The organism is Nocardioides sp. LML1-1-1.1 (assembly GCF_040676175.1).
Classification (GTDB): domain Bacteria; phylum Actinomycetota; class Actinomycetes; order Propionibacteriales; family Nocardioidaceae; genus Nocardioides.
Genome location: NZ_JBEGHK010000003.1, coordinates 610531 through 665153, shown reverse-complemented (window position 1 = coordinate 665153; position 54623 = coordinate 610531). Strand labels below are relative to the sequence as shown.

The 54623-nt window shown below is 72.7% G+C and carries 60 protein-coding genes (3 of these 60 cut by a window edge); 40 read left to right on the top strand and 20 right to left on the bottom strand.

The genetic code is table 11. The features are described 5' to 3' along the window. A protein-coding gene (locus MRBLML1_RS14425; protein ID WP_364517028.1) for a hypothetical protein crosses the window boundary here: on the top strand, positions 1-2 show a 2-nt sliver of it. The gene continues 364 nt to the left of window position 1, outside the view; only 2 of the gene's 366 nt are visible here; its start codon lies beyond the left edge, outside the window; the stop codon is cut by the window's left edge — 2 of its three bases fall inside, at positions 1-2. Further along, on the top strand, positions 1-390 hold the 3' portion of the coding sequence (locus MRBLML1_RS14420; protein ID WP_364517026.1) for a hypothetical protein. 6 nt of this gene lie to the left of the window's left edge; 390 of the gene's 396 nt are visible here — the last part of the coding sequence; its start codon lies beyond the left edge, outside the window; its stop codon occupies positions 388-390. Before MRBLML1_RS14425 ends, MRBLML1_RS14420 begins: the two co-directional genes overlap by 8 nt. Before the next feature lie 47 nt (positions 391-437). After that, positions 438-1121 carry a helix-turn-helix transcriptional regulator gene (locus tag MRBLML1_RS14415; protein WP_364517024.1) on the top strand — a complete coding sequence of 228 codons (684 nt, stop codon included), beginning with the start codon at positions 438-440 and terminating at the stop codon, positions 1119-1121. Then, the gene (sufB, locus tag MRBLML1_RS14410; RefSeq protein WP_364517022.1) at positions 1118-2536 is read left to right on the top strand and encodes a Fe-S cluster assembly protein SufB; all 1419 of its coding nucleotides are present in this window, start codon (positions 1118-1120) and stop codon (positions 2534-2536) included. The genes MRBLML1_RS14415 and sufB overlap by 4 nt, the downstream gene beginning before the upstream one ends. Then, a complete protein-coding gene (gene sufD, locus MRBLML1_RS14405; protein ID WP_364517020.1) occupies positions 2533-3714 on the top strand; it encodes a Fe-S cluster assembly protein SufD in 1182 nt (393 codons plus the stop codon). The genes sufB and sufD overlap by 4 nt, the downstream gene beginning before the upstream one ends. Then, complete coding sequence (locus MRBLML1_RS14400) at positions 3711-4058, top strand: non-heme iron oxygenase ferredoxin subunit (RefSeq protein WP_364517018.1); 348 nt, start codon at positions 3711-3713, stop codon at positions 4056-4058. The genes sufD and MRBLML1_RS14400 overlap by 4 nt, the downstream gene beginning before the upstream one ends. Then, positions 4055-4813 carry a Fe-S cluster assembly ATPase SufC gene (gene sufC, locus MRBLML1_RS14395; RefSeq protein ID WP_364517016.1) on the top strand — a complete coding sequence of 253 codons (759 nt, stop codon included), beginning with the start codon at positions 4055-4057 and terminating at the stop codon, positions 4811-4813. The genes MRBLML1_RS14400 and sufC overlap by 4 nt, the downstream gene beginning before the upstream one ends. Then, the gene (locus MRBLML1_RS14390) at positions 4813-6075 is read left to right on the top strand and encodes an aminotransferase class V-fold PLP-dependent enzyme (RefSeq protein ID WP_364517014.1); all 1263 of its coding nucleotides are present in this window, start codon (positions 4813-4815) and stop codon (positions 6073-6075) included. The genes sufC and MRBLML1_RS14390 overlap by 1 nt, the downstream gene beginning before the upstream one ends. Positions 6076-6077: 2 nt before the next feature. Beyond that, positions 6078-6569: a Fe-S cluster assembly sulfur transfer protein SufU gene (gene sufU, locus MRBLML1_RS14385; protein ID WP_364517012.1), complete on the top strand. Its 492-nt coding sequence runs from the start codon at positions 6078-6080 to the stop codon at positions 6567-6569. Then, positions 6566-6943, top strand: a complete 378-nt coding sequence (locus MRBLML1_RS14380) for a metal-sulfur cluster assembly factor (protein ID WP_364517010.1) — start codon at positions 6566-6568, stop codon at positions 6941-6943. The genes sufU and MRBLML1_RS14380 overlap by 4 nt, the downstream gene beginning before the upstream one ends. 144 nt (positions 6944-7087) lie before the next feature. Then, on the top strand, positions 7088-9070 hold the full coding sequence (locus MRBLML1_RS14375; protein WP_364517008.1) for an Ig-like domain repeat protein: 1983 nt from the start codon (positions 7088-7090) through the stop codon (positions 9068-9070). Between the two features lie 55 nt (positions 9071-9125). Here the strand turns inward: MRBLML1_RS14375 and MRBLML1_RS14370 are convergent, their stop codons facing one another. Next, positions 9126-10223 (bottom strand): helix-turn-helix domain-containing protein, encoded by a 1098-nt coding sequence (locus MRBLML1_RS14370; protein WP_364517006.1) that lies wholly within the window; start codon positions 10221-10223, stop codon positions 9126-9128. 326 nt (positions 10224-10549) lie between these two features. Continuing rightward, positions 10550-11065 (bottom strand): SRPBCC family protein, encoded by a 516-nt coding sequence (locus MRBLML1_RS14365; RefSeq protein ID WP_364517004.1) that lies wholly within the window; start codon positions 11063-11065, stop codon positions 10550-10552. 39 nt (positions 11066-11104) lie between these two features. Between MRBLML1_RS14365 and MRBLML1_RS14360 the strand changes: the two genes are divergently transcribed. Next, a complete protein-coding gene (locus MRBLML1_RS14360) occupies positions 11105-11722 on the top strand; it encodes an acVLRF1 family peptidyl-tRNA hydrolase (protein WP_364517002.1) in 618 nt (205 codons plus the stop codon). Here MRBLML1_RS14360 and MRBLML1_RS14355 read toward each other — a convergent pair. Beyond that, positions 11706-12161, bottom strand: coding sequence for a GNAT family N-acetyltransferase (locus MRBLML1_RS14355; protein ID WP_364516999.1), 456 nt, complete (start codon positions 12159-12161; stop codon positions 11706-11708). The genes MRBLML1_RS14360 and MRBLML1_RS14355 overlap by 17 nt on opposite strands. An 18-nt stretch (positions 12162-12179) precedes the next feature. Continuing rightward, entirely contained in the window at positions 12180-12656 is a 477-nt protein-coding gene (locus tag MRBLML1_RS14350; RefSeq protein ID WP_364516997.1) for a GbsR/MarR family transcriptional regulator, read from the bottom strand. Positions 12657-12710: 54 nt separating this feature from the next. Here MRBLML1_RS14350 and MRBLML1_RS14345 point away from each other — a divergent pair, with 54 nt between their 5' ends. The 3 genes from MRBLML1_RS14345 to MRBLML1_RS14335 are packed head-to-tail and all read left to right on the top strand — an operon-like array spanning position 12711 to position 16088. Further along, positions 12711-13619: an ABC transporter ATP-binding protein gene (locus MRBLML1_RS14345; RefSeq protein ID WP_364516995.1), complete on the top strand. Its 909-nt coding sequence runs from the start codon at positions 12711-12713 to the stop codon at positions 13617-13619. Beyond that, positions 13616-15172 (top strand): ABC transporter permease, encoded by a 1557-nt coding sequence (locus MRBLML1_RS14340; protein WP_364516993.1) that lies wholly within the window; start codon positions 13616-13618, stop codon positions 15170-15172. The genes MRBLML1_RS14345 and MRBLML1_RS14340 overlap by 4 nt, the downstream gene beginning before the upstream one ends. Before the next feature lie 10 nt (positions 15173-15182). Further along, positions 15183-16088, top strand: a complete 906-nt coding sequence (locus MRBLML1_RS14335) for a phosphotransferase (RefSeq protein WP_364516991.1) — start codon at positions 15183-15185, stop codon at positions 16086-16088. 6 nt (positions 16089-16094) lie between these two features. On the opposite strand, the gene ypfJ is transcribed toward MRBLML1_RS14335, so the two are convergent. Then, the gene (gene ypfJ, locus MRBLML1_RS14330) at positions 16095-17051 is read right to left on the bottom strand and encodes a KPN_02809 family neutral zinc metallopeptidase (protein ID WP_422656621.1); all 957 of its coding nucleotides are present in this window, start codon (positions 17049-17051) and stop codon (positions 16095-16097) included. A gap of 72 nt (positions 17052-17123) precedes the next feature. On the opposite strand from ypfJ, the gene MRBLML1_RS14325 reads away from it, so the two are divergent. Continuing rightward, complete coding sequence (locus tag MRBLML1_RS14325; RefSeq protein ID WP_364516987.1) at positions 17124-18722, top strand: ABC-F family ATP-binding cassette domain-containing protein; 1599 nt, start codon at positions 17124-17126, stop codon at positions 18720-18722. Positions 18723-18727: 5 nt separating this feature from the next. Here MRBLML1_RS14325 and MRBLML1_RS14320 read toward each other — a convergent pair whose 3' ends face one another. The 6 genes from MRBLML1_RS14320 to MRBLML1_RS14295 form a co-directional block, all read right to left on the bottom strand. After that, positions 18728-19222 carry a hypothetical protein gene (locus MRBLML1_RS14320; protein WP_364516985.1) on the bottom strand — a complete coding sequence of 165 codons (495 nt, stop codon included), beginning with the start codon at positions 19220-19222 and terminating at the stop codon, positions 18728-18730. Between the two features lie 4 nt (positions 19223-19226). Beyond that, a complete protein-coding gene (locus tag MRBLML1_RS14315; protein ID WP_364516983.1) occupies positions 19227-20066 on the bottom strand; it encodes a hypothetical protein in 840 nt (279 codons plus the stop codon). After that, complete coding sequence (locus tag MRBLML1_RS14310; protein ID WP_364516981.1) at positions 20063-20452, bottom strand: hypothetical protein; 390 nt, start codon at positions 20450-20452, stop codon at positions 20063-20065. The genes MRBLML1_RS14315 and MRBLML1_RS14310 overlap by 4 nt, the downstream gene beginning before the upstream one ends. Continuing rightward, positions 20449-21372: a hypothetical protein gene (locus tag MRBLML1_RS14305; protein ID WP_364516979.1), complete on the bottom strand. Its 924-nt coding sequence runs from the start codon at positions 21370-21372 to the stop codon at positions 20449-20451. The genes MRBLML1_RS14310 and MRBLML1_RS14305 overlap by 4 nt, the downstream gene beginning before the upstream one ends. 67 nt (positions 21373-21439) lie before the next feature. After that, positions 21440-23974: an ABC transporter permease gene (locus tag MRBLML1_RS14300; protein WP_364516977.1), complete on the bottom strand. Its 2535-nt coding sequence runs from the start codon at positions 23972-23974 to the stop codon at positions 21440-21442. Positions 23975-23976: 2 nt separating this feature from the next. Continuing rightward, positions 23977-24753: an ABC transporter ATP-binding protein gene (locus MRBLML1_RS14295; protein ID WP_364516975.1), complete on the bottom strand. Its 777-nt coding sequence runs from the start codon at positions 24751-24753 to the stop codon at positions 23977-23979. A gap of 83 nt (positions 24754-24836) precedes the next feature. Here MRBLML1_RS14295 and glpK point away from each other — a divergent pair, with 83 nt between their 5' ends. The 3 genes from glpK to MRBLML1_RS14280 are packed head-to-tail and all read left to right on the top strand — an operon-like array spanning position 24837 to position 28890. Further along, positions 24837-26369, top strand: a complete 1533-nt coding sequence (gene glpK / locus MRBLML1_RS14290; RefSeq protein ID WP_364516973.1) for a glycerol kinase GlpK — start codon at positions 24837-24839, stop codon at positions 26367-26369. After that, on the top strand, positions 26366-28120 hold the full coding sequence (locus MRBLML1_RS14285; RefSeq protein WP_364516971.1) for a glycerol-3-phosphate dehydrogenase/oxidase: 1755 nt from the start codon (positions 26366-26368) through the stop codon (positions 28118-28120). Before glpK ends, MRBLML1_RS14285 begins: the two co-directional genes overlap by 4 nt. Next, entirely contained in the window at positions 28120-28890 is a 771-nt protein-coding gene (locus MRBLML1_RS14280) for an SDR family oxidoreductase (protein WP_364516969.1), read from the top strand. The genes MRBLML1_RS14285 and MRBLML1_RS14280 overlap by 1 nt, the downstream gene beginning before the upstream one ends. Here MRBLML1_RS14280 and MRBLML1_RS14275 read toward each other — a convergent pair. After that, a complete protein-coding gene (locus MRBLML1_RS14275; protein ID WP_364516967.1) occupies positions 28776-29699 on the bottom strand; it encodes an SURF1 family protein in 924 nt (307 codons plus the stop codon). The two genes, MRBLML1_RS14280 and MRBLML1_RS14275, sit on opposite strands and share 115 nt — an antisense overlap. Positions 29700-29743: 44 nt before the next feature. Here MRBLML1_RS14275 and moaA point away from each other — a divergent pair, with 44 nt between their 5' ends. Next, entirely contained in the window at positions 29744-30733 is a 990-nt protein-coding gene (gene moaA / locus MRBLML1_RS14270) for a GTP 3',8-cyclase MoaA (protein ID WP_364516965.1), read from the top strand. Between the two features lie 72 nt (positions 30734-30805). On the opposite strand, the gene MRBLML1_RS14265 is transcribed toward moaA, so the two are convergent. The 3 genes from MRBLML1_RS14265 to MRBLML1_RS14255 all read right to left on the bottom strand — a co-directional run bounded on the left by MRBLML1_RS14265 (position 30806) and on the right by MRBLML1_RS14255 (position 32478). Continuing rightward, positions 30806-31726 carry a type IV toxin-antitoxin system AbiEi family antitoxin domain-containing protein gene (locus tag MRBLML1_RS14265; protein WP_364516963.1) on the bottom strand — a complete coding sequence of 307 codons (921 nt, stop codon included), beginning with the start codon at positions 31724-31726 and terminating at the stop codon, positions 30806-30808. A gap of 217 nt (positions 31727-31943) precedes the next feature. Beyond that, positions 31944-32162 (bottom strand): acetone carboxylase, encoded by a 219-nt coding sequence (locus MRBLML1_RS14260; protein WP_364516961.1) that lies wholly within the window; start codon positions 32160-32162, stop codon positions 31944-31946. Then, positions 32155-32478 (bottom strand): DUF3099 domain-containing protein, encoded by a 324-nt coding sequence (locus tag MRBLML1_RS14255; RefSeq protein WP_364516960.1) that lies wholly within the window; start codon positions 32476-32478, stop codon positions 32155-32157. Before MRBLML1_RS14255 ends, MRBLML1_RS14260 begins: the two co-directional genes overlap by 8 nt. 40 nt (positions 32479-32518) lie before the next feature. Between MRBLML1_RS14255 and MRBLML1_RS14250 the strand changes: the two genes are divergently transcribed. The 3 genes from MRBLML1_RS14250 (at position 32519) to fabI (ending at position 34334) form a co-directional block, all read left to right on the top strand. Continuing rightward, complete coding sequence (locus MRBLML1_RS14250) at positions 32519-32734, top strand: dodecin (RefSeq protein WP_364516958.1); 216 nt, start codon at positions 32519-32521, stop codon at positions 32732-32734. A gap of 93 nt (positions 32735-32827) precedes the next feature. Beyond that, positions 32828-33538: a beta-ketoacyl-ACP reductase gene (locus MRBLML1_RS14245; RefSeq protein WP_364516956.1), complete on the top strand. Its 711-nt coding sequence runs from the start codon at positions 32828-32830 to the stop codon at positions 33536-33538. A gap of 1 nt (position 33539) precedes the next feature. After that, on the top strand, positions 33540-34334 hold the full coding sequence (gene fabI, locus MRBLML1_RS14240; protein WP_364516954.1) for an enoyl-ACP reductase FabI: 795 nt from the start codon (positions 33540-33542) through the stop codon (positions 34332-34334). Here fabI and MRBLML1_RS14235 read toward each other — a convergent pair. Beyond that, positions 34263-35021 (bottom strand): TIGR02206 family membrane protein, encoded by a 759-nt coding sequence (locus MRBLML1_RS14235; RefSeq protein WP_364516952.1) that lies wholly within the window; start codon positions 35019-35021, stop codon positions 34263-34265. The genes fabI and MRBLML1_RS14235 overlap by 72 nt on opposite strands. Positions 35022-35049: 28 nt before the next feature. Here MRBLML1_RS14235 and MRBLML1_RS14230 point away from each other — a divergent pair, with 28 nt between their 5' ends. Beyond that, entirely contained in the window at positions 35050-35562 is a 513-nt protein-coding gene (locus tag MRBLML1_RS14230) for a SixA phosphatase family protein (RefSeq protein WP_364516949.1), read from the top strand. 6 nt (positions 35563-35568) lie between these two features. Here MRBLML1_RS14230 and serB read toward each other — a convergent pair whose 3' ends face one another. Next, the gene (gene serB / locus MRBLML1_RS14225) at positions 35569-36789 is read right to left on the bottom strand and encodes a phosphoserine phosphatase SerB (RefSeq protein ID WP_364516947.1); all 1221 of its coding nucleotides are present in this window, start codon (positions 36787-36789) and stop codon (positions 35569-35571) included. Positions 36790-36820: 31 nt separating this feature from the next. Continuing rightward, on the bottom strand, positions 36821-37546 hold the full coding sequence (locus tag MRBLML1_RS14220; protein WP_364516945.1) for a hypothetical protein: 726 nt from the start codon (positions 37544-37546) through the stop codon (positions 36821-36823). Between the two features lie 31 nt (positions 37547-37577). Between MRBLML1_RS14220 and MRBLML1_RS14215 the strand changes: the two genes are divergently transcribed. From MRBLML1_RS14215 to MRBLML1_RS14195, 5 genes are read left to right on the top strand one after another with little or no spacing between them, the layout of a single operon-like run. Further along, the gene (locus tag MRBLML1_RS14215) at positions 37578-38372 is read left to right on the top strand and encodes an ABC transporter ATP-binding protein (protein WP_364516943.1); all 795 of its coding nucleotides are present in this window, start codon (positions 37578-37580) and stop codon (positions 38370-38372) included. 35 nt (positions 38373-38407) lie between these two features. Beyond that, positions 38408-38899, top strand: coding sequence for an NfeD family protein (locus tag MRBLML1_RS14210; protein ID WP_364516941.1), 492 nt, complete (start codon positions 38408-38410; stop codon positions 38897-38899). 11 nt (positions 38900-38910) lie between these two features. Next, a complete protein-coding gene (locus MRBLML1_RS14205) occupies positions 38911-39999 on the top strand; it encodes an SPFH domain-containing protein (RefSeq protein ID WP_364516939.1) in 1089 nt (362 codons plus the stop codon). After that, positions 39996-40802 (top strand): sulfite exporter TauE/SafE family protein, encoded by an 807-nt coding sequence (locus MRBLML1_RS14200; RefSeq protein ID WP_364516937.1) that lies wholly within the window; start codon positions 39996-39998, stop codon positions 40800-40802. Before MRBLML1_RS14205 ends, MRBLML1_RS14200 begins: the two co-directional genes overlap by 4 nt. Positions 40803-40818: 16 nt before the next feature. Beyond that, a complete protein-coding gene (locus MRBLML1_RS14195; protein ID WP_364516935.1) occupies positions 40819-41274 on the top strand; it encodes a DUF4190 domain-containing protein in 456 nt (151 codons plus the stop codon). A 20-nt stretch (positions 41275-41294) separates the two neighbouring features. On the opposite strand, the gene MRBLML1_RS14190 is transcribed toward MRBLML1_RS14195, so the two are convergent. Further along, on the bottom strand, positions 41295-41660 hold the full coding sequence (locus MRBLML1_RS14190) for a hypothetical protein (RefSeq protein ID WP_364516933.1): 366 nt from the start codon (positions 41658-41660) through the stop codon (positions 41295-41297). A gap of 187 nt (positions 41661-41847) precedes the next feature. Here MRBLML1_RS14190 and MRBLML1_RS14185 point away from each other — a divergent pair, with 187 nt between their 5' ends. From MRBLML1_RS14185 to MRBLML1_RS14155, 7 genes are all read left to right on the top strand, one after another. Next, positions 41848-42276, top strand: coding sequence for a cobalamin-dependent protein (locus MRBLML1_RS14185; RefSeq protein ID WP_364516930.1), 429 nt, complete (start codon positions 41848-41850; stop codon positions 42274-42276). 2 nt (positions 42277-42278) lie between these two features. Continuing rightward, positions 42279-45371 (top strand): FAD/NAD(P)-binding protein, encoded by a 3093-nt coding sequence (locus tag MRBLML1_RS14180; RefSeq protein ID WP_364516928.1) that lies wholly within the window; start codon positions 42279-42281, stop codon positions 45369-45371. Further along, entirely contained in the window at positions 45368-47053 is a 1686-nt protein-coding gene (locus tag MRBLML1_RS14175) for an acyl-CoA synthetase (protein WP_364516926.1), read from the top strand. The genes MRBLML1_RS14180 and MRBLML1_RS14175 overlap by 4 nt, the downstream gene beginning before the upstream one ends. Next, on the top strand, positions 47050-47439 hold the full coding sequence (locus tag MRBLML1_RS14170; protein WP_364516924.1) for a cupin domain-containing protein: 390 nt from the start codon (positions 47050-47052) through the stop codon (positions 47437-47439). Before MRBLML1_RS14175 ends, MRBLML1_RS14170 begins: the two co-directional genes overlap by 4 nt. A gap of 81 nt (positions 47440-47520) precedes the next feature. Next, a complete protein-coding gene (locus tag MRBLML1_RS14165) occupies positions 47521-48795 on the top strand; it encodes an MFS transporter (protein WP_364516922.1) in 1275 nt (424 codons plus the stop codon). Further along, positions 48792-49373, top strand: a complete 582-nt coding sequence (locus MRBLML1_RS14160; RefSeq protein WP_364516920.1) for a CGNR zinc finger domain-containing protein — start codon at positions 48792-48794, stop codon at positions 49371-49373. The genes MRBLML1_RS14165 and MRBLML1_RS14160 overlap by 4 nt, the downstream gene beginning before the upstream one ends. A 77-nt stretch (positions 49374-49450) precedes the next feature. Further along, a complete protein-coding gene (locus MRBLML1_RS14155; protein WP_364516918.1) occupies positions 49451-50314 on the top strand; it encodes a LysR family transcriptional regulator in 864 nt (287 codons plus the stop codon). 16 nt (positions 50315-50330) lie between these two features. On the opposite strand, the gene MRBLML1_RS14150 is transcribed toward MRBLML1_RS14155, so the two are convergent. Beyond that, positions 50331-51290, bottom strand: coding sequence for an alpha/beta hydrolase (locus tag MRBLML1_RS14150; RefSeq protein WP_364516916.1), 960 nt, complete (start codon positions 51288-51290; stop codon positions 50331-50333). A gap of 104 nt (positions 51291-51394) precedes the next feature. Here MRBLML1_RS14150 and MRBLML1_RS14145 point away from each other — a divergent pair, with 104 nt between their 5' ends. The 4 genes in view from MRBLML1_RS14145 to MRBLML1_RS14130 are tightly spaced (at most 58 nt apart) and all read left to right on the top strand, a layout consistent with a single transcriptional unit that may run on beyond the window. Then, on the top strand, positions 51395-52117 hold the full coding sequence (locus MRBLML1_RS14145) for a PP2C family protein-serine/threonine phosphatase (RefSeq protein WP_364516914.1): 723 nt from the start codon (positions 51395-51397) through the stop codon (positions 52115-52117). 58 nt (positions 52118-52175) lie between these two features. Next, positions 52176-53318 (top strand): LLM class flavin-dependent oxidoreductase, encoded by a 1143-nt coding sequence (locus tag MRBLML1_RS14140; protein ID WP_364517307.1) that lies wholly within the window; start codon positions 52176-52178, stop codon positions 53316-53318. Continuing rightward, entirely contained in the window at positions 53315-53971 is a 657-nt protein-coding gene (locus MRBLML1_RS14135; protein ID WP_364516912.1) for an FMN reductase, read from the top strand. Before MRBLML1_RS14140 ends, MRBLML1_RS14135 begins: the two co-directional genes overlap by 4 nt. Before the next feature lie 29 nt (positions 53972-54000). Continuing rightward, positions 54001-54623: the 5' portion of an acyl-CoA dehydrogenase family protein gene (locus MRBLML1_RS14130; protein ID WP_364516910.1), read on the top strand. The gene runs 529 nt beyond the window's last position; only the first 623 of its 1152 coding nucleotides appear in the window; the start codon lies at positions 54001-54003; its stop codon lies beyond the right edge, outside the window.

Sequence of the window (54623 nt, the reverse complement as noted above, 5' to 3'; positions counted from 1 at the left end):
GAGGAGCTCTCGACGGGCTGGGGCCGCGCCCTGGTGTTCGTCTACGGCGTGTTCGCCGTCGCCGCGACGGGTCGGTCGGCGGTCCAGCTCGGGGACGACGCCGGCAAGCTGCCCTACTGGCTCTCCCTGGTGGCCGCCGTGATCTACCTGGTGGCCACGACCTGCCTGCTCGTCGGCGGGCGCACCGGCTGGCGGGTGGCCCTCGCCGCGGTGTCGGTGGAGCTCGTCGGCGTGCTCGGCGTGGGCACCTGGAGCTATCTCGACACCGGCCTGTTCCACGACAAGACGGTGTGGTCCCACTTCGGTCAGGGCTACGCCTTCCTGCCGCTCGTGCTGCCCTTCGCCGGGCTCGCCTGGCTGCGCTCCCAGCGCCCGGCGCCGGCACCTTAGGGTGACCTTGCTTGAAGGGGCCCCGGCAATATCGGCACACTGATGTTGTGGAAATCCCGACCGAGCACGACCAGCCGACGCGCCAGCGCGTCGTGCGGTCGATCCTGGTCAACGGGCCGTCCACCGCCGCGGCGCTCGCCGAGCGCCTCGAGCTGACCCCGGCCGCCGTACGACGCCACCTCGACCAGCTGCTGGCCGACGGTGCCGTCGATGCCCGGGACCCCCGTCCGGTGGGCTCGCGCGGACGCGGACGCCCGGCGAAGGTGTTCGTGCTCACCGAGCGTGGCCGCGACTCCTTCGACCAGCAGTACGACGACCTCGCCACCGAGGCGCTGCGCTTCCTCGCCGAGACCGGCGGTCCGGAGGCGGTCAAGGCGTTCGCGGAGCGGCGCGCGGCGTTCATCGAGAAGCGGTTCCCGGAGGTCCGGGCCGCCCATCCCGAGGCCTCGCCGGCCGAGGTGCTGGCGAAGGTCTTCTCGGACGAGGGCTATGCGGCAGCCGTGCGCGAGCTGCCGGTCGTGGGGGAGCAGCTGTGCCAGCAGCACTGCCCGGTCTCCCACGTCGCCCACGAGTTCCCCCAGCTGTGCGAGGCCGAGACCGAGGCGATCAGCCGGGTCCTCGGCACGCACGTGCAGCGGCTGGCCACCATCGCCCACGGTGACGGCGTGTGCACCACGTGCATCCCGGCCTCGACAGGCTCGACCAACAAGAAGAAGGAGCAGGTCTCATGACCTCCATCGAGGAGCTGAACCCCGAGCTCAAGGGGATCGGTCGCTACGAGTTCGGCTGGTCCGACAAGAACGACGTCGGTGCCGACGCCAAGCGCGGCCTCAACGAGGACGTCGTGCGCGACATCTCGGGCAAGAAGAGCGAGCCGGGCTGGATGCTCGACCTGCGCCTCAAGGGCCTGAAGCTGTTCGACCGGAAGCCGATGCCCACCTGGGGCTCGGACCTGGGAGGCATCGACTTCGACAACATCAAGTACTTCGTGCGCTCCACCGAGAAGCAGGCCCAGAGCTGGGAGGACCTGCCGGAGGACATCAAGAACACCTACGACAAGCTCGGCATCCCGGAGGCGGAGAAGCAGCGCCTGGTCGCCGGTGTCGCCGCGCAGTACGAGTCCGAGGTCGTCTACCACCAGATCCGGGAGGACCTGGAGGAGCAGGGCGTCATCTTCCTCGACACCGACACCGCGCTGAAGGAGCACGAGGACCTCTTCAAGGAGTACTTCGGCACCGTCATCCCGGTCGGCGACAACAAGTTCTCCGCGCTCAACTCCGCGGTCTGGTCCGGCGGCTCGTTCATCTACGTCCCCAAGGGCGTGCACGTCGACATCCCGCTGCAGGCCTACTTCCGGATCAACACCGAGAACATGGGCCAGTTCGAGCGGACGCTGATCATCGTCGACGAGGACGCCTACGTGCACTACGTCGAGGGCTGCACCGCGCCGATCTACTCCTCCGACTCGCTGCACTCCGCGGTCGTGGAGATCATCGTGAAGAAGGGCGGCCGCTGCCGCTACACGACCATCCAGAACTGGTCGAACAACGTCTACAACCTCGTCACCAAGCGCGCGGTCTGCGAGGCCGGCGCGACGATGGAGTGGGTCGACGGCAACATCGGCTCCAAGGTCACGATGAAGTACCCCGCCGTCTACCTCATGGGCGAGCACGCCAAGGGCGAGACGCTGTCGATCGCCTTCGCGGGCGAGGGCCAGCACCAGGACGCCGGCGCCAAGATGGTGCACGCAGCGCCGCACACCTCCTCCAGCATCCTGAGCAAGTCGGTCGCGCGCGGCGGTGGGCGTACGTCGTACCGCGGGCTGATCCAGGTCAACGAGGGCGCGCACGGCTCGAAGTCCAACGTGCTGTGCGACGCGCTGCTGGTCGACCAGGTCAGCCGCTCCGACACCTACCCCTACGTCGACATCCGCGAGGACGACGTGTCCATGGGCCACGAGGCGTCCGTCTCGAAGGTCTCCGACGACCAGCTCTTCTACCTGATGTCGCGCGGCATGGCCGAGGACGAGGCGATGGCGATGATCGTGCGCGGCTTCGTCGAGCCGATCGCCAAGGAGCTGCCGATGGAGTACGCCCTGGAGCTGAACCGACTGATCGAGCTGCAGATGGAGGGTGCTGTCGGATGACGGCCGTCGCCGAGGCTCTCGAGATGGGCGACGCCCGCATCGAGAGCCACCTCAACCCGCCCGCGTCGTACGACCTGGCCGACCACCCCGTGCCCACCGGGCGCGAGGAGGTCTGGCGGTTCACGCCGATCAAGCGCCTGCGCGGCATCCTCGACGGCGCGGCCTCCACGGCCGCGCTGACCCGGGAGACCACGCTGCCCGAGGGCGTCACGCTCACTGAGGTCTCGGCCGACGAGGCCGTCGCCCTCGGCGAGCTCGGTCCCAACGAGCGCCCGGCCGCCCTGGCCGCGGCCAACGCGGGCGGTGCGCTGTTGCTCGACGTCCCGGCCGAGACCGTCGTCGCCGAGCCGGTCGTCATCCGGCTCACCGGCGAGACGGTCGAGGACCTGGTCTGGGGCCGCCTGCTCTACCGGATCGGTGCGCACGCCGAGGTCACCATCGTCCTCGTGCACACCGGGTCGGCGCGCTACTCCGCCATCTCCACCTTCCTGGTCGGCGACGGCGCCAAGGTCAACGTGCTGAGCCTGCAGGACTGGGCCGACGACGCCGTCCACCTGGGCCGCGACGCGATCCGGGTCGGCCGCGACGCCTCGGTCAAGCACACCTCGATCTCCTTCGGCGGCGACCTGGTGCGGATGCACGCCAACGTCGAGTACGCCGGCCCCGGCGGCGAGGCCGAGCTGCTCGGCCTCTACTTCGCCGACGAGGGCCAGCACCTGGAGCACCGCCTCTTCGCCGACCACAACGCGCCCAAGACCAAGAGCAACGTGGTCTACAAGGGCGCGCTGCAGGGCCAGGGCGCACACACCGTGTGGATCGGCAACGTGCTGATCCGCAAGGTCGCCGAGGGCATCGAGACCTACGAGGAGAACCGCAACCTCGTGCTCACCGACGGCTGCCAGGCCGACTCGGTCCCCAACCTCGAGATCGAGACGGGGGAGATCGAGGGAGCCGGGCACGCGTCGGCGACGGCCCGCTTCGACGACGAGCAGCTGTTCTACCTGCGCTCGCGCGGCATCTCGGAGAAGGAGGCGCAGCGCCTGGTGGTGCACGGCTTCTTCAACGACCTGATCCGCAAGGTCGGCATCCCCTCCATCGAGGACAAGCTTCTCGAGACGGTCGAGGCGGAGCTCGCCAAGAACGTGCTCAAGGACGCCGCCGCCGTGGAGGGAGCATGACCTTCGAGCGCGCCTGTGCCCTGGGCGACGTACCGGCCGACGAGGCACTGGCCGTCACCGTCGACCGCTACGACGTGGCGATCGCCCGCGACGGCGACGACGTCTACGCGCTGCAGGACCTCTGCTCGCACGCCGCCGTCTCGCTGAGCGAGGGCGAGGTCGCCGACTGCACGATCGAGTGCTGGCTGCACGGCTCGACCTTCGACCTGCGCACCGGCAAGCCGACGACCTTCCCGGCGACCGAGCCGGTCGCCACCTTCCCGACTGAAATTCGAAGCGACGACGGCACTGACTGGGTGTACGTCGACGTCGACACCACCCTGAACGGAGTCACCCCCGCATGAGCACCCTGGAGATCAAGGACCTGCACGTCCAGGTCCAGACCGAGGACGGCCCCAAGGAGATCCTCAAGGGCGTCACGCTGACGATCGGCGACGGCGAGACGCACGCGATCATGGGCCCCAACGGCTCGGGCAAGTCCACCCTGGCCTACTCCATCGCCGGCCACCCCCGCTACGAGATCACCGGCGGCACGGTCACCCTCGACGGCGAGGACGTGCTGGAGATGACGGTCGACGAGCGGGCGCGCGCCGGGCTCTTCCTGGCGATGCAGTACCCCGTGGAGGTCCCCGGCGTCTCCGTCGCGAACTTCCTGCGCACCGCCAAGACCGCCATCGACGGTGAGGCGCCCAAGCTGCGCACCTGGGTCAAGGACGTCAACGGCGCCCTGGACCAGATGAACCTCGACAGCACGTTCTCGCAGCGCTCGGTCAACGAGGGCTTCTCCGGCGGTGAGAAGAAGCGCCACGAGATCGCCCAGCTCGACCTGCTCGACCCGAAGGTCGCGATCCTCGACGAGACCGACTCCGGCCTCGACATCGACGCGCTCAAGGTCGTCTCCGACGGCGTCAACCGGTTCCGCGAGCGCGACGGCAAGGGCGTCCTGCTGATCACGCACTACACCCGGATCCTGCGCTACATCCAGCCCGACCACGTGCACGTGTTCGTGGCCGGCAAGGTCGCCGAGTCCGGTGGGCCGGAGCTGGCCGAGGAGCTCGAGGCCAACGGCTACGACCGCTTCCTGAAGGCGTCGGTCTGATGGTCTCGACAGGCTCGGCCTCCGGGCTGAGCGGACTCCTTCCCGAGCTGGAGGTCATCCGCAAGGACTTCCCGATCCTCGAGCGCACGCTCGCGGGCGGGTCGCCCCTGGTCTACCTCGACAGCGCGAACACCTCGCAGAAGCCGCAGGTCGTGATCGACACCATGGTCGATCACCTCGAGCGGCACAACGCGAACATCGCGCGGGCCATGCACCAGCTGGGGGCGGAGTCCACCGAGGCCTACGAGGAGGCGCGGGACAAGGTCGCGCGCTTCCTCAACGCGCCCTCGCGCAACGAGGTCGTCTTCACCAAGAACGCCACCGAGGCGCTCAACCTGCTGGCCCGCACGATCGAGCTCGGTCCGGGCGACAACGTCGTCATCACCGAGATGGAGCACCACTCCAACATCGTGTCGTGGCAGCTGGCGTGCGAGCGCTCGGGTGCGGAGCTGCGCTGGTTCGGGCTGACCGACGACGGGCAGCTCGACCTGAGCAATGCCGACCAGCTGGTCGACGAGCACACCAAGGTGGTCGCCTTCACCTGGGTGTCGAACATGCTCGGCACCATCAACCCGGTGGCCGACCTCGCCGCCCGGGCCCGTGCGGTCGGGGCGCTCTCGGTCGTCGACGCCTCACAGGCCGCTCCGCAGCTGACGGTCGACGTCCAGGCGGTGGGCTGCGACTTCCTGGTCTTCACCGGCCACAAGGTCTGCGGCCCGACCGGCATCGGCGTGCTGTGGGGCCGCGAGGAGCTGCTCAACGAGCTGCCGCCGTTCCACGGCGGCGGCGAGATGATCGAGACGGTGACGATGGCCCGCTCGACGTACGCCAAGGCGCCGCACCGCTTCGAGGCCGGCACCCCGCCGATCGTCGAGGCGGTCGGGCTCGGAGCGGCCGTCGACTACCTCGGCCACATCGGCCTGGACGCGATCCACCGTCACGAGCAGGCCATCACCGGCTACGCCCTCGACGGGCTCCGGTCGGTCAAGGGCCTGAGCGTCCTCGGCCCGCTCGACGCCACCGCGCGCGGTGGGGCGATCTCGTTCGAGCTCGACGGCGTGCACCCGCACGACATCGCCCAGGTGCTCGACAGCCGCGGCATCGCCGTGCGCGCCGGGCACCACTGCGCCAAGCCCGCGCACGCCCGGTTCGGCGTGCAGAGCTCGACCCGCATGTCGTCGTACCTCTACACCGAGCCGCGGGAGATCGACGCCCTCGTCGAGGCGCTGGAATACACCCGCTCGTACTTCAAGTTGGACTGAGGATGACCGCACACAGTGCTGATCAGAGCGGGCTGGATGCGCTCTACCAGGAAATCATTCTTGACCACTACAAGCACCCGCACGGCAAGGGGCTCCGTGAGGAGCACGAGGCCGAGGTGCACCACGTCAACCCGACCTGCGGCGACGAGGTGACCCTGCGGGTCCACGTCGCCGACGGACGCGTCGAGGACGTGTCGTACGACGCCGTGGGCTGCTCGATCTCCCAGGCGTCCGCCTCGGTGCTCTACGACCTCGTGGTCGGCAAGAGCGTCGACGAGGCGATGGAGATCCACCAGGAGTTCCTCACTCTCATGCAGGGCAAGGGCACGGTGGAGCCGGACGAGGACGTGCTGGAGGACGGCATCGCCTTCGCGGGCGTCGCCAAGTTCCCGGCACGCGTGAAGTGCGCCCTGCTGTCGTGGATGGCGTGGAAGGACGCGACGGCCCGTGTCATCAGCGGAGCCGGCACCGAAGGAGACGGAGACAAGTCATGACCGACAACAGCGACCTGCCCGAGGTCCCCGAGGCCGGCGGCCCGGTGGGCACCAACGCATCCTCCAACGTGGCGCTCGACGACATCGAGGAGGCCATGAAGGACGTGGTCGACCCCGAGCTCGGGATCAACGTCGTCGACCTGGGACTCGTCTACGGCATGCACGTCGACGAGGGCTCCAACCTCGTGCTCGACATGACGCTGACCTCGGCGGCCTGCCCGCTGACCGACGTGATCACCGACCAGACCAACTCCGCCCTGGAGGGCCTGGTCAACGACGTCGCGATCAACTGGGTCTGGATGCCGCCGTGGGGCCCCGACAAGATCTCGCCCGACGGGCGTGAGCAGCTCCGGGCGCTCGGCTTCAACGTCTGAGCGGCCCGGTTCCCCGAGAACTCGGACGCCCGTCCGAGTTCTCCGCCGGTTCGGGGTGAACCGGCCTTCCTCCCGAGGTGCGCGACTTACCGTGCCTTGGCCGCCGCGGTGGGTGACGGCGGTCACGACATCTCAGGAGGACGAATGACGAACTGGCGACCCAAGGTCGGCGCGCTCGGCGTGCTGGCACTGGTGGCGGGCACGGCGGCGGCGGTAGGGACACCGGCGCACGCGGACCCCGCCGCGGACCCCGCGACCGGCGACGTGATCGGCTGGGCGGACGGCGTCGAAACGGCGTCGTACCCGGGACCGTTCGCCCAGCTGGGCGACAACGGCCTCGGCAGCAACGCGGTCGGCGCGATCCGTGCCGACGGCACGGTGGTCATCCCCGCCTCGCTCCAGGCGAGCGCGCAGGCGGTTCCCGCGAGCGTGAGCAGCCAGCGGACGCTCTCGCTGAGCATCGGTGGCCAGCGGACGATCTGGGCGGCCAGCGCCGACGGCACCGTCACGAAGTGGGGCGGTTCCCGCGGCACGATCCCCGACCAGTCCTGGACCCCGGAGCAGCTGGGCGGCAAGGCCATCGCGGTCACCGGTGGCCTCTACCGGGCCTACGTCATCGTCGAGACCGCCGAGGGAGCGCACCACGCGGCGCTCATCGCCTACAAGCCCGACGTGGTCGGCGACGCCGAGGGCGTCTTCCCGATCGTGTCCGGCGACACCGGCGAGCCGGTCACCGACCTGGTGGCCCTGGGCGGGCTCAACCGCGACCCCCTCGGCACCGCCCCCACCAACACGATGGCGCTGCGTTCCGACGGCTCGCTGGTCGCTCTGGCGGAGCCGAGCTTCACCGAGCTCCGCCCGGCGGGCGACGACCCGGTCGTGGCCTTCAGCAGCCAGACGGGCACCAGCGGCACCGGCGTGGCCGCGACCGGGACCTTCGTGACGCAGAGCGGCAAGGCCTACGGCTTCCGGATGCGCATCCCCACGGGGGACGAGACCGCCGCCTGGGTGCTGGAGGCCTGGCAGGACGACAACTTCCCCGGCGTCCCCGCGGGGGAGACCGTCAAGGAGGTCAACTCCACCGGCGACACCAGCACCGGGAGCGCGCAGTTCCTGCTGACCGACCAGGGCAATGTCGTGGCCTGGACCTCCGAGCCCCAGGCCGGTGGCGGCGAGGCCACCCCGGTGCCGCTGCCCGCCTCGATGGCGGCCGGTGGCGTGCTCGACATCGCCGACGGCGCCTACGCACTGCTCGAGTCCGAGGCGCCCCCGGCGCTGGCCGTCACCAGCGAGCCCACCATCAGCGGCACGGCCCAGGCCGGCCAGACGCTCACCGGGACGCCCGCGGGCTTCAACGACGCGAGCGCCACGGTGACCAACCAGTGGAAGGCCGACGGTACGGCGATCAGCGGTGCCACCGGCACGACGCTGGCCCTGACGGCAGCGCTGGTCGGGAAGTCGATCACCTTCGAGTCCACCGCGACCCGGGGCGACGAGACCCTGTCCTCCTCCTCGGGCGCCTTCGGCCCGGTCCTGGCCGCCCCGCTGGCCGTGACCAGCGTGCCGACCATCACCGGCACGGTGCAGGTCGGCAAGGTGCTGACCGGCAAGCCCGCCGCCTTCAACGACGCCACGGCGGTCGTGAAGAACCAGTGGAAGCTCAACGGGGTGGCGATCACCGGCGCGACCGGGACTACGCTCACCCTGCCGGCGAGCTTCCAGGGCCGCTCGATCACCTTCGTCTCCACGGCGACCCGCGGCAGCGACACGCTGGTGTCCTCCTCGGCCGCCCGGGGCCCGGTGGCCGCGGCGCCGATCGTCCGGGGCTACCCGAAGCCGCCGACGCTGACCTTCAACGTGCGGCCGACCAGCAAGAAGGCCGGGCGTGCGACGGTCGTGGTCGCCCGGGCGACCACGGCGCGACCGGTGCCCACCGGCACGGTCCGGGTGACCCTCACCAAGGCGGGGTCGCGGAAGGTCGTCACCGGCACGCTCAGCGCCGGCCGCCGCACGGTCGTCCTGCCCAAGCTGCCGAAGGGCACCTGGCGGGTCCAGGTCTCCTACCTGGGTGACCGCTACTACCTGCCGCGGAACTCAGGGCTCTACACCCTGAAGATCACCCGCTGAGCCGGGTGCGGTGACGACGGTGGCCCCCGAGCGCTGCTCGGGGGCCACCGCCGGCTCAGACCGCGACGCCCCAGGTGGGCAGGACGGCACGCAGCGCCACGATGAGCTCGAGGCGGGCCGGCGGGTCCTCCAGCTTGGTCCCGAACAGCTCGCGCAGCTTGCACAGCCGGCTGTGCAGGGTCTGCGGCGGGACACCCATGTCACGGGCCAGCTGGTTGGTGGCGCTCGCCGTCTCCAGCCAGCGCAGCAGGGTGAGCGCGAGGTCGTTGCGCCGCGCGGTGCGGATCCCGTCGAGGACGCCGAGGTGCTTGCTCGCGAGCAGCCCGGTCAGCAGCGGGTTGCCGGCGACCAGGAGCGGGCCGAGCATCTCGGTGCACGGCACCAGGAGCCGGTCGTCGACCGCGTGGCCGTCGCTGAGCAGCCGGGCCGCGCGCCACAGCAGCTGGAGGCTGTCGCCGAGGTCTCGCCACGGGGTGAGCGGACCGACGACGACCTGGCCGTCGACCGCGGCCGCCAGCGTGTGCGGGTCGATGCCCTCCGGCACCAGGAGCTCGTACGCCGAGGGGCGCGCGATCAGCCGCGGATCGTCCCGCAGCCGCGCGGGCAGCTCGCGGTCGACGGACACCAGGGCGCGGATCCGGCCCGGGCGGGCGGCGTCGTAGGCCAGGTCGTCGCCCGCGCCGACCTCGGCGCGCCAGTGCGCCTGCCGGTGCTCGCGGCGAGCGGTCTCGCGGCGCAGCTCGACGGTCAGGGTCGCGCAGACCAGGTGGAGGTAGCGCTGGGCGGAGCGACGCAGGGTGAGGATCGCCTCGCCGCGCAGCGCGTCGCCGGCGACCTGGCCGAGCGAGCCCGCCACCACGGCGTGCAGGGCACGGAAGAGACGGTCGACGTCGGCGGCCCGCAGTCCCGCGGCGCTGAGCTCCACCGCCAGCGCGCGCAGCCCGCGCTGCGCCTCGCGCGCCGCGACCTCGGCGCGACCGCCGGCGGAGACGAAGTGCTGCACCACGTCGCCGATCGCGACGCGGACGCGGGGGTCGTCGGGCGGCGTACCGAGGGCGTTGCCGACGGTGCCCGCCATCCGCTGGCACAGGTGGGCCAGCCGGTCCGGCGAGGCCGTCGGTGGCAGCGCGACGGGTGCGGTCGTGATCGTCATGGTCGTGTCCCTCCCTCGCCGACGGCGTGCGCCGTCGGGTCGTTGGGGGCGACCACCTCGATTCAGCCACGGGACCCGGCCCGGGCCAAGGAGTTCTGCGCTCGCTCGCGCGGAACCGGTGGGATGTTGTGACGTACGTGACAAGAACTCGCTCCTGAGCGCTGTCGTGCAGCGCGGACGCGGACGCGCCGGGCGCGGCGCGGACGGCGCCGGCGCCAGCCTGCTCACCGGGATGACAAGAAAGCGGGGGAGAGGCGGCCGATCCACGCGGGAGGCTGGGCGCCGGGCCGGTGCCCACGCAGACTGGTGCCCAGCGCCGGTCCCAGTCAGGGGGCGACGGCCGGCGCGAAACGTTCGTCGGTGTAGGTCCGCAGGTTCCTCAGGAACCAGCGGAAGCCTGCGTCCAGCAGTGGGCGGCTGGGGGCGAGCGTGACCCGCGCGGCCCCGGTGACCTCCAGGGCCAGGGTCCAGGTGAGCCGGCAGCCGTCGGCGGTGGCGACGACGTCGTACCGCTCGGCGAAGGCCTTGATCCGCTTCTCCGAGGCCTCGTTGAAGCGGAACGCGAGGAGCGTGTGCTCCTCCCAGGCCAGGAACTCCTCGGCCCCGACGAGGCCGCCGCGCATGCTGACGGTGCGCATCGTGCCGACGCCGCGCGGCGCCGGGGTGGTCCACTCGACCTTCGTGATCGCCTTCGCCCAGCGCGGCCACGCGGTGGCGTCGGCCAGCACCTCGAAGAGCTGGGCGGGCGTGATCGCGAGGTCGACGCTGTTGGTGAAGCGGTGCGGCGCGGTGTCGATCCAGGCGAGGTCGACGTGGTCGCAGGCGTGCAGCGAGGTGGCCATGAGGAAAGTAGAACACGTTCTCGTCGCTAGGGTCGTCCCGTGCCCGAGGTCCTGGTCCCCGTTGCCCGCTGGGCGCGCTGGGTCGCCAACTTCGAGGCGTCGCACGGTGCCGCCGCCCTCACGGTGGACGACGGCCTGCGGGGGAGCGCTCCCGACGGCGCGCACTTCGTGGCCCGCCTCCCCTTCTCCCTGCCGTACGACGGACCGCCGGACCCCGTCGCGCTGGCCGGGCAGGCGCTCGCCCCGCCGGTGTGGGGTGTCCTGCTCGTGCGCAAGGGCGGCTTCGCGGTGGCCCGCGTCGAGCAGGGCGTCGTGACCGGCTCCAAGACCGGCCAGCGCCACGTGCAGGGCCGCACCAAGGCGGGCGGCCAGTCGCAGCAGCGCTTCGCGCGCCGCCGGGCCAACCAGGCCCGGGACGCCTACGAGGCGGCCGCCGAGCACGCCGTGCGGGTGCTCGGCGACGTGCGGGTGGTCGTCGCGGGCGGCGACCGGGCGGCGGTGGCCGAGGTGCTGACCGACCGCCGGCTGGGGTCGGTGGAGGTGGTCGGGCCCTGGTTCGCCGTACCGGACCCGCGACGGGGTGTCCTCGACCAGGTGGTCCGCGACGCGCAGGCGCTGGTGGTCGAGGTGGAGAACGCGGCTACAGCTCCCGGGTGAGGAAGACGCTGTGCGGGTCGAGCACATAGCTCCCGAAGGGGCCGGTCTCGGTGAAGCCGCGGGTGAGGTAGAGCGCGCGGGCGGCGGCGAAGTAGTCCTCGGTGCCGGTCTCCAGGCTGATCCGGGCGTGCCCCCGGGCCCGCGACTCGGCGAGCACGTGGTCGAGCAGGCGGCCGGCCACCCCGCGCCGGCGCGCGGCCGTGGCGGTGCGCATCGACTTCAGCTCGACGTGGTCGTCGTCGAGGCGCTGGAGCGCGACGCAGCCGAGCAGGGTCTCGCCGTCGCGCGCGGTCCAGAACGTGATCGTGGGGACGGCGAGGGCGTCGGGGTCGAGCGCGTGCACGCTCTCGGCGGGCGAGGTCGCGTACATGTCGCTCAGGTGCTCGGTGAGCAGGGCGAGGACGTCGGGGCGGCGAGGGTCGTCGATCGCGATCTGCACAGGGCGATTGTCCCTGTGTCAGTCGTCGAGGCCGAGGGCGGCCCGTCGCCGCGCCCAGCGCTCGTCCAGGTCGGCCATCTCCTCCAGCACGAAGGTGAGGAACTCGCGGGCGAGCAGCAGCCGGCGGTGGGCGGGATCGGCGTCGTCGAGGTCGGCGAGGCCGCGCTCGAGGGCGGCGATCATCGGCGCGTAGAGCTGGTCGACGCGCGTCATCGTGCCGTGCCAGGCATCGTCCTCGACCACGAAGACGTCGCGGCGCGAGCCCCGCTCCCGCTCGCGGCGGATCATCCCGACGCCGTCGAGGTAGCGCACCGCCCCGGAGATCGCGGCCGGGCTGACGTCCAGCGCGGCGGTGAGCTCGGCCGAGGTCATCCGGCCGTCGTCGTCGACGAGCAGCGCCGCGAACACCCGCGAGGGCAGCCGGGCCAGGCCGGCGCTGGTGAGGGCGCCTCCCAGCCGCTCGACGAACGCGGCGCGCTGCGGAGGCGTGGACATGGCCCTAGTCTCACATGTTTCACAAAATGCTGAAACCGGTGTCATGATGGGCGCATGGCCGACAACGCCGTCATCGAGGTCCGTGACCTGGTCAAGACCTTCGGCAGCTTCCGGGCCCTCGACGGGCTGGACCTCAGCGTCGTACCGGGGGAGGTGCACGGCTTCCTCGGGCCGAACGGCGCGGGGAAGTCCACCACCATCCGGGTCCTGCTCGGGCTGCTGCGCAGCGACAGCGGGACGGTCCGCCTCCTCGGCGGGGACCCGTGGCGCGACGCGGCGACCCTGCACCGGAGGCTCGCCTACGTGCCCGGCGACGTGAGCCTGTGGCCCAACCTGAGCGGCGGGGAGATCGTCGACCTGCTGCTGCGGATGCGCGGCGCCGACCCGCGCTCGTCGCGCCGTGAGGAGATGATCGAGCGGTTCGCGCTCGACCCGACCAAGCGCGGCCGGGCCTACTCCAAGGGCAACCGGCAGAAGGTCGCCCTGGTCGCCGCCTTCGCCGCCGACCCCGAGCTGCTCATCCTCGACGAGCCGACATCGGGGCTCGACCCGCTGATGGAGCAGGTCTTCAACGAGTGCGTCGCCGAGCACACCGGTCGCGGCGCGACGGTGCTGCTGTCGAGCCACATCCTCAGCGAGGTGGAGCGGCTCGCTGACCGGGTCACCATCATCCGCGAGGGGAAGGTCGTCGAGACCGGCACGCTGGACTCGCTGCGCCACCTGCAGCGGACGCGGCTGGTCGCCGGGCTGTCCGGCGCCGCACCCGACCTGGCCGCCCGCGCGGGCGTCCACGACGTGTCCGTCGAGGGCAGCACGATCACCTGCACCGTCGACGCGACGGCGCTGCCCGGCGTGCTCGCCGAGCTGACCGCCGCCGGCGTGACCAGCCTGACGAGCAGCCCGCCGAGCCTGGAGGAGCTCTTCCTCGACGCCTACCGCGACCGGGCGGGCGCGCACCGATGACCACCACCGGCTGGCGCCTCCTGCTCGGCCTGGCCCTGCGCCGCGACCGCGTCCTCACCGGGGTCTCGATCGCGCTGCTCGTGGTCATGAGCGTGGCCTCGGCCGCCGCGACCCCGAGCCTGTACGCCGACCAGGCCGACCGGGTGCACGCCGCGGAGGCGCTCAACGCCAGTCCCGCCATCGTCGCGCTCTACGGCCCGGTCCTCGACGTCACCAGCGAGGGCGAGCTGGCGATGACCAAGATGACCGTGCTGTACGCGGTCTTCGTCGCGGTGCTCTTCATCGTCGTGGTGCGCCGCCACACCCGCGTCGAGGAGGAGACCGGGCGCACCGAGCTGGTCGGCGGGACGGCGGTCGGCCGGAACGCCGCCCTGGCCGCCGTCGCGGTCGAGAGCATCCTGCTGGCCGTGGTGCTGGGCGCCCTGGTGGCGGCGGGCAACGTGGCCGGTGGCCTGGACGTGGCCGGATCGACCGCCTTCGGCGCGCTCTGGGCGGGCACCGGCCTGGTCGCCGCCGGGATCGGTGCGGTGACCGCCCAGGTCTCCGCCAGCGCCCGGACCTGCGCAGGCTTCGCCGCCGGCACGGTCGGGGTGCTCTTCGTGCTCCGCGCCGCCGGCGACACCGGCCCGCAGTGGCTGAGCTGGCTGTCCCCGCTGGGCTGGAACACCCAGGTCGCGGCGTACGGCGACACCCGGTGGTGGCTGCTCGCGGCCTATCCCGCGCTCGCCGTCCTGCTGGCCGCCGGGGCCGTGCTGCTGCGGTCGCGGCGCGACCTCGGCTCCGGGCTGCTGGCCGCGCGTCCCGGGCCGGCCACCGGCTCGCCCCGGTTGTCCGACGCCTTCGGGCTCGCGGTCCGCACCAGCGGCACGACGCTCGTGCTGTGGGCACTCGCAGCGGCGGTGCTGGGCGTGGTGTTCGGGATGATCGCCCCCGGTGTCGGCGACCTGCTCGACTCGGAGACGGCGCAGTCGATCCTCGACGAGCTCGGCGGGGAGCTGGTCGCCGCGATCCTGTCGATCGTGGCCGTGGTGCTCACCTACTTCGCCGCCGCGGTCGTCGCGCACAGCTCGCGCGACGAGACCGACGGCCGGGCCGAGCTCGTGCTCGCGACCGGCACCAGCCGTTCGGCGTGGTTCGGCGCAACCCTGCTCGTCGCCCTCGCCGGCACCGCCCTGCTGCTCGTGGTGACCGGCCTCGGCCTGTGGGTCGGGTACGCCGCCGCGGACGGCCCCGGCATCGGCAACCTGCTCGTCGCGGCGCTGGCCTGGGTGCCCGCGGCGTGGGTGGCCGGCGCCCTCGCGGTGCTCTCGCTGGCCTGGGGCACCCGCTGGTCGGTGCTCGCCTGGGTCTGGCCGGCGGCCTTCCTCACGCTCGGGCTGCTGGGCGACCTGCTCGACCTGCCGGCGTGGCTGACCGGCCTCTCGCCGTACGCCCACGTGCCGTCGGTGCCCTCGGAGGCGTGGAGCTGGATGAGCGCCGGGAGCCTCTCCGCGGTCGCAGCGGTGCTGCTGCTCGTGGCGTGGTGGCGGTTCCGGGCCCGCGACATCCACTAGGTTGCCAGCCATGTGGCAGCCCGAGGCGGACTGGGTGGCGCTCCCCGGAGGCTCCGGGACGTCCACCGTCGGCGTGTGGCGCACCGCGCTCGGCGGGCGACCGGTCGTCGTGAAGCGCCTGGCCAAGCCCGAGCCGGGTGACCCGGGCATCCTCTCCGAGCGCGGCCACGTGGCCTACTGGCGGCGTGAGGCCGACGTGCTCGACACCGGGCTGACCAGCGCGACGCCCGGGCTCCGCGCGGCCGGCGCCTCGGTCGAGGAGGACGAGGCGGGGATCACGATCGTCCGGGACTGGGTCGAGGACGCCTCGTCCAGCGGGCTCTTCCTCGCCCTGTCGGTCGGCCGGTTCGCCGGTGCGGCGATCGGCCACCCGGCGTTCCTCGCCAGCGGGCTGCTGCGTGACCGGCTCGCCCGGGTCGCCCGGCGCGGTGGCTGGCCGACCCTGGCCCGCACGACCGTCGCCGACGTCGCCGAGCACCTGTGGACCCGGCGCGAGGTGATGCTCGACCTGGTCGACGGCCTGCCCCAGGTCCCGCAGCACGGCGACCCGACCGCGCACAACCTCCCCGGGCGCGACGACGACGACGCGCTCGCCATCGACTGGGGCACCCTCGGCCATGGCCCGGTGGGCGGCGACCTGGGCTACCTGTCGCTGTCCGCGCGCGAGGAGTTCGAGCCGCTGCTCGACGCCTACCTGCTCGGGCTGCCCGACGGGATCGCCGACCGGGACGCCGTGCTGCTCGGTGCGCAGGTGACCGCGGTCTACACCGCGCTCAGCCGTGCGGAGTGGGCATTGGCCCGGGTGGCGTCAGGGGAGGGGGCGCTGGTCGCGAAGTACCGGCATCCCGCGGTCGCCCCGCACCTGCGGGCGCTGCAACGGACCTTCCCGCACATCGAGGCGCTGCTGGCCCTCTGAGTCAGCTCACACGCGGTCGACGGAGAAGGTGTCGCAGGCGTCCAGGTCGCCCTTCTCGTAGCCGATGTTGAACCACTTCTGCCGCTGCGCCGACGAGCCGTGGGTCCAGCCCTCCTCGTCGACGCGACCACCGCTGCGCTTCTGGATGTAGTCGTCGCCGACCGTCTTGGCGGCGTCGAGCGCCTCCGCGATGTCCTGGTCGGTGAGGCCGAGGAGGAGCTTCTCGCCGGAGGCGTCCTCGGTGGACGTCGCGTGGTTGGCCCACAGGCCGGCGTAGCAGTCGGCCTGCAGCTCCAGGCGCACGCTGCCGCTCTGCGGGCCCTGCTGGCCGCGACGGCTCGCCTCGGTCATGAAGCCGAGCAGGTTGGAGATGTGGTGGCCGTACTCGTGGGCGAGCACGTAGGCCTCCACGAAGGGCGCGTCCTTGCCGCCGAGCTGGCCCTCGTAGACGTCGCGGAAGAAGGTGGTGTCGAGGTAGATCGTCTCGTCGGAGGGGCAGTAGAACGGGCCCACGTCGCTGGTGGCGCCGCCGCAGCCGGTGTTGACCGAGCCGCTGAAGGTGACCACGGCCTCCTCCGGGTGGAACTTCCCGCCGAGCTCGGAGTCCCAGTAGTCGGTGAGCGAGTTCTCCACCGCGACCCGGGCGCAGTCGGGGTTGTCCTGCGCGTCCGCGCCGGTCTTGCAGCCGGCGTAGCGGTCGCTGCCCTGCTGGGCGTCGCCGAGCCGCGCGGGGGAGTACGCCGACGCGGTGCTTCCCCCGTCGCCACCGAGACCGAGGTCGACGCCGAGCGCCTTGGCGATCAGGAAGATCACGACGAGCACCACGATGCCGCCGATGCCGCCCTTGCCGGTCGGGATCGGGAGGCGCATCCCGCCGCCACCGCCGAGGCCACCGCCCCCGCCGCCGCTGCCGGCATCGTTGACGCGCGAGGTGTCCAGGCGGGCCTTCGGGTTGAATCGCACCACGGGCAGCACCCTATGCCAGGAACCGCCGTTTTCGGCTCGTGCGCGTCCGCGTGGGAGGATCGGGCGGTCATGATCACGGTGCACCAGCTCGAGGTTCGCGTCGGTGCGCGGCTCCTCATGGAGAACGTCAGCTTCCGCGTCGGCCCCGGCGACAAGGTCGGTCTCGTCGGCCGCAACGGCGCCGGGAAGACCACCCTCACCAAGGTGCTCGCGGGCGACGTGCTGCCCGCCGGTGGCACCGTCACGAACAACGGCGAGCTCGGCTACCTGCCGCAGGACCCGCGCGTCGGCGACCCGGAGATCCTGGTCCGTGACCGGATCCTGTCCGCGCGCGGCCTCGACGACGCCGTACGACGGATGCGGGCCGCGGAGGTCGCGATGGCCTCCGACGACCCGGACGAGCGGGACAAGGCGTTCCGCAAGTTCCAGCGCGCCCAGGACGAGCTCGACGCCGGCGGCGGCTACGCCGCGGAGACCGAGGCGCTGCAGATCGCGCAGAGCCTGGGCATCCCGGACCGGCTGATGGACCAGCCGCTCGGCACGCTCTCGGGCGGCCAGCGCCGCCGCGTGGAGCTGGCGCGGATCCTGTTCTCCAGCGCCGAGGTGCTCATCCTCGACGAGCCGACCAACCACCTCGACGCCGACTCGATCACCTGGCTGCGGGACTGGATGAAGTCCTACAAGGGCGGCTTCATCGTGATCTCCCACGACAACGCGCTGCTCGAGGAGACCGTCAACAAGGTCTACCACCTGGACGCGAACCGGACCGTCATCGACGTCTACAACATGGGCTGGAAGAACTACCTCACCCAGCGCGAGACCGACGAGGCCCGGCGCAAGCGCGAGCTGATGAACGCCCAGAACAAGGCGAAGACGCTCACCGACCAGGCCAACAAGATGCGCGCCAAGGCGACCAAGGCCAGTGCGGCCCAGCAGATGCTCAAGCGCGCGGAGAAGCTGCTCGACGGCGTCGAGGGGGAGCGGCAGTCCGACAAGGTCGCCGCGATCAAGTTCCCGACGCCGGCCGCCTGCGGCAAGACCCCGCTCAGCGCCCACGACCTGTCCAAGTCCTACGGCGCCCTGGAGATCTTCACCGCCGTCGACCTGGCCATCGACAAGGGCTCCCGGGTGGTCATCCTGGGCCTCAACGGCGCCGGCAAGACGACGATGCTGCGCATCCTCGCCGAGGTCGACAAGCCCGACACCGGCGAGGTGGTGGCCGGGCACGGGCTGAAGGTCGGCTACTACGCCCAGGAGCACGAGACCCTCGACGTGGGCCGCACGGTGCTGGAGAACATGCAGTCGGCGGCGCCGCAGCTCACCGACACCGAGGCCCGCTCGGTGCTCGGGTCCTTCCTGTTCTCCGGCGACGACGTGCACAAGCCCGCAGGGGTCCTCTCGGGCGGGGAGAAGACCCGGCTCGCGCTGGCGTCGCTCGTCGTCTCCGCGGCCAACGTGCTGCTGCTCGACGAGCCGACCAACAACCTCGACCCCGCCTCGCGCGAGGAGGTGCTCAACGCGATCCGCCGCTACGAGGGCGCGATCGTGCTGGTCACCCACGACGAGGGCGCCGTGCACGCCCTTGAGCCGGACCGGGTGCTCATCCTCCCCGACGGCGTCGAGGACCTGTGGAGCCCCGACTACGCCGACCTGGTCGCGCTGGCCTGACCGGCTCAGCCGCGGTAGAAGTCGCGGCGCAGCCGGCGGACCTCGCCGACCAGGTGGGGGATGCCGGCGCGGGCCGCCTCGGTCGCGGCGCGGGCGACCTCGTCCTGCCCGTGCTCGGCGATCGCGCCGGCGCGGACCTCGAAGGTCACGTGCGCCGGGCCGATCGCACGCACGGTGACGAGGCCGTCGGGGGAGCTCGCCTCGACGGTGGTCCGCTCCAGGGCGTCCTTGAAGCCCTCGACGTCCGTGCTGCCCTCGGTGCGCGCCGCGCGGGTGCCGGTGAGGTTCTTGGCGCGGCCGATCGCCTCGGCCCGGGCCCGGAGCAGGGCCGTCGCGGCCTGGCCGAGCTGCTCGCCCAGCCGCCGCTCGCCGACCCGGGCGCCGTGCCCCGGCGCGATCCAGAACCGTACGTCGTACCGACCCCGGAGGTCGGCGCCCACCTGCTCGTCGTGGGAGGTGGCGGTCAGCTCCAGCTCGTCGATGATCTCGGCGATCCGCACGACGTCACTTCATCCCGGTGATGCCGCCGGGGTGGTCGGCCAGGGTGGGCCGGCCGCCGAGCTGGTACTGCTGGGGGGAGTCCGTCATCCAGCCGGTGACGCCCTCCAGGGCGGTCTTGACCTTCTTCTCGCCGTCGTTGACCTCGGTGATCACCTGGTCGAGGGCGTCCTTGGTGTTCCACAGGATGTTCATCGCCTCGCCGCTGCCGGTGTTGAACGTCTTGCCGTTCTTGGCGATGTCGTTGGCGGCCTTGACGCCCGCGAGCGCGACGGCGAAGCCGGTGGCGCCGCCGGTGACCGGGATCGAGACGATCGAGGCGATCACCGTCACCATCGCGGTGAACTCGTCGGGGTTGCAGTCGTCGAGGCTGTCGATCGCGTTGATGGCGTTCTCCAGGATCTCCTTGACGTTCTTGTTGGCCTCGCGCCACACGGCCTGCTGCGCGGTCGCCGCGCCGTGGATGACGCAGGCCGCGATGAACATGTTGGGCACCGCGAAGCGGAACGGGATCTTCACGTTGTCGCGGAAGGAGCTGGCCGCGTCGCCGCGCCACTCGTCGAGCTCGTCGGCGACCGCCTCGACGCCGCCGAGCGCGGCGTTGGCGTTGACCGAGTCGCCGAGCGGGTCGGAGGCGCTGCCGCCGGCGAGCCCGTTGTAGGACAGCTGGGTGCGGGTGGTGCCGGTGCTCTCGACGAGGCCGCTGAAGTCGCCCTCCTCCGGCATGTCGTTGAAGGTCTCCAGGTAGTTGCGGATGCCCTCCTCGTCGTAGGGGACGCCGAGGTCGTTGTAGGACTCGCGCGCCTTGCGCAGCAGCTCCTCGATGAGACCGGGGATGTCGCTCACAGCTTGCCTCCCTCCGCGATGAACGCCGCCTTGACCTCCGCGTCGGTGCGGGCGAGGTCCTGGGCGGTCAGGACGATGTTGGTGCTGCAGTCGGTCAGCGTCTCGTGCATGGTGGCGATGTGCCCGCACAGGGCGCCGATCGCGGCGCCGAACGAGTCGCCCGTGCCGTTGACCGGGCCGGAGCCGAAGCCGTGGCCCTGCGGGAACATCGGGTTGTTCTCGTAGACCTCGCCGCCGGAGCGCAGGAAGGGCTTCCAGGTGTCGGCGCCCTTGATCGCGCCCGAGGCCGTGCCGAACACGGCCGCGACGCTCGGCAGGGTGTCCGTGCCCTTGCGGTAGAGCTCGGCGAGGTTGGCGCCGACCTCGCCGTCGGTGGGCTCCGTCATGGGGTCTCCTCCTGGATCTTTCCGGTGAGCTGAAGGTCGCCGGCGCCCTCGGTCGCGACGGTGCGGCGGAAGTCGATGGTCTGTGCCTCGCCGGCCGGAACGGCGAACGCGGTCTGGGTCTGCAGGGCCGTCGCCACCTGGCGCGACGCCAGGGTCCGCGCCGGTGCCTTGCCGGCGACCTGGACGGCCTCCTGCTGGGCTCCCGTCTCGAAGGTCGCGGCACCGCGCCGGACCTCGTCGAGGCGGATGTCGAGGTTGAGCACCAGCCACTCCTCGCCCTGCTCGGCCCACCCCAGGTCGTGCACGTAGGGCAGCCGCACGCTGCCCCAGCGGCACTGCGGCGTGCCGGTGAGCGAAGCCGGCGAGATCGCGGCACGGCACGCGCCGGCCTTCGTCGGGGCCTTCAGCGCGTAGAGCGGCTCGGCCACCCCGGCGTCGCGCTGGGACCCGTCGCCACGCACGGTCTGGGTCACCCCGGAGAGCTCGACGGAGAGGGTGACGTCCGCTGCCTTCGTGCCGTCCGCGGCCGGCACGTAGTGCCCGGCGGCGTCGCCCCGGTCACCCAGGACGAAGTCCTTGCCGTCGACGGTGGCGGTGACCTCGGCGCGGGCGTCGCCGGTGATCAGGAAGCCGGTCAGGCCGGTCGGTACGCCGCCCCACGGCTCCCACTCCCAGTCCACGCCGACGTACGTGCCGTCGGGGCTGCCGCCGGTGACCTCGTCGGCGGACACCTCCTCGGCGTCCGAGACGGTGAACACCAGCTGCCCGTCGGGGAGCTGGATCGTCGCGTGGGTGCCCTCGACGGCCCCGTCGCGCGCCGTCAGCAGCGCGTCGTCGGTGCCGCACGACACCAGGACGGCGGACAGGACGACGAGCGGGAGGACGGCGAGTGGTCGGCGCCCGAGCGCGCGGAGGGCCACGGGAGTTCCTTTCGGAGAGGGCGTCGTCAGGTCTACCCCGGCCGATCCGCCTGAAACTGCCCGATCCTCACTCGGTCGCGATCGCGTCCAGCACGTCCAGCCGAGCCGCCCGGATCGCCGGTACGACGGCCGCCAGCACGCCGACGACGACCGCGACCACCAGGAACACCGCGAGCTGACCGAGCGGCAGGCCCAGGCTGGTCAGCTCGTCGGCCAGGGCGCGCTGGAGGAGCACCCCGATGAGGACGCCGAGACCCAGGCCGAGCACGGCGCCGAGCACCGCGATCGCGACCGACTCCAGCATCACCATCCGCCGCAGCTTGGCCCGGCTCATCCCGACCGCGCGCAGCAGCCCGATCTCACGGGTGCGCTCGATGACGCTGAGCCCGAGGGTGTTGACGATGCCGATCACGGCGATCACGATCGCCAGCGCCAGCAGGCCGTAGATCAGGTACAGCAGCTGGTTGACCCGCTCGCGGATCTGGTCGGAGAAGCCCGCCTTGTCGTAGACCCCCACGATCGGGACCGCCTTCGCCGCCTCGTCGATGGCATCGCGGACCCGGTCGCCGTCCGCGCCGGGGGAGAGCAGGATGCTGATCGCGGTGTCCTGGCGCTGGACGCCGACCTTCGCGAGCTCGGCCAGTGGCAGGGTCACCTCGGAGGCCACCTCGGAGCCCTCGACCACGCCGACGACCTTCGCGTCGAGCCGGCGGTCGCCCTGGAAGGCGAGGCCGAGCCGGTCACCGACCTCCAGGTCGTGCTTCTTCGCGAAGTCCTTGCTGACGAGGGCCTGGTCGCCGCTGATCCGCTCGGTGCCGTCGACCACGTCCAGGTCGTAGATCGAGGAGAACGACGGGTCGACGCCGGTGACGTAGGCCGCCTTCCCGTCGTACTGGGCGACGGTGAACTGCTGCCGGCTCATCGTCCCGACACCGTCGATCTTCTCGATCCGGTCGCCGACCTCGGTCGAGAACGGCAGGAAGGTCGTGCTCTGCACGAGCAGGTCGGCGGTGAACTGCTCGTCGACCAGGTCGTCCACGGACCGGTTCAGCGAGGAGGCCAGCACACCGATCGTGGAGACCAGGGCGAGGCCGATCATCAGCGCCGAGGCGGTGGCGCCGGTGCGACGCGGGTCGCGCAGGGCGTTCTCGCCCGCGAGCCGCCCGGTGGTGCCGAAGAGCGCGGCGAACACCGTCCGGCACAGCGCGAGCACCGGCTTGCCCAGCACGGAGCTGATCGCGGCGACGGTGAGGATCCACAGCACCGCGCCGATCCCGATGAGCAGCACGTTGGTGTCGGCCAGGCCGGCGACCGCGAAGGCCGCGCCGACGGCGAGCACCACCGCCCCGATGACGGTACGGCGGCGCAGGGAGGCCCGTTCGGGAGCGACGTCGGCCCGCATCGCGGCCACCGGGGCGACCCGGCCCGCGCGCCGCCCGGGCAGGTAGGCGGCGAGCAGCGTGACGCCGATGCCCACGGCGTAGCTGATGACGACCGCGCGGGAGGTGAGGTCGAGCGCGTCGCCGGGGATGTCGAGGTCGAAGGTGCGGAACACCGCCGCGAGCACCCGCGCGAGCAGCAGCCCGAGCCCGATGGCCAGGGTCGAGGAGATGACGGAGAGGACGAACGCCTCGACCAGCACCGAGCGCGTGACCTGGGCCCGCGAGGAGCCCAGGGCCCGCAGCAGGGCCAGCTCCCGGGTGCGCTGGGCGATGAGGATCGAGAAGGTGTTGACGATGATGAAGCCGCCGACGATGACCGCGATGATCGCGAAGACGGTCAGGAAGGTCGTGATCACGTCGAGGAAGGTGCCGAGGGCGTCCTCGGTCTCGCTGGCCACCTTGTCGCCGGTGACCGCCTCGAAACCGGTCGGCAGCACCTTGTCCGCGGCCGCCGCGAGCTGCTTCTGGCTGACGCCGGGCGCGGCGGTCAGGTTGATCCGGTTGAAGACGTCCTTGCCCTGGAAGAAGAGCTGCTGGGCGCCCTCGGTGGAGAAGACGAGGAGCGTGGCGCCCGCCGTACCGCCGCCGTTGAACTCGGCGGTGCCGACCAGGGTCGCGGTGCGCTCCAGGACCCCGAACGGCGCGAGCAGCTTGACGCGGTCGCCGACCCGGTAGTCGCCGTCCTCGGCGGCGCCCTCGTCGAGCACGACCTCGTCGGCGCTCTCCGGCCAGCGCCCGCCGGTCAGGAGCAGCATCGGCTGACCCGCCATGTTCGGGCTGACGTGGTCGCTGAACGCCAGCGTGGGCGCGCGACCGCCACCGACGAGGGTGCCGTCCTTGCCGAGCAGGCTCAGCCCGGCGCCGTTGACGTCGCCCGAGGCCTGGCCGACCTCAGGCAGGTCCTGGAGCGCGGCGACGGTCGCGGGCGTCATCGCCTGGTCGGACTGCCCGGACATCCCGCCGGTGGCCTCGTCGGTGGCCTCCGCGCGCACCACGGCATCGGGGGTGGATCCGTGCACGATGTTGTCGAAGGTCTCGGACAGCCCGTTGCTGAACACCATGACGCCGGACAGGAAGGCCACGCCGATCACGATCGCGAGGCCGCTCATGAGCAGGCGCACCTTGCGCGCCAGCAGGTTGCGCAGGGTCAGCCGCAGCATGCTCAGGCCTCCCCGGGAGCGGCCGCCTGCAGCGTCGTCAGGTGCTCCAGGATCTGCTCGCGGGTGGGCGTGCGCAGCTCGTCGACGACCCGGCCGTCGGCGAGGAAGACGACCCGGTCGCAGTACGACGCAGCGACGGCGTCGTGGGTGACCATCACGATGGTCTGGCCGAACTCGTCGACGCTGCGGCGCAGGAAGGACAGCACCTCGGCGCCGGAGGTGCTGTCGAGGTTGCCGGTCGGCTCGTCGGCGAAGACGATCTCCGGCTTGCTCACCAGGGCGCGGGCACAGGCCACCCGCTGCTGCTGGCCGCCGGACATCTCCGCCGGGCGGTGCCCGAGCCGGTCGCGGAGGTCGACGGTGTCGACGACCAGGTCGAACCAGTCCTGGTCCGGCTTGCGGCCGGCGAGGCTGAGCGGGAGCAGGATGTTCTCGCGGGCCGAGAGCGTCGGCACCAGGTTGAACGCCTGGAAGACGAAGCCGATGTCGTCGCGGCGCAGCGCGGTCAGCGCCTTGTCCTTGAGCCGGGAGAGGTCGGTGTCACCGATGACGACCTGCCCGGACGTGGGGCTGTCCAGCGCGGCCAGGCAGTGCATGAGCGTGGACTTGCCCGATCCCGACGGTCCCATGATCGCGGTGAACTCGCCGGCGGCCAGGTCGATCGAGACCCCGTCGAGCGCGCGGACCTCGGAGTCGCCGCGCCCGTAGACCTTGAACAGGTCGACGGCGCGTGCCGCGATCCGGGAGGCGGTCGGGGCGGGGGTGGGCTGGGCGCTCATGGAGCCCACCCTGCCAGCCACGCCGAACGACCCGCATCGGGAATGCCCCCGAGTCGCTCCCCGGACTCCGTAGGGTGGCCTGCATGGCGCAGGCGCGGTTCGTCGGGGCGATCGACCAGGGCACGACGAGCACCCGGTTCATGGTGTTCGACCACCAGGGCAAGGAGGTCGTCCGGCACCAGCTGGAGCACCAGCAGGTGCTGCCGCGGGCCGGGTGGGTCGAGCACAACCCGGTGGAGATCTGGGAGCGCACCTCCGCGGTGGTCAAGACCGCGCTCGGCAAGGCCCGGCTCGACGCCTCCGACCTGGCCGCGGTCGGCATCACCAACCAGCGCGAGACCACCATCGTGTGGGACCGGCGCACCGGCCGGCCGCTGCACAACGCGATCGTGTGGCAGGACACCCGCACCGACGCGATCGCCGCGGCGCTGGACCGCGACGGGCGCGGCGACGTGGTCCGGCACCGGGCGGGGCTGCCGCCGGCGACGTACTTCTCCGGCGGCAAGCTGCAGTGGATCCTCGACAACGTGCCCGGTGCCCGCGAGGCGGCCGAGCGTGGTGACGCGCTCTTCGGCACCCCCGACACCTGGGTGCTGTGGAACCTCACCGGAGGGGTCGACGGCGGCGTGCACGTCACCGACGTCACCAACGCCAGCCGCACCATGCTGATGGACCTGGAGACCCTGCAGTGGGACGACGAGCTGCTCGGCTTCTTCGGGGTCCCGCGCGCGATGCTGCCGGAGATCCGGGAGTCCTCGGCCACCACGCCCTTCGGTACGACGCTGCGCAGCGGCCCGTTCGGAGGGGAGGTCCCGATCACCGGGATCCTCGGCGACCAGCAGGCCGCGACCGTGGGCCAGGTCTGCTTCGCACCTGGCGAGGCCAAGAACACCTACGGCACGGGCAACTTCATGCTGCTCAACACCGGCACCGAGATCGTCCGCTCGAAGGCCGGCCTGCTGACGACACCGGCCTACCAGCTCGGTGACCAGCCCTGTGTCTACGCGCTCGAGGGCTCGATCGCGGTGACCGGGTCGGCAGTGCAGTGGCTGCGCGACCAGCTCGGCATCATCAGCGGCGCCGCGGAGTCGGAGTCGCTGGCCCGCCAGGTCGACGACAACGGCGGCGTCTACTTCGTGCCCGCCTTCTCCGGCCTCTTCGCGCCCTACTGGCGCTCCGACGCGCGCGGCGCGATCGTCGGGCTGTCCCGCTTCAACACCAACGCGCACGTGGCCCGGGCGACCCTGGAGGCGATCTGCTACCAGTCGCGCGACGTCGTCGAGGCGATGTGCGCCGACTCCGGTGTCTCCCTGGAGGTGCTGCGGGTCGACGGCGGGGTGACCCTCAACGGGCTGTGCATGCAGATCCAGGCCGACGTGCTCGGCGTACCGGTCAGCCGGCCGGTGGTGCCGGAGACCACGGCGCTGGGCGCGGCGTACGCCGCCGGGCTGTCGGTCGGCTACTGGTCCTCGACCGACGAGCTGCGGGAGAACTGGCACGAGGACACCCGCTGGGAGCCGGAGTGGGATGAGGACCGGCGCACCGCGGGTTACGCGCAGTGGAAGAAGGCAGTCCAACGCACCCTCGACTGGGTCGATGTGGAGGCAGACCGATGAACCCCGCCGCACTCTCGCCGCGCGCCCGCAGCGCCGCGCTGAAGAAGCTGGAGAGCCAGCACCTCGACGTGCTCGTCATCGGCGGGGGAGTCGTCGGCGCCGGCGCGGCCCTCGACGCCGCCACCCGCGGGCTGACCGTCGGCCTCGTGGAGGCCCGCGACTTCGCCTCCGGCACGTCGAGCCGCAGCTCCAAGCTCGTCCACGGCGGTCTGCGCTACCTGGAGATGATGGACTTCCGGCTGGTCGCCGAGGCGCTCAAGGAGCGCGGCCTGCTCATGCAGCGGCTGGCTCCGCACCTGGTCCGCCCGGTGCCCTTCCTCTACCCGCTCAACGGCCGCGGCTGGGAGCGTTGGTACGCCGGCACGGGCGTCGCGCTCTACGACGCGATGTCCAAGGCGAGCGGCTACGGCGACGACGTCCCCCTGCACAAGCACCTGACCCGCCACGGCGCCCGCAAGGTCTTCCCCTCGCTGCGCAAGGACGCCCTGGTGGGGGCGATCCGCTACTACGACGCCCAGGTCGACGACGCCCGGCACACCATGTTCCTGGCCCGGACCGCCGCGACGTACGGCGCCGCGGTGGCCTCGCGCACCCGCGTGCTCGGCCTGCTCAAGGAGAGCGAGCGGGTGGTCGGCGCCGAGGTGATCGACCTGGAGACCGGGCGCCGCTTCGAGATCCGTGCCTCGCAGGTCATCAACGCCACCGGCGTGTGGACCGACGAGACCCAGTCGATGGCCCGCGAGCGCGGGCAGTTCAAGGTGCGCGCCAGCAAGGGCATCCACCTCGTCGTCCCGCGGGACCGGATCCGCGGCGAGACCGGGCTGATCCTGCGCACGGAGAAGTCCGTGCTCTTCGTGATCCCGTGGAAGCGGCACTGGATCATCGGCACCACCGACACCGACTGGTCGCTGTCGAAGGACCACCCGGCGGCGAGCAGCAGCGACATCGACTACCTGCTCGACCACGTCAACAAGGTGCTGGAGGTGCCGCTGACCCGCGACGACGTCGAGGGCGTGTACGCCGGCCTGCGGCCCCTGCTCGCCGGCGAGTCCGAGGCGACGTCGAAGCTCTCCCGCGAGCACGCGGTCGCGCACAGCGTGCCGGGGCTGGTGGTGGTCGCCGGGGGCAAGTACACGACGTACCGGGTGATGGCGGCGGACGCCGTCGACGAGGCGGTGCACGGCCTGGAGACGGTGCTCGGGCGCAAGGTGGGTCCGTGCGTCACCGAGGACGTCCCGCTGGTCGGTGCCGACGGCTACCAGGCGTTGTGGAACCAGCGGCGCACGCTGGCCGCCCAGTCCGGCCTCGCGATCAACCGGGTCGAGCACCTGCTGGAGCGCTACGGCTCGCTGGTGCTGGAGGTGCTGCAGCTCGTCGCCGCCGAGCCGGACCTCGCCGAGCCGCTGCCGGGCGCGGAGGACTACCTGCAGGCGGAGGCGGTCTACGCGGTCACCCACGAGGGCGCGCGGCACCTCGACGACATCCTGACCCGGCGGCTGCGGGTCTCCTTCGAGACCTTCGACCGTGGGGTCGCGGCGGCGCCGCACGTGGCCGAGCTGGTCCGCGGCTACCTGCGCTGGGACACCGACCAGAAGGACCGCGAGCTGGAGCACTACATCAAGCGGGTGGAGGCCGAGCGCGAGAGCCAGCGGCAGCCCGACGACCACACCGCGGACGCGGCGCGCAAGGGGGCACCGGACGTCGTACCGGTCTCCCGGATCGCGGAGGAGCTGGAGATGGAGCAGAGCTGATGGATCTCGGAGTCAGTGGGCGGGTCTACGTCCTCACCGGAGCCACCCGCGGCCTGGGCCGCGCGACCGCCGACGCGCTGGTCGCCGACGGCGCGCGGGTCGTCGTGTCCGGGCGTCACCAGGAGGCCGTGGACGCGGCGGTCGCCGGGCTGGAGGCGACCGGCGGAGCGGGCTGCGCGGTCGGGGTGGTCGCCGACAACGCCGACGCCTCGGCGCCCGACGCGCTCGTCGCCGCCGCGAGGGACGCCTGGGGCCGCCTCGACGGCGCCCTGGTCAGCGTCGGCGGCCCGCCGGCCGGCAAGGCCACCGAGATGACCGACGAGCAGTGGACGACGGCCTTCTCGTCCGTCTTCCTGGGCGGGGTCCGGCTGGCCCGGACGGTCGCCGCGGAGCTGGGCGAGGGCGGCTCGATCGCGTTCGTGCTGTCCACCAGCGTGCGCCAGCCGGTGCCGGGCCTGGCGATCTCCAACGGGCTGCGCCCGGGCCTGGCGATGGTCGCGAAGACCCTCGCCGACGAGCTCGGCCCCACCGGGATCCGGGTCAACGGGCTGCTGCCCGGCCGGGTCGCCACCGAGCGGGTCGCCGAGCTGGACGCGGCCACCGGCGACGCGGCGGCGGCAGAGGAGGCGGCGCGGGCGCAGATCCCGCTGCGCCGCTACGGGCGGCCGGAGGAGTTCGGCCGGGTGGCGGCGTTCGTGCTGTCTCCGGCGGCGTCGTTCCTGTCCGGCGTGATGGTGCCGGTCGACGGCGGGATGTCGCGCGGCCTCTGAGGCTCGTCGTCCTCGTCACCACGGCCGAACGGCCAGCCGGTGCGCTTCTTCTCCACCGTGCGCTCGCCCCGGCGCCCGTGCTTCCGCTCGTCCCACGCGAGGTAGCCGAAGCCACCGGCCGCCAGCACGCCGAAGAACCACCACTGCAGGCCGTAGAAGAAGTGCGGGCCCTCGCCCAGGTCGGGCAGCTCGACGGGCTCCAGGGCCGTGTCGGGCGCCGGGTCCTCGGACTTGAGCGCGAGGAAGCCGGTGAGCACCTCCTGGTCGATCGCCTCGCCGATCGTGGTGCTGGAGATGGCGCGGGTCGAGTGGCCGACGATCTCGGTGCTGTCGCCGGTGCCGTCGGCACGCACCCACCCGGTGACCGTCACCTCGCCGGCGGGCGGCGCGGGCAGCTCCTCGGGCTTGATCTCCGGGTCGTCGGTGCCGAACCAGCCCCGGTCCACCACGACGGTGGTGCCCTCGGCCGTCACGAGCGGTACGACGACCTCGACCCCCGGCGCGCCCTCGCGGGTGCGGTAGCGCACGACGATGGTGTCCTCGACGTCGTACGTGCCGGTGGCGGTGACCAGGCGGTACTCGTCGGTCTCGGGGACCTCGCGGCCCGGCGCCAGCACCTCGGTGACCGGGATCGGCGTACGGTCCTCGTTGGCCACCACGATCGCGTTGCGCTCCTTGCGGTCGTGCAGCCGGCCGAACTGCCACTCGCCCAGCCACCAGGTGCCGTAGCCGACCACGAGGATGGCGAGGAAGAACAGCACCCAGCGGCGACTGAGCAGGAATCGCCACGAGGAGAGCCAGGATCGCACGGGACAACGGTAGGCCGCGCCCGGCGGCGGACTACGCTGGGGGGATGCAGCCGCTCATCGACCAGCACGGCCGGGTCGCCACCGACCTCCGGGTCTCGCTGACCGACAAGTGCAACCTGCGCTGCACCTACTGCATGCCGGCCGAGGGCCTGGACTGGATGCCGACCGACCAGCAGCTCACCGACGACGAGATCGTGCGGCTGATCGGGATCGCCGCCGAGCACCTCGGTGTGCGCGAGGTCCGGTTCACCGGTGGCGAGCCGCTCGTGCGCCGGGGCCTGGTCGACATCGTGCGCCGGGTCCGGGCCGCGACCGAGGTGGAGATGTCGATCACGACCAACGCGCTCGGCCTGGCGCGGACCGCCGGGGCGCTGGCCGAGGCCGGCCTCGACCGGGTCAACGTCAGCCTCGACACCGTGCGCCGCGACACCTTCCACGAGGTCACCCGCCGCGACCGGTTCGACGACGTGGTCGAGGGGCTCGCCGCCGCCGAGGCCGCGGGCCTGGGGCCGGTGAAGGTCAACGCCGTGCTGCTGCGCGGCGTCAACGACGACCAGGCGCCCGAGCTGCTCGGCTGGTGCATCGAGCACGGCTACCACCTGCGCTTCATCGAGCAGATGCCGCTCGACGCCCAGCACGGCTGGGACCGCGACGCGATGGTCACCGCCGACGAGATCCTCACCTCGCTCTCCGGCGCCTTCGAGCTCTCGCCGGCCGTCGAGCCGCGGGGGAGCGCCCCCGCGGAGCTGTTCACCGTCGACGGCGGCCCGGCCACCGTCGGCATCATCGCCTCGGTCACCCGCCCGTTCTGCGGCGACTGCGACCGGGTCCGGCTGACCGCCGACGGGCAGGTCCGCAACTGCCTCTTCGCGCGCTCCGAGTCGGACCTGCGGGCCGCGCTGCGCGCCGGCGCCTCCGACGAGGAGCTCGCCGAGCGGTGGCGGGTCGCCATGTGGGGCAAGGCCGCCGGGCACGGGATCGACGACCCGACGTTCCTGCAGCCGGACCGTCCCATGTCGGCCATCGGCGGTTGAGTAGGGGTTTACGCCGGGTCGAGTAGGGACTTCCTCGCGTCGAGTGGGGAGTTCCTCGCGTCGAGTAGGGGTTCACCACCGTCGATTGGTGTACGACGGCCGGAGCGCCTCCCGCAACGCGTCGAGCCACCGCGTCAGCCCGGCGCCGGTGAAGTCGCCGCGACGTACGACGATCACGGTCCAGCCGTCCTCCTGCAGCCATGCCCGGCGCTGGCGGTCGTGCTCGCGCTGGTCCGGTGTGCGGTCGTGGGCGTCCGCGCCGTCGTACTCGACGCAGACGCGGGCAGCGACATAGGCGAAGTCGAGCCGGAAGACGGGGAGGCCGTCGCGCTCGACCCACCACTGCGGCTCCGGCGCCGGCAACCCGGCGTCGATGATCTCCAGCAGGGTCCACGCCTCGCGGTGCGACTCGACCCGCGGCTCGACGTGTCGAGCGAGCTGCCGGCACTGGACGACTCCGCGCCGGCGTCGGTAGCGGGGGAGCTCGCGGACCAGGTCACCGGCTGTCAGACCGTGCTGCCGGGCCAGCAGGCACATCGCTGCGAAGGCCTCGCGTCTTCGTAGGTGGCAGCCGAGGTCGAGCGACGTCCGCAGCGGAGTCGTCACCCGGACGTCACCGACACGGGTCAGGTCGACCGGGGACAGGTCCCGGGACCGGCCGTCCAGCTCTGGTCGATGGGTGGGGTTGCGGCCGCGGAGCGCGCAGACCTCCAGAGGAGGCAGCAGCTCGTGCTCGTGCAGCGTCAGCATGTCGACGCCGAGGAGCCAGGCCGCGGTCCGGTCGACCGCGACGTGGTGCGGGGAGATCACCCATCGCGCGGCGGCGGCCCGTGTCTCCACGGTGTCGGGCACGTCCGAGCGCCGGTACACGCCCCGTGTGACACGCACGAGCAGCCCTTCCTCGGCCGCCCGGCGCACCGACCGGTGGCTGCAGCCGAGGCGCTCGGCGTCGCGGATGTGGAACGGCTGACGCGGGAACTCCTCGATCTCCATGACGTACGACGATCGGCGATCCGTCGCGTCGGCCCGGGCGCCGACGGGTGGAGCTGTGGAGGATCGGGCCGGCCGGCGTACCTGTGGAGGGGAAGGGGCGCGTCCTGTGATCGACGTGACGTCTGATCCGCGGAGTCGGCCGGCCGGACGTCCCCACTCATGGGGTCGCAAGCCTCCACTCGCGCGCCGGAAGTCCCTTCTCGCGCGCCGGAAGTCCCTACTCGACCGGGTGGGGGAGGGTCTCCCTCAGGAAGCCGCGGGCCCCCAGGAAGTGCTCCAGCGACACCTTGTGGGCCTCGCACGCCAGCCAGGTCTTGCGGCGGTCGGGGGTGTGGATCTTCGGGTTGTTCCAGCGCAGCTGCCACACCGCCTCGGCCCGGCAGCCCTTGGCCGAGCAGAGGTCCGGGCCGGCGGGACCCTCCGCGGCCTCAGCCATCGTGGCCCGGGCCGAGCTGGCGCTGCGCGTCGCCGCCGCCGGTGAGCGGGAGCTCGGTGGAGCGGCTGTCGCCCGCGTTGGCGAGCACGACGGCGACGTAGGGCAGGAAGAGCGAGGCGAGGATCAGGAAGGGCCACACCCAGTGCCAGCCGGCCGCGCCGGTGATGGCCGCGCCGATGAAGCAGAGCGTGCGGATCCCCATCGCGATGGCGTACTTCTTCTGCCGGCGCGCGATGTCGGCCTGCGGGTCGTCCCCGGCGGTCGTGATCCGGATCGCGTCGGGCTCGCGGGAACGGCCGTGACGCGGAGAGGACATGCGCCCAGCCTACGCCGGGGGTGGCACTAGGCTGACGGGCATGTCGAACCGCACCTACCGCATCAGCGAGATCGTCGGCACGTCCCCCGACGGCATCGACCAGGCGATCCGCAACGGCGTCCAGCGCGCCGGCCAGACCCTGCGCCACCTCGACTGGTTCGAGGTCAGCCAGGTCCGGGGCCAGATCAAGGACGGCGAGGTCGAGCACTTCCAGGTGACCATGAAGGTCGGCTTCCGCCTCGAGGACGACGAGTGAACCCTTCCTTGTAGGACTCCTACAAGGTCTGGGCGTGATCTTGGTGCCCGCCGTGGGAGAGCGGCGGGCACCTGCGCCCCTAGCGTCAGGAGCGTGAACGAACCCCGCTCCGTCCTGGTCACCGGCGGCAACCGTGGCATCGGCCGCGCCATCGCCGAGGCCTTCCTCGCAGCCGGCGACAAGGTCGCCGTCACCACCCGCAGCGGCGGTGCGCCCGAGGGCGCGCTCGAGCTCAAGGCCGACGTCACCGACGCCGCCCAGGTCGAGGCGGCGTTCGCCGCGGCCGAGGAGGCGCACGGCCCGGTCGAGGTGCTCGTCGCCAACGCCGGCGTCACCGCCGACACCCTCCTGCTCCGGATGTCGGAGGAGGACTGGGACACGGTGATCGACACCAACCTCACCGGCTCCTTCCGCCTCGCCAAGCGCGCCGCCAAGGGCATGCTGCGCCAGCGCAAGGGCCGGATCATCTTCATCTCCAGCGTCGTGGGCCTGCTCGGATCGCCGGGCCAGGTCAACTACGCCGCCTCGAAGGCCGGTCTGGTGGGCATGGCCCGCTCGCTGGCCCGCGAGCTCGGCCCGCGGTCCATCACCGCGAACGTCGTGGCACCCGGGTACGTCGACACCGACATGACCGCCGTGCTCAGCGACGAGCAGAAGGAAGGCATCCGGAGCCAGGTCCCGCTCGGCCGGTACGCCGACCCGGCGGAGGTCGCGGGAGCAGTGCTCTGGCTCGCGAGCCCGTCGGCGTCGTACGTCACCGGCGCGGTGATCCCGGTCGACGGCGGACTCGGAATGGGGCACTGACATGACGATCGACGCGAACGGCATCCTCGCCGGCAAGAACATCCTGGTCGCGGGCGTCACGTTGGACACCTCGATCGGCTTCGCGGTGGCGAAGTTCGCCCAGGAGCAGGGCGCGAACGTGCTCATCTCCAACTTCGGCCAGGCCCTGCGGATCACCCGCCGCATCGCCAAGCGGCTGCCGGAGCTGCCGCCGGTGCTGGAGCTCGACGTGACCGACCCCGAGCACCTGGCCGGCCTGCCGGACGCGATCCGCGAGCACCTCGGGGCCGATGCCGTGCTCGACGGCGTCGTCCACTCGATCGCCTACGGCAACCCGGAGACGCTGCTCGGGGGCAAGTTCCTCGAGGGGCCGTGGAAGGACGTCGCGCAGGCGGTGGAGGTCTCGGCGTACTCGCTGAAGTCGCTGGCCGTCGCCTGCCGCCCGCTCATGCAGCCGGGCAGCTCCGTCGTCGGGCTCACCTTCGACGCCAGCGTCGCGTGGCCGGTCTACGACTGGATGGGCGTGGCCAAGGCCGCTCTGGAGTCGACCAACCGCTACCTGGCCCGCGACCTCGGTGCGGACGGCATCCGGGTCAACCTGGTCTCCGCCGGCCCGCTGCGCACGCTCGCCGCCAAGGCGATCCCCGGCTTCGAGGACCTGGAGTCGATGTGGACCACCCGGGCCCCCCTGGGCTGGGACAACGTCGACCAGGAGCCCACCGCCAAGGCGGTCTGCGCGCTGCTCTCAGACCTCTTCCCGGCGACCACCGGCGAGATCCTGCACGTCGACGGTGGCTTCCACGCGATGGGTGCCTGACCGACCGGCTGATCGGCCGCCCGACCGGCGCCACCACTGGGCGGCCAGCGTCATCAACGCCCAGGCCACCACCACGATGGCGATCTCCTGGACGACGTACCAGGGCCAGGGACCGAGCAGGTCGAGGGCCGAGGACCGCGGCTTGCGCACGAGGTAGCCGTAGTTGGTGTCCGCCACCACGTTGAAGGCGTAGGTCGCCCCGGCCCACCCCAGCGTGGTGAGCACGGCCGCGCGGTAGTCCCGCCAGCGCGGCGCCAGCCGCAGGCCGACCGCGAGGTAGACCGCGGCCCAGACGATGAGCAGGTGCAGCGCCCAGAAGGCGACGTAGCGCGGGTGCGGGAAGTCCTCGTTCAGCGAGGGCGTCACCACGCCCTGGATGGTCAGCGTCAGGCCCCAGAAGTACGTCAGCGCCACCGGGAACGGCCGGTGCGTCCACAGCGCCCAGGTCGCCGCGATCCAGGCCAGGTCGCACAGGTGCAGCGGCAGGGTCACGTCGACGTCGAAGTTCGCGACCAGGTCGATGACCTGGAAGGGGACGGTGACGGCGGGGACCAGCAGCGCCCAGGTCCGGCTTAGCCGGGTCGGGCCGTCGTGGCCCGCGTCGCGCCGGCCCAGGAGCACCACGACGACCAGGCCGACGACGAAGCCGCCGAGCGGGACCAGGTGCGTCGTGCCGTACGCCTCCACCCGCCCAGCATGGCCCTACGCTGGTCGCGTGGACACCAGGCGTCTCGTGATCATCCGGCACGCGAAGGCGGAGCCGTACGCCGCGAGCGACGTCGAGCGGGTGCTGGCCGAGCGCGGCCGGGCCGAGGGACGGCTGCTCGGGGAGTGGCTCGCGGGTGAGGGGATCGCCCCGGACGTGGCCTTCGTGTCCTACGCCGCGCGCACCCGCGAGACCTGGGACGTCGTGTCGGCGGGCGCCGGATGGACCCTGGAGCCGGCGTACGACGCCCAGCTCTACGGCACCGACGAGGACGGCGTGCTCGACCTGCTCCGCACGGCACCGGAGGACTCGGCGACCGCGGTCGTCGTGGGCCACAACCCGACGATGGCGGTCCTGGTGCAGCTCCTCGACGACGGCGAGGGCGCCGCGTCGGGGGCGGTCGACCTGGGCAGCTTCCCGACGAGCACGGCGGCCGTCCTCGAGGTCGACGGCTCGTGGGCGGACCTGGCGCCGATGGGTGGCCGGCTGACCGGCTTCCACGTCGCCCGCGGGGACGACTAGGAGCGCTCAGTCCAGCGGGGGAGCCGGGGTGACGATGCCGGCCTCCGCGTCCGCGGCCTCGATCTCCTCCCGGCTGATGCCGAGCAGGTACATGATCGAGTCGAGGTAGGGCACGTTCAGCGTGGTGTCGGCGGCCTCCCGCACCACCGGGCGGGCGTTGTAGGCGATGCCCAGGCCCGCGGCGTCCAGCATGTCGAGGTCGTTGGCGCCGTCGCCGATCGCGATCGTCGCGGCCTCCTCGATGCCCAGGTCCGCGGCGAACTCGCGCAGCGCCGTGGCCTTCCCGGCCCGGTCCACGACGGGGCCGACGACCTCGCCGGTGAGCTTGCCGTCGACGATCTCCAGGGTGTTGGCGCGGGCGCGGTGGATGCCGAGCTCCTCGGCCAGCCGGTCGGTGATCTGGCTGAAGCCGCCGGAGACGATGGCGAAGCGGTAGCCGAGGCGGCGCAGCGTGCGGACCATCGTGCGGGCGCCCGGGTTGACCACGATCGCGTCGTACACCTGGTCGAGGACGGACTCGTCGAGGCCCGCCAGCAGCTTGACCCGGGCGCGCAGCGACTGCTCGAAGTCGAGCTCGCCGCGCATCGCGCGCTCGGTCACCTCGGCGACCTCGGCGCCGTAGCCGGCGTGCTCGGCGAGCATCTCGATCACCTCGCCCTGGATGAGCGTGGAGTCGACGTCCATCACGATCAGTCGCACGCCGTGGCGCAGCATGTTGGCGGCCTGGACGGCGACGTCGATGCGGTGCTGGGCGGCGTCGCCGGCGAGCAGCAGGCGCAGCCGGTCGGGGTCGGCGCCGGAGACGTGCAGCTCGATGGCGGTGACGGGGTAGCGCGCCATCCGCTCGATCCGGTCGATGTTGCCGCCGCAGTCGGCGATCCGGCCGGCGATCGCGGCCATGGCCGAGGCCTTGAGCGGCGCGCCGATCACGGTGACGTGGGCGCGGTCCTGCGAGCGCCGGCGGTTGTCGCCGGAGCCGCGCTCGATGTCCACGCTCATGCCCAGCCGCTCGACCGTCGCGGTGACGGCGGCGCGCAGCTTCTTCGCGTCCCGCGGCGCGGTGACCAGGACGCCGAGCACCAGCCGGCCGCGCATCAGGATCTGCTCGGCGTCGACGACGGAGACGCCCGAGAGCGACAGGGTCTCCAGGACCGCGGAGGTGACCCCCGGCCGGTCCGTGCCGGTGACGGTGATCAGGAGCGTGTCAGGGGCGTCGTGAGGGCTCATCGCGGGTGCAGGCTATCGGCTCCCGGTGACCTCAGGGCGACGGTGGCCAGCCGTCGGGCGAGCACGCGGCGCTCAGCGCCCGGCGGGCGGCCTGCTCCAGCGGCTCGATCGCGGCCCGTCGGGCGGCGGCCTCACCGGCGCTGACCGCGCCGCCGTCGTCGGCCAGGGCCAGGTGCGCGACCGCCTCCAGGTGCAGCGCCCGGCCGGCCAGGTCCACGCAGCGTGCGGGCGTGCCTCCCGGCGCCCGCAGGGGTACGGCGGAGCGCAGGTCGTGCAGCTCGTCGGCCACCTCGGGTCGCCAGCTCGCCACGTCCAGCTCCGCGAGCGCGTTCGCCGCCGCCAGCAGCGCGGCCCGCAGGCCACGGTCGGCCTCGCCGAGGTCGGGCGGGGGCCGGCGCTCGGCCGGCAGCAGGGTCCACTCGACCGCGCGGCCGACCTGGGCCGGCACCAGCGCCCGGCCGGCGCCGAGCAGCAGGGCGACCTCGCCCGCCTCGATGGCCGCGGCGTTGGTCTCCCGGGGCCCGCGCAGGCCCGCCGGGTCGCCGGGCGCGGGGAACACCGCGGCGATCGCCGTGGCGCCCTCGGCGCGGGCGTCCGCGAGCTCCAGCAGCAGGGGAGCGGACCCGTCCGGTCCGCCCACCACGTGGGTCACGTCGTCGCCGAGGACCGCGTCGAGGAGGTCGTCCGGGCCGATCCGGCCCTGCAACCAGGCGGTGCCCCACCAGGCCAGCCGGGCGGATGCGGGGAGTCCACTCACGGTCTCGACCGTACTCGTTAGGGTGGCCTTCATGTCCGCAGTGCTCGAGCTCGCCGAGGTGACCATCCGGCGTGGGCAGTCCACGCTGCTCGACCGGGTGAGCTGGGTGGTGCGCGAGGGGGAGCGCTGGATCCTGCTGGGCGCCAACGGCGCCGGCAAGACCACCCTGATGCAGGTCGCCGCGGCCCAGGTCCACCCGACCACGGGGGCCGTCGGCGTGCTCGGCGAGCTGATCGGCACCGTCGACGTGTTCGAGCTGCGCCCCCGCATCGGTGTCTCCAGCGCGGCCACGGCGGAGAAGATCCCGCGCCAGGAGAAGGTCCGCGACGTGGTGCTCTCGGCGTCGTACGCCGTGCTGGGGAGGTGGCGCGAGGAGTACGACGACGTCGACCACTCCCGTGCCGACGCCCTGCTCCGCGAGGTCGGCGTCATGCACCTCGCCGAGCGCACCTTCGGCACGTTGAGCGAGGGGGAGCGCAAGCGGGTGCAGATCGCCCGCGCGCTGATGACCGACCCGGAGCTGCTGCTGCTCGACGAGCCCGCGGCCGGGCTCGACCTCGGCGGCCGCGAGGACCTGGTGTCCACGCTCTCCGTGCTGGCCTACGACCCGTCCTCGCCGGCGACCGTGCTGGTCTCGCACCACGTCGAGGAGATCCCGCCGGGCTTCACCCACGTGCTGATGCTGCGCGGGGGAGCGGTCGTGGCGCAGGGGCCGATGGCCGAGACGCTCAGCGCGGAGACGCTGTCGGCGACCTTCGGGATGCCGCTGGTGCTCGAGGAGCACGACGGCCGCTACGCCGCCCGCCGCCGCCAGCACCGCGGCTGAGCTCTCCGTCGGACCCATGGCCTAGGGTTTCGGCCATGGACTGGCTGCGCGACCACCTCTGGGAGACCTGGCTCGGGGTCTCGATCGCGCTCGCGCTCGCGGAGCTGTTGAGCCTCGACCTGTTCCTGCTGATGCTCGCCGGCGGCGCGCTCGCCGGGATGGGCACCGCGCTGGTCACCGACAGCGTCGTGGTCCAGGTGCTGGTGGCCTCCGCGGCCGCGCTGCTGCTGCTCGTCGGTGTCCGGCCACCGCTGGTCCGCCGCCTGCACGGCGGCCCGGACCTGGTCCTCGGCCCGGCCAGCCTGGTCGGTGCGCGCGGCATCCTCACCGAGGCCGTGGCCGAGCACCGCCCGGGCCGGGTCAAGATCGGCGGCGAGAGCTGGCTGGCGGTCTCCGCCGACGGCGAGGCGGCCATCGCGCTGGGCCGCACGGTCGAGGTGGTCTCGATCGTCGGCGCCACCGCGCACGTCCGCTCGCTGCCCGAGCCGCCCTCCCTGTCGTCCGCCCCACCGTCCGACACCGACTGAAGGAGACCCCCGTGGTCGTGCTCGTCGTCCTCATCCTGCTGCTGCTCCTCGTGATCACCGTGATCGCGAAGGCGATCCGGGTCGTCCCGCAGGCCTACACCGGCATCGTCGAGCGCTTCGGCAAGTACAAGGAGACCCTGCCCGCGGGTCTCAACTTCGTGGTGCCCTTCATCGACAAGGTGCGCTACACGATCGACCTGCGCGAGCAGGTGGTCAGCTTCCCGCCGCAGTCGGCGATCACCGAGGACAACCTGACCGTCGACATCGACACCGTCATCTACTTCCAGGTGACCGACCCGATCGCGGCGACCTACGAGATCTCCAACTACATCCAGGCGATCGAGCAGCTCACCATGACCACGCTGCGCAACGTGGTCGGTGGCATGGACCTGGAGCAGACCCTGACCAGCCGTGAGTCGATCAACAGCGGGCTGTCCGCGGTGCTCGACGAGACGACCGGCCGCTGGGGCATCAAGGTCAAGCGGGTCGAGATCAAGGGCATCGAGCCGCCGCCGTCGATCAAGGACGCGATGGAGAAGCAGATGCGTGCCGAGCGTGACAAGCGCGCGCTCGTCCTGACCGCCGAGGGTGCCCGCCAGTCGGCGATCCTCACCGCGGAGGGCAACAAGCAGTCCGCGATCCTCAACGCCGAGGGTGAGCGCGAGGCCCAGATCCTGTCCGCCCAGGCCGACCGCGAGGCGCAGATCCTGCGCGCCCAGGGTGAGGGCCAGGCGATCCAGACCGTCTTCCAGGCGATCCACGACGGCCGCCCCGACCAGTCCCTGCTGGCCTACCAGTACCTCCAGATGATGCCGAAGATCGCCGAGGGCGACGCCAACAAGGTGTGGGTCATCCCCTCGGAGATCACCAAGGCGCTCGAGGGCCTGGGCTCCTCGATCCACGAGATCGCGGGCATCCCGAAGTCGACGCCGGGCCCGGCCAAGCGGGTCGACATGGGCCCGACCGAGCCCGAGCTGCCCGCGCCGAGCGGCACCAGCGAGGCCGTCCAGGAGGCGATCGCCGAGGCCGAGAGCGCCGCCCACCCGGGCAAGCCGTCCGCGAGCGGTGAGCCACCGGCGCCGCCCGCGCCCACCGAGTGAGTCCGCTCGAGGCGGTCGCCATCGCACTGGCCGGCGTCGGTGCGGGCACGATCAACGCCGTCGTCGGCTCCGGCACGCTGATCACCTTCCCGACGCTGCTGGCGTTCGGGGTGCCTCCGGTGACCGCCAACATGTCCAACAGCCTCGGCCTGGTGCCGGGCGGCGTGGCGGGAGCGGTCGGCTATCGCCGCGAGCTGGTCGGCCAGCGTGCGCTGGTCACCCGGCTGCTGGTGTTCTCGACGGCCGGCGGGGTGCTCGGGGCGATCCTGCTCCTGGTGCTGCCGCCGGGCGCCTTCGAGACCGTCGTACCGGTGCTGATCCTGCTGGGCGTCGCACTGGTCGTCGTCCAGCCCCGGCTCGCACGCTACGTCGCCGCCCGGGCCGCGCGTCGTGACCCGGCCCCCGCTGTGCCCGGGCCGGCGATCCTGCCTTGGTGGATGCCGCTGGCGGCCTTCGGCACCGGCGTCTACGGCGGCTACTTCGGCGCCGCGCAGGGCGTGATCCTGATCGGTCTGCTCGGCATCGGCCTCAACGAGTCGTTGCAACAGCTCAACGGGGTCAAGAACGTCCTGGTCGCTGTCGTCAACGGCGTGGCGGGCCTGATCTTCGTCGTCGTGGCCGAGCTGGGGCTGTTCGGCACCGATGCGGACGTCGACTGGCTGATCGTCGCCCTCATCGCCGCCGGCTCCGTGGTCGGCGGTTTCGTCGGCGCGGCGGTCGGACGCAAGCTCCCCCCGCTCGTGCTGCGGGGGATCATCGTCGTGGTCGGCCTGGTGGCCGTCACCGTCATCATCGTGACCTGACCGGAGGGACACCCGCATGTCGACACCGCCGTGGGGCGAGCAGCCCGAGCCCGACCCCAACCAGACCCAGCCGGCGCCCCAGCAACCCCAGCCGCAGCAGCCGCAGCAGCCGACGTCGCCGTACGGGCAGCAGCAGCCCTACGGCCAGTACGGCCAGCCGTACGGGCAGCAGCAGCCCTACGGACAGCCCTACGGCGGCTACGCCTACACCCCGCCCGCGCCGACCAACGGGATGGCGATCGCCTCCCTGGTGATCAGCATCGCCGGCCTGCTGGTGTGCTGCGGAGCGCCGAGCGTCGTCGGCGCGATCCTGGGCCATGTGGCACGCAAGCAGATCAACGAGCGCGGCGAGTCCGGTGCCGGCCTGGCGTTGGCGGGCATCATCGTCGGCTGGATCGCCTTCGGCTTCTTCGTGGTCGTCGCCACGATCTACGGCGTCGCGCTGGGTGTCTCGCTGTCCGAGGACAGCTGAGCCCGGCGGGCCGTCCGCGGCTACTTGCCGCGGCTGAGCACCAGCGCGGCGATGCCGGCGCCGACCGCGCCTGCGGCGACCCCGACGAGCGCCCCGCCCTGCAGCTTGGGGACACCGCCGGCGGTGATCTCCAGCGCGCCGCTGGCGACGTCGGCGCCGTCGACGGCGATGCCGACGACGGTCAGGTTGCGGCGCAGCGCGCCCCTGGAGGCCAGGGTGACCGCGCCGAGGGCGATCTCGCGCGCGCCGAACATGCGGCCGAAGATGCCGAGCTGCGGGTTGGCAGCGGGCGTGACGCCGAAGAGGCGGGCCGCGGTCGACGGGGCGACCAGGGCGACGATGCCGACCAGGATGCGGCCGATCGAGAGGCCGGTGACGGGATCCATGGCCGGAGACTACTGCGCCGGTGCGCCCGTGCGCCTCCGACCACGGTCGGAAGATGTGACGACCGCCGCACCGTGATTCGGGATCCCTGAACGTTCCGTCGGACTTCGCGAACCGGCTCCCCGACCAGGTGCTTCCACCGGCAGAGTTCGAGTTACCAACACAAACTCGATCAAATAGGTGGACATTGTGAACCGGCCCCTCGTCGTACTCTCCTCCGTCTCGTCCGACTCCCACACCTGGAACCTGGTCTACCTCCAGCTCCTGCTGGAGGAGCACGGCTGCACCGTGGTCAACCTCGGCGCCACCACGCCCGACGACCTCGTCGCCGACGCCCTGCGGGAGCACCGGCCGGACGCCCTGGTGATCAGCTCGGTCAACGGGCACGGTGCGATCGACGGAGCCCGGGTGATGCGGCACCTCGCCGCCGACCCGGTGACGGCCTCCGTGCCGGCCGTGATCGGAGGCAAGCTGGGCGTCGCGGGCGAGCTCGGCCTCGACGCGGAGGCGGCGCTGCTCGCGGCCGGCTTCCACGCGGTCCTGAGCGACCCGGTGCAGCTGGTCAGCACCATCGCGGCCCTCGCCGGCCAGCGGCGGCTCGAGCCGGCCGGCGCCTAGCCATGGGGTACGTCGACCTGAGCTCCTACGTGCGCCGGGCGGCCACGCAGCGCGAGCTGGTGGTCCAGCCCCGGATGGGCATGGCCCGGCCCGAGGAGATGCGCGCCGGCCTGCTGGCCGTGCGGGACCTGCCCGCCTGGACGGCGGGCACGATGACGCTGGACAGCTACACCCGGGTGGGTGACCTGCGCGGTGCCCGGGCGGCCCTCGACAGCGGAGCCGCGCTCAACGGCTACCCGCTGGTCAGCCACGGTGCCGGCGTCGCCGCGGCCGTGGCGGGCGCGGTCGGCGAGGACATCCCGGTCCAGGTCCGGCACGGCTCGTCGGACCCGAGGACGATCTTCGCGACGATGGCCGAGGCGGGGCTGTTCTGCAGCGAGGGCGGCCCGGTGTCCTACTGCCTGCCCTACGGCCGCACACCGCTGCCGGCGTCCGTGGCGGCCTGGGCGGAGGGCAGCGAGGCGCTCGCCGCCGCGGCCCACGCCGCGGGGGAGGTCGCGCACCTGGAGACGTTCGGCGGCTGCCTGCTCGGGCAGATGTGCCCGCCGTCGCTGCTCGTGGCGATCAGCGTCCTGGAGGGCCTCTTCTTCGCCCAGCACGGCGTCGCGTCGGTCTCGCTGAGCTATGCCCAGCAGACCTCCCACGAGCAGGACGTCGAGGCGCTGCGCGCACTGTCGGCCCTCGCCGCGGAGCTGCTGCCGCGCGAGGTGAGCCGGCACGTGGTGCTCTACACCTACATGGGCGTCTACCCGACGACGGTCCGCGGCGCCCAGCGCCTGCTGGCGCGCAGTGCTGCGCTCGCCGTCGCGGGCGGGGCGCAGCGGCTGATCGTCAAGACCGAGGTCGAGGCGACCCGGATCCCCTCGGTGGAGGACAACCTGCGCGCGCTCACCTTGGCGGCCGAGGCCGGCCGGGCGGCGTACGCCGGACAGGGCGTCGACCCCGCGCCGGAGGTCGGCTCCACGGGGATCCTGGAGGAGGCGCGCACCCTGGTGCTCGCCACCCTGAGCGAGTCCGGTGACGTCGGCGAGGCGCTCCAGCGCGCCTTCGCCAAGGGTCTGCTCGACGTGCCCTTCTGCCTGCACGCCGACAACGCGGGGCAGAGCCGCAGCGCGATCGCCGACGACGGCCGGATCGAGTGGGTCCGCACCGGGCGGATGCCGATCGTCCCGCAGCGCCGCGCCGCGTCCCGCGGCGTGACCTCGACCGGCCTGCTCGCGATGCTCCAGCAGACCGCCCGCCACGAGGACGGCTACGACGTCGGCTCGCTCGCCATCGTCGGCGGCGGACCGCGCGGGCTGTCCGTCCTGGAGCGGCTGGCGGCGCGCCTGCAGGAGGAGCCGCCCGGGTCCGGTCTCGACATCTCCCTGCTCGACGACGTGGCCGTCGGCAGCGGCCGGATCTGGCGCCCCGACCAGTCCGAGCTGCTCCTGATGAACACCGTCGCCGGTGAGGTCACCATGTTCTCCGGACCCGCGGACGACGGGCCCGCCCGGCCCGGCGCCGGCCCGTCGCTGGCCGAGTGGTGGAGCACCTTCGACCCGGAGCGGGCCGGCCCGGACGCCTTCGCCTCCCGCGCGCTCTACGGCCGCTACCTCGGCTTCGTCCTCGACCGCATCGAGGACGCGCTGCCCGAGGGCGTGCGCCTGCACCGCCGGCACACCCGCGTGCTCGGCATGAGCCGGCACGGCGAGCGCTGGCGGCTGGAGTGCGCCGACGGCGAGGAGCTGTACGCCGACCGGGTCGCCCTGTGCACCGGTCACCCGCGCCCGGCGCCCTCGGCCGAGCCGGACCGGGTGCCGGCCGACTCGGCCGCCGACCTGGACCTGAGCGCGGTCCGGCCCGACCAGGTCGTCGGCGTGCTGGGCCTGGGGCTCACCTTCTACGACACCCTGGCCCTGCTCACCGAGGGCCGCGGCGGCCGGTACGTCGAGGACGGCGGGACCCTGCGCTACGTCGCCAGCGGGCAGGAGCCGCTCATCGTGGCGGGCTCGCGCTCCGGCGTGCCGCTGCGGGCGCGCGGGGTGAACCAGAAGCCGGCCGTGCACGGCTACGTGCCGCGAGTGTTCACCGCCGAGCGGGTGGCTGCCCTGCGCGCCGGGCCGGCGGTGACCTTCCGCGGCGACGTGCTGCCGTGGGTGCTGGCGGAGATCATGATCGTGCGCGCCGAGGCCGAGCTGCGGCTCGCCCACGGCCGGCCGGTCGCCCTGCTGACGCCGGCCGAGCTGGCCGCGGTCAACCGCGACCCCGATCCGTGCCGGGTCGTGCAGGAGGTCTCCCGCCGCCACGGCCTGACCGACGAGGTCCCCGACCTGGAGGCGATGGCCCAGCCGTTCCGCGGCGTGGGCTTCGCCAGCCCGGCGGACTACACCGCCGCCCTGCTCGACCTGGTCGCCGAGGACCTGGCCCTGTCCGCGCAGGGCAACGCCGACGGGCCGACGAAGGCCGGTCTCGACGTGCTGCGCGACGTGCGCCAGCTGGTCCGGGACGCCGTCGACCACGGAGGCCTGACCGCGGCCGCGCACGAGCACGAGTTCGTGCGCTGGTTCGAGCCGCTCGTCTCCGCGCTCGCGGCGGGTCCGCCGCGGGACCGCCTGCGCCAGCTGGTCGCGCTGGTCGACGCCGGCGTCGTGCGCCTGCTCGGACCGGGCTTCTCGGTGGAGCGGGACGAGCACGGCCTGGTCGCGTCCTCGCCGGCGGTCGCCGGCTCCCGCACCCGGATCGACGTGCTGCTCGACGCCCGGATCCCCGCACCGGACCTGCGCTCCTCGCGCGACCCGCTGCACCGCGGCCTCGCCGCGGCGGGCGTGCTGACCCCCTGGGTCAACCGGTCCGCCGGCGACTTCCTGACCGGTGCGGTGGCGGTCACCGCGACGCCCTTCCACCCGGTCGACGCCGCCGGCGACCCGGTGCGCTCGCTGCATGTGCTCGGCATCCCGACCGAGGGTTGCCGCTGGTTCATGCAGGTCGGCAGCGGCCGGCCGGGTCCCTGGGGCTCGTTCGTCAAGGACGCCGACGCGATCGCGAGCACGATGCTCACCGCGCTCGCCGCTCCCGCGCACACCGACCGGTACGACGAGCGGGTCGCCCTGTGAGCGCCACCGGCTCGTCGTACTGGGACCTGCGGGACACCCCGGCCCACCACGAGTTCCGTGCCGCGCGCGACCTGCTGCTGCGCCACCGCACGGACCACGAGCTGGTGCACCGGGAGTTCCGCTGGCCGCGTCCCGCGCACTTCAACTGGGCGCTGGAGTGGTTCGACGTGATCGCGGCCGGCAACGACCTCGGCGCGCTCGCCCTGCACGACGTGGACGGCGAGCCGACGGGCCGGCACAGCTACCGCGAGCTGTCCGTCATGTCCGACAACCTGGCCTGCTGGCTGGTCGCCCAGGGGGTGCGTCGCGGCGACCGGGTCGCCGTCGTCCTCGGGCAGCGGCTGGAGCTGTGGGTGGTCCTGCTCGGCCTGCTGAAGGTCGGTGCGGTCACCGTCCCGCTCTACACCAGCCTGCCGCGGGACCAGGTCGCCGACCGGTTGGTGCGCGGGCACGTCGACCACGTGCTGTGCGAGCCGGAGGTGCGCTCCCGGGTGCGCGACACCGACGTACCGGGGCTGCGGGTCGTGGTCGGGGTGGACGCGGGCGAGGGCGGCTGGATCCCGCTCCCCGCGCCCACCGCCGAGGAGCACCACCCGTTCGTGCCCGACGGCCCGACCCCGGCCGACGACCTGGCCTACATCTACTTCACCTCGGGCTCGACCGCCGCGCCGAAGATGGTGGCGCACACCCACGCCAGCTATCCGATCGGGCACCTGAGCAGCGTCTTCTGGAACGGGCTCTACCCGGGCATCAGGCACGTCAACGTCTCCGCGCCCGGCTGGGCCAAGCACTCGTGGAGCAGCTTCTTCGTGCCGTGGACCTCGCAGGCCGAGCTGGTCGCCGCGACCGAGCCGGTGCCGGCCGAGCGGCTGCCGCGCTTCCTGGAGCGCACCGGCGCCACCTCGCTGTGCGCCCCGGCCAGCACGTGGAGCGCGCTGACCAGCCACCTCGACCAGGCCCGGATCCGGCTCGCCGAGGCGACCAGCGCGGGGGAGTGCGCCTCGCCCCAGGTCGTTGACGCGGTCCGCAGCGCCTGGGGCGTGGTGGTGCGCGACGGCTACGGGCAGACCGAGACCACCTGCCTGGCCGGCACCAGCCCGGGCATGGCCACCCCCGTCGGCGCGGTCGGCAAGGCGATGCCGGGCTACCGGCTGACCACGACGACGAAGGACGAGATCGTCGTGGAGATGGACGGCGACCCGGTCGGGGTGACCGCGGGCTACCTGCCCGACCCGCGCCGGCCGACCCGGCGCTGGCACACCGGTGACGTCGGCACGGTCGACGACGGCTGGATCCAGGTGCTCGGCCGGCTCGACGACGTCTTCCAGAGCTCCGGGCACCGGGTCTCCCCGCCGGAGCTGGAGGACGCGATCGCGGCCCACCCCGCGGTGGCGGAGGTCGCCGTCGTACCGCTGCCGGACGCGGGGCGTGGACTGGCTCCCGTCGCGGTCGTCGTCCCCGCCGCCGGTACGACGGCCGGCACCCGGCTCCACCACACCCTGCGGGCGCACATCGACGACGTCGTCGCCGACGCGCTGCGACCCCGCGACATCGTTCTCGCCGCCGCGCTGCCCCGGACCCTGTCGGGGAAGGTACGCCGCGCCGCGGTGCGTGACTGGGTCGCCGCCGGCGCCCAGGGCCCCGAGCTCACCGAGCTCACCCCGAGAGAGGAACCCGAATGACCACCACCACCCCGTTCCCCGGCATCGCCGCGCCGTTCCTGCAGGGACTCTTCCGCGACGGCGTGCCCGAGGACCTGCGTTTCGAGCCGATGCAGGGCGACGGCCGTCAGGACATCGACATCCACCGGCTCTACACCACCGCGCAGACCGGCAGCACCGGCCCGTCGGCCGGGATCGTGCGCTACCACCCCGGCGCGAGCGCGGCGCCGCACGTGCACCCGGGATTCGAGCTGATCTACGTCTTCGACGGCGCGCTGGAGTTCGACGAGCGGACCTTCGGCCCGGGCTCGGTGATCGTCATGGAGCCGGGCAGCACGCACGCGCCGGCGAGCCCGGCGGGCTGCACGCTGCTCGTGGTCTGGGAGCAGCCCGTCGCCCGGGCCTGAGACCCAGACCACCTTGCGCACCTCCATCGTTCTCCTATGTAATGGGTTCAACCAATTAGTCTCGTTCCGGGAAGAGATCTCATGAGGCACACCACGACCATCACCGCGGAGCCCGACGCCCCGCCCGCCGGCACGACGACCGGCTCCCGCCACCGCTGGGTGGTGCTCGGCATCGGCGTGGCCGCCCAGGCGAGCTTCTCCGCCGCCTTCTCCGGCATCCCGGTCACGGGGCCGACCATGCAGAGCGAGTACCACCTCTCCACCCACGCCCTGGGCCTGGTGCTCGGCTGCATCGCCCTCGGCATCGCGGTCTCCGAGGTCGGCTGGGGCGTGGCCACCGACAAGTACGGCGAGCGCAAGATCCTGCTCACCGGGCTCATCTCGACCGGCCTGCTGCTCGCGCTGATGGCCGCGGCCGTCGTACCGACCTCGGCGGGGGTGCCCTCGACCGTCCTGCTCGGCGTCGCGTTGCTCGTCGTCGGCATCCTCGGCGGCAGCGTCAACGGCAGCTCCGGGCGCGCCGTCATGGCGTGGTTCAAGGACGGCCAGCGCGGCTTCGCGATGAGCATCCGCCAGACCGCGATCCCCGCGGGCGGTGCGATCGGCACGGCCCTGCTGCCCTGGCTGGCCTCCACGGCCGGCTTCCGTGCGGTCTACGCCGTGCTCGCGGCCTTCTGCCTGGTCTCCGCCGCGGCGACCTGGCGCTGGATGCGCCAGCCTCCCGAGGCCGAGACCACGCCGAGCGCCACCGGTCCGGTCGTGCCGGTCGGCGCGAGCGCGCGGGCGGTCCTGGGTGACCGGCAGGTGCTCCGGCTGGCCATCGCCAGCGGGCTGCTGACCGTGCCCCAGTTCGCGATCCTGACCTTCGCCGCGGTCTTCCTGCACGACGCCAAGGGCGCCGGGATCGGCGTGGCCGCCGCGACCATCCTGGTGGTCCAGGTCGGCGGCGCCGCCGCTCGGGTCTGGAGCGGGCGCTACACCGACAAGCACGGCAACCGCCGCGCCTACGTGAAATTCATCGGCGTCGCGACCGCGCTCGCCATGGTGGTCGCGGCCAGCCTCGTGCACGCGCCGACCGTGCTCGTCGCCGCCGCCCTGGCCGTGGGCGGCCTGCTCGCCAACGCCTGGCACGGTGTCGCCTACACCGAGATCGCCACGATGGCCGGCACGGAGCGCGCCGGCACCGCGCTCGGGCTGGAGAACACCACCGTCTTCGCCGCGGCCTTCCTCACCCCGGTGCTGCTGCCGGTGCTGCTCACGGCCAGCTCGTGGGGCGTGGTCTGGGCGGTCGCGGGTCTGTGTACCTTGGCAGCGGTGCCGCTCACGCCCGGCGCCGCGACGAAGGGCACCTCGTGACGGCACGTCCCGCAGCCTCACCGGACTTCCGGTTCGACACCGGCCGGCTCAGCCTCGACCTGGTCGCGACCGTCGGCGCCCGGCTCTCCGGCGCCCCGGTCGAACGGATGACCGGACCGGACCGGCTGGCCCTCTGGCTCGCGACCACGGACCTGGTCGCGGTGGACGAGGCGGTCGTCGAGCCCGCCTGGGTGGACGCCTTCGTCGACCTGCGCGCGCTCCTGCACCGCCTCGTCCACGCCCGGGTCGACGACCGCGCGCCGGACCCGGGGGACCTCGACCGGCTCAACGCGCTCGCCGCCGGACCGCGCCGGCCCCGTCGGCTCGCGGCGGACTGGACGGTCCGGGCCGGGGGAGCACCCTCCCTCGACCATGCACTCGCCGCCGTGGCCGCGGACGCCGTCGACCTGCTCGGTGGGGCCGACGCAGACCGGCTGCACGTGTGCGAGGGCCCGACCTGCGACCTGGTCTTCGTGGACACCTCGCGGGCCCAGCGCCGTCGGTGGTGCTCCAACGGGGCCTGCGGCAACCGCAGCCGCGTCGCCTCGCACCGCCGGCGCCAGTCGAACGGCTCCTAGTCCGGCACGTGCCGGAACCCCCTCACCTTCCCGGGAAAGGAAAACGGCCGGTCCGGCTCGGGACCGACCAGGTCAGCATGGACACGAAATGGCTCGAGACCTTCGTTGCCGCCGCGCAGTCCGGCACCTTCGCCGCCGCGGCATCCGACCTGCGCTACGCGCGCTCGACCGTCACCGGTCACATCCGCCAGCTCGAGGCCGTCGTCGGCGTGCCGCTGTTCGTCCGTGAGGGCGCCAGCGTCACCATGTCCGACGCCGGGCGGGACCTCCTCGAGCACGCCCCCACCATCCTGCGCAGCCTCGACAACGCCCTCGCCAGCGCCCGGCGCGAGCGGGCCAGCGACGGAGCCCGCTTCGGCGCCACCGAGTTCGGCTGCTGCTACCACCTGCCGGGCCTGCTCAAGCGGCTGCGCCTGGACGCCGGCCCGATCGCCTCGAAGGTCACCGCCGACACGCCCTGCCGGCTCTCCGACCGGCTGCGCGACGGCGACCTCGACATCGCCCTGATCCCCCGGGCGACCGAGGTCGGCCAGACCTCCGAGGTGACCGCCGGCCCGCACCTGCGGCAGAAGATCATCCGGCGCGAGGCGCTCGCCCTGGTCGCGGCCGGCCCCCAGGTGGAGCGCTCGCGCACCGTCCTCGCCGGGCCGGAGCAGTGCGTGTGCCGCACCGCCACCGAGCGTGACCTGCTCACCGGCGGCCGGTCGGACTACCAGGTGCTCCAGGTGACCAGCCTCGACGCGGTCCGTGCGAGCGCGCTGGCCGGGCTCGGCCTGGCCGTGCTGCCGATGATGATGATCCACGAGGACCTGGCGTCCAAGCGCCTGCACCGGCTGCCGTGGAGCACCTCGCTCACCTGCGTGCTCAGCCTGGAGTGGCGCACCGACCGTGCTCCCGCCCGGGTGCGGGAGTCGCTGGAGCTGATCGCCGGGCTGCGCTGACTCCCGGCGCTGAGCCTCAGCGCAGGACGTACGCCGCGAGCCAGCGCTCGATCTCGTCGTAGGCCCGCGCCCGGGGCTCGGCCCGGGACAGCACGACGTCGTGCACCGCGCCCGGTACGGCGGCATAGGTGACGTGGCGTCCGACGGCGGTCGACCACCGGCGGATCTGGCGCACGTCGAGCACGATGTCGGTGCTGAACACGTCCTCGCCCATCTCCTTGGGCCAGCTGCTGCGGTCCGAGGACAGCACCAGCACCGGTGCGGAGACCGACAGCCCGGCCTGCAGGCGGGCGTGCCCGCGGCGGATCGCGCGCAGCCACCCGAAGCGGACCGGGAAGGAGCCGAGCGGCTTCCAGGTCAGGTCGAAGTCCCACTCGCCGGCGTGGTCGCGGTGCAGGCTGCGGGCGTAGTGGCCCTCGACCTGGCGGCCGAGCACGCGCATCGGCTGGCGCCGGCCGATCTGCTCCACGGCGAGGCCGACGGCCGGCGTACGGAGCAGGGCCGGACCCTGCAGGTCCAGCCAGGGCGAGTTGAGCAGCAGGCCGGCGAGCTCGGCCGGCTGCCGGGCGTCGGCCCACAGCGCCACGACCAGGCCGCCCGTCGAGTGCCCGGACAGGACCACTCGGGTGTGCCCGTCGCGGACCGTGATCCGCTCCCAGGCGGCGTCGAGGTCGGCGAAGTACTCCTCGAGGTCGGCGACGTAGGTCGCGGACTGGTGCGGGCGGATCGAGCGACCGTACTTGCGCAGGTCGAGGCCGTAGACGTCGTGCTCGCGCTCCAGCCACCACTCGCCCCACGCGGTGTGGAAGAAGTAGTCGGAGAAGCCGTGCACGTGCAGGACGGCGTGCTCGGTGGGCGTCTCGCCGCGCCGGCTGACCAGGGTCGCGACCACCTCGCCCTCGAAGTCGTCGGGCAGTGCGATGGTCTCCGCGGTCCACGGCTCGCCCAGGACGTCGACGGTGGTCGGCTCGCTCACGTGCCGATTCTAGGGATGCCGGGGAAGCAGGCGAGCCCGGTCCGGCCAAGGGGGGATGGCCGAACCGAGCCCGGAGGAAGGCTACCCTGCGTACGCTGTCGGGCGTGGACGAAGCGGGGGAGTGGACGCGGCTGCGTGACCGCCTGCTCGCCCGCGGCCGGATGCCGGAGCTGCCGGCCGGCTGGGAGCACCAGTCGGCGATGCTCGCCGCCTCCGGGTTCGAGTACGGCGGCGACTTCATCGTCAGCGACCTGGCCACCGCCACCGGCCGGCTCCAGCTGGTGCTCGTCGACGTCTGCGGGAGCGGCGCGTCGGCGGTGCCTGCCGCGGTCCGGTTCGCGGGGGCGCTGGAGAGCCTCCTGGCCGCCGTGCCCGAGCACCGGCTGCTGGCCGCGGCGAACACCTTCCTGCTGCGCCAGCCCTCCGACGAGAGCATCGCGACCGCCGTCCAGGTGGCGCTCGACCTCGCGACGGGGGACTACCTCGTCCGCAGTGCCGGCCACCCGCCTGCGCTGCGCTGGTCGCTGGCCTCAGGGGAGTGGGAGGTCGACAACGCGCGGGGCACGGCGCTCGGCGTGTGCGAGGGGCCCGAGGTCGTCGAGAGCCGGGGCACCCTGGCCCCCGGTGAGGCGCTGATGTTCTACACCGACGGCGTGGTCGAGTCCCGGTCCTTGCCGATCGACGACGGCATCGCCTGGCTGCGGGAGACCGCCCGCGTGGCGGTGGCCGAGCGGTGGGAGGGCGCGGCGACGCGGATCATCGAGCAGGTGGACCGCGGTGACGACGACCGGGCGGTGCTGCTGATCCGGCGCGTGGAATATAGTTGACATGTCACCCGTTCTCCCGGGTGACATCGACCCACAGCAACCAGGGAGCGCGATCACCATGCAGATCGGCATCTTCACCGTCGGGGACGTCACCACCGACCCGACCACCGGCCGGACCCCCACCGAGCACGAGCGGATCAAGGCGACCGTCGCGATCGCGAAGAAGGCCGAGGAGGTCGGCCTCGACGTGTTCGCGACCGGCGAGCACCACAACCCGCCGTTCATCGCGTCCAACCCGACCGCGACGCTGGCCTACGTCGGCGCGCAGACCGAGAAGATCGTCCTCTCGACGGCGACCACGCTGATCACCACCACCGACCCGGTGCTGATCGCCGAGGACTACGCCAAGATCCAGCACCTCACCGACGGCCGGGTCGACCTGATGATGGGGCGCGGCAACACCGGCCCGGTCTACCCCTGGTTCGGCAAGGACATCCGCCAGGGCATCAACCTCGCGATCGAGAACTACGCCCTCCTGCGCCGGCTGTGGCGCGAGGACGTCGTCGACTGGGAGGGCCGGTTCCGTACCCCGCTGCAGGGCTACACCTCGACCCCGCGCCCCCTCGACGGCGTGCCGCCGTTCGTGTGGCACGGCTCGATCCGCAGCCCCGAGATCGCCGAGCAGGCGGCGTACTACGGCGACGGGTTCTTCCACAACCACATCTTCTGGCCGGCCTCGCACACCGAGCAGATGGTGCGGCTGTACCGCGAGCGCTTCGAGCACTACGGGCACGGCCGCGCCGACCAGGCGATCGTCGGGCTCGGCGGGCAGTTCTTCATGCGCAAGAACAGCCAGGACGCCAAGAACGAGTTCCGGCCCTACTTCGACAACGCCCCCGTCTACGGCCACGGCCCCTCGATGGAGGACTTCACCTCCCAGACGCCGCTGACCGTCGGCTCGCCGCAGGAGGTGCTGGAGCGCACGCTGTCCTTCCGCGACTACGTCGGCGACTACCAGCGCCAGCTGTTCCTGGTCGACCACGCGGGACTCCCGCTGAAGACCGTGCTGGAGCAGCTCGACCTGCTCGGCGAGATCCTGCCCGAGATGCGCAAGGGCTTCGCGGAGGGCCGGCCGGCCGACGTACCGGACGCGCCGACGCACGCCTCGCTCGTCGCGGCCGCAGGAGGCGGGCACGACAGCACGGTGCACGCCGAGGACACCATGACCGGCACGACCGACCGCGAGGAGGTGGACGCATGACCAGCGTGGTCGTCGTCTCGGCGGGGCTCTCCGTCCCGTCCTCCACCCGGCTGCTGGCCGACAAGATCGGCGCCGCGGTCGAGCAAGCCGTCACCGCCCGCGGCCAGGAGGTCGACGTCCAGCACGTCGAGCTCCGGCCGCTGGCCCACGCGCTGGCCGACCACCTGCTGACGGGTTTCCCCGCCGGCGAGCTCGCCCGGGCGGTCGAGGCGGTCCGGCACGCGGACGCGCTGGTGGTCGTCACGCCGGTGTTCTCGGCGTCGTACTCGGGGCTGTTCAAGACGTTCTTCGACGTCCTGGAGCCGGGCACGCTCGACGGCAAGCCGGTCGTGGTCGCGGCCACCGCGGGCACGGCCCGGCACAGCCTGGTGCTGGACCACGCGCTGCGGCCGCTGTTCGCCTACCTGCGGGCCGTCGTCGTACCGACCGGGGTGTTCGCGGCCAGCGAGGACTTCGGGGTCTCGACGGACGCGGCCTCCGGCGAGCTCGCTCTCGACAAGCGGGTGCAACGTGCCGCCGGCGAGCTGGCGGCCCTGCTCGGCGCCGGGAGCGCCCCGGCGCCGGCCCCGCGGCGCAGTGCCGACGACGAGCTCGCGGCGCCGACGCCCTTCGAGCAGCTGCTGCGCGAGGCCGGCGGCGACTCCGTGCGCTGAGCCGTTGACCGCGGTGGCAGCATGAGCCCATGCGCCGCACTGTGTTCAACGAGGACCACGAGGACTTCCGCCGCACGATCCGCTCCTTCCTGGAGTCGGAGGTGCTGCCCCACTACCAGGAGTGGTACGACGCGGGGCAGGTCTCCCGCGAGCTCTACAAGAAGGTCGGGGACCTCGGCGTCTTCGGCATCGAGGTGCCCGAGGAGTACGGCGGCGCCGGCATCGAGTCCTTCAAGTTCTCCGCGATCCTGACCGAGGAGTGCGCCCGGGCCGGCGTCAACCTCGGCGGCTCCGGCGTGCACGTCGAGCTCTGCCTGCCCTACCTGCTCAAGCTCGCGACACCCGAGCAGCTCCGGCGCTGGATGCCCGGCTTCGTCGCCGGTGAGGAGATGTGGGCGATCGCGATGACCGAGCCGGGCACCGGCTCCGACCTCGCGGGCATGCAGACCACCGCCAAGCGCGACGGCGACCACTACGTCCTCAACGGCGCGAAGACCTTCATCACCGGCGGCGTGCTCGCCGACCGGGTCATCGTCTGCGCCCGGACCTCGCCGCCCTTGGAGAACAACCGCCGCTTCGGGATCTCGCTGCTGGCCGTCGACACGAAGTCCGAGGGCTGGGCCGTGGGCCGCAAGCTCGACAAGCTGGGGCT

Bases quoted from the DNA above. Each gene is read 5' to 3' on its own strand.
- sufB (WP_364517022.1), top strand. From the start codon at position 1,118: ATGACCTCCATCGAGGAGCTGAACCCCGAGCTCAAGGGGATCGGTCGC.
- sufD (WP_364517020.1), top strand. From the start codon at position 2,533: ATGACGGCCGTCGCCGAGGCTCTCGAGATGGGCGACGCCCGCATCGAG.
- MRBLML1_RS14400 (WP_364517018.1), top strand. From the start codon at position 3,711: ATGACCTTCGAGCGCGCCTGTGCCCTGGGCGACGTACCGGCCGACGAG.
- sufC (WP_364517016.1), top strand. From the start codon at position 4,055: ATGAGCACCCTGGAGATCAAGGACCTGCACGTCCAGGTCCAGACCGAG.
- MRBLML1_RS14390 (WP_364517014.1), top strand. From the start codon at position 4,813: ATGGTCTCGACAGGCTCGGCCTCCGGGCTGAGCGGACTCCTTCCCGAG.
- sufU (WP_364517012.1), top strand. From the start codon at position 6,078: ATGACCGCACACAGTGCTGATCAGAGCGGGCTGGATGCGCTCTACCAG.
- MRBLML1_RS14380 (WP_364517010.1), top strand. From the start codon at position 6,566: ATGACCGACAACAGCGACCTGCCCGAGGTCCCCGAGGCCGGCGGCCCG.
- MRBLML1_RS14375 (WP_364517008.1), top strand. From the start codon at position 7,088: ATGACGAACTGGCGACCCAAGGTCGGCGCGCTCGGCGTGCTGGCACTG.
- MRBLML1_RS14370 (WP_364517006.1), bottom strand. From the start codon at position 10,223: ATGACGATCACGACCGCACCCGTCGCGCTGCCACCGACGGCCTCGCCG.
- MRBLML1_RS14365 (WP_364517004.1), bottom strand. From the start codon at position 11,065: ATGGCCACCTCGCTGCACGCCTGCGACCACGTCGACCTCGCCTGGATC.
- MRBLML1_RS14350 (WP_364516997.1), bottom strand. From the start codon at position 12,656: ATGTCCACGCCTCCGCAGCGCGCCGCGTTCGTCGAGCGGCTGGGAGGC.
- MRBLML1_RS14345 (WP_364516995.1), top strand. From the start codon at position 12,711: ATGGCCGACAACGCCGTCATCGAGGTCCGTGACCTGGTCAAGACCTTC.
- MRBLML1_RS14340 (WP_364516993.1), top strand. From the start codon at position 13,616: ATGACCACCACCGGCTGGCGCCTCCTGCTCGGCCTGGCCCTGCGCCGC.
- MRBLML1_RS14335 (WP_364516991.1), top strand. From the start codon at position 15,183: ATGTGGCAGCCCGAGGCGGACTGGGTGGCGCTCCCCGGAGGCTCCGGG.
- MRBLML1_RS14325 (WP_364516987.1), top strand. From the start codon at position 17,124: ATGATCACGGTGCACCAGCTCGAGGTTCGCGTCGGTGCGCGGCTCCTC.
- MRBLML1_RS14310 (WP_364516981.1), bottom strand. From the start codon at position 20,452: ATGACGGAGCCCACCGACGGCGAGGTCGGCGCCAACCTCGCCGAGCTC.
- MRBLML1_RS14300 (WP_364516977.1), bottom strand. From the start codon at position 23,974: ATGCTGCGGCTGACCCTGCGCAACCTGCTGGCGCGCAAGGTGCGCCTG.
- MRBLML1_RS14295 (WP_364516975.1), bottom strand. From the start codon at position 24,753: ATGAGCGCCCAGCCCACCCCCGCCCCGACCGCCTCCCGGATCGCGGCA.
- glpK (WP_364516973.1), top strand. From the start codon at position 24,837: ATGGCGCAGGCGCGGTTCGTCGGGGCGATCGACCAGGGCACGACGAGC.
- MRBLML1_RS14285 (WP_364516971.1), top strand. From the start codon at position 26,366: ATGAACCCCGCCGCACTCTCGCCGCGCGCCCGCAGCGCCGCGCTGAAG.
- MRBLML1_RS14280 (WP_364516969.1), top strand. From the start codon at position 28,120: ATGGATCTCGGAGTCAGTGGGCGGGTCTACGTCCTCACCGGAGCCACC.
- moaA (WP_364516965.1), top strand. From the start codon at position 29,744: ATGCAGCCGCTCATCGACCAGCACGGCCGGGTCGCCACCGACCTCCGG.
- MRBLML1_RS14265 (WP_364516963.1), bottom strand. From the start codon at position 31,726: ATGGAGATCGAGGAGTTCCCGCGTCAGCCGTTCCACATCCGCGACGCC.
- MRBLML1_RS14260 (WP_364516961.1), bottom strand. From the start codon at position 32,162: ATGGCTGAGGCCGCGGAGGGTCCCGCCGGCCCGGACCTCTGCTCGGCC.
- MRBLML1_RS14255 (WP_364516960.1), bottom strand. From the start codon at position 32,478: ATGTCCTCTCCGCGTCACGGCCGTTCCCGCGAGCCCGACGCGATCCGG.
- MRBLML1_RS14250 (WP_364516958.1), top strand. From the start codon at position 32,519: ATGTCGAACCGCACCTACCGCATCAGCGAGATCGTCGGCACGTCCCCC.
- fabI (WP_364516954.1), top strand. From the start codon at position 33,540: ATGACGATCGACGCGAACGGCATCCTCGCCGGCAAGAACATCCTGGTC.
- serB (WP_364516947.1), bottom strand. From the start codon at position 36,789: ATGAGCCCTCACGACGCCCCTGACACGCTCCTGATCACCGTCACCGGC.
- MRBLML1_RS14215 (WP_364516943.1), top strand. From the start codon at position 37,578: ATGTCCGCAGTGCTCGAGCTCGCCGAGGTGACCATCCGGCGTGGGCAG.
- MRBLML1_RS14210 (WP_364516941.1), top strand. From the start codon at position 38,408: ATGGACTGGCTGCGCGACCACCTCTGGGAGACCTGGCTCGGGGTCTCG.
- MRBLML1_RS14195 (WP_364516935.1), top strand. From the start codon at position 40,819: ATGTCGACACCGCCGTGGGGCGAGCAGCCCGAGCCCGACCCCAACCAG.
- MRBLML1_RS14190 (WP_364516933.1), bottom strand. From the start codon at position 41,660: ATGGATCCCGTCACCGGCCTCTCGATCGGCCGCATCCTGGTCGGCATC.
- MRBLML1_RS14180 (WP_364516928.1), top strand. From the start codon at position 42,279: ATGGGGTACGTCGACCTGAGCTCCTACGTGCGCCGGGCGGCCACGCAG.
- MRBLML1_RS14170 (WP_364516924.1), top strand. From the start codon at position 47,050: ATGACCACCACCACCCCGTTCCCCGGCATCGCCGCGCCGTTCCTGCAG.
- MRBLML1_RS14165 (WP_364516922.1), top strand. From the start codon at position 47,521: ATGAGGCACACCACGACCATCACCGCGGAGCCCGACGCCCCGCCCGCC.
- MRBLML1_RS14155 (WP_364516918.1), top strand. From the start codon at position 49,451: ATGGACACGAAATGGCTCGAGACCTTCGTTGCCGCCGCGCAGTCCGGC.
- MRBLML1_RS14140 (WP_364517307.1), top strand. From the start codon at position 52,176: ATGCAGATCGGCATCTTCACCGTCGGGGACGTCACCACCGACCCGACC.
- MRBLML1_RS14135 (WP_364516912.1), top strand. From the start codon at position 53,315: ATGACCAGCGTGGTCGTCGTCTCGGCGGGGCTCTCCGTCCCGTCCTCC.